The sequence below is a fragment of the Citrobacter sp. CK199 genome (assembly GCF_030333285.1).
Taxonomy (GTDB): domain Bacteria; phylum Pseudomonadota; class Gammaproteobacteria; order Enterobacterales; family Enterobacteriaceae; genus Citrobacter_B; species Citrobacter_B koseri.
The window spans coordinates 460556-517980 of record NZ_JAOWGF010000026.1; the positions used below are offsets into that span (position 1 = coordinate 460556).

The following is a 57425-nucleotide window of genomic DNA, read 5'->3' on the forward strand; positions in this document are numbered from 1 at the left end:
ACAATCTCATACGTTAAATTACCCGGGCGAGAAACATCACAACCATCCGCCAGGGTGCCGGTCGTTCGGTGAGTGGTTATTTCTCCTGCATGATAAGATGCCGCCATGCCGTGTACGTTTTCGGACTGTACGCCAATAACTTTAATTGTCGGGTTAATGGATTTTATAGCAATCGCGACACCGGCAATCAGACCGCCGCCGCCAATTGGTACAATGACGTTATCGACATCATACAGATCTTCCATAATTTCCAGGCCAATCGTTCCCTGCCCGGCAATCACTTTCGGATCGTCATAAGGTGGAATAAAAATGCGGCCTTCAGTCTCAACAATTTCGCTCACTTTGGCGATGGTATCGTTGAAGTTGTCACCGTGCAGCACCACTTCAGCGGAGTAGTCGCAGGTGGCCGCCACTTTGGACTTCGGCGCGCCTTTCGGCATCACGACTTTGCCGTCGATACCGAGCATCGCGCAGGAGAGAGACACCCCTTGCGCATGGTTACCGGCAGAGCAAGCCACCACGCCTTTACGTTTTTCTTCTTCCGTTAATGAACTGAGTTTGTTAAACGCACCGCGGATTTTAAAAGAGCCCGTGCGTTGCATATTTTCGAACTTAAGGAATATTTCGCCTTTGCAGCGCTCGCTGAAATAGTTAGAGCGCGGCATACCTGTTTTATAAATTTTCCCCGCAAGTCTTTTTTTCGCTTCGAGGATATCTTCAATCGCAACCGGGAGATCGTATGTAATATGCATTATAACCTCTTAACCTGGGTATTAAGGTAAAATAAATAGTCAGTACCAACGTCTGATATTCAGACAGATGGCATCAGTTTTTGATTAAATTAAATTTAATCCGTTACTTAATTTCTATTAATTGCTTTCGTCTGCAACCATTATAAGATGAATATTCTTTGGCTAATTCCACCAAAACCGATGCTGCTTTTTTAATCCGATAATTTTTAGACCAGATCGCGGCATAACGCGCGACCGGTAAATCTTCCTCTACTGGAATCGTAATAAACTGGTTTGAACCGAATGGAGATGTCATATCGCAGGGAATGACGGTCAGAAAATCAGCATTGAGAACAAGATTATAAATAGTGACAACGGAATCTGTTTTAACGATGTTTTCACTGCTGATGCCATTTCTTTGTAACGTGGTGAGGAGTTCGCTGTAGTAGCCCATATTCGTTTGTGGCAACACCCACTGTTCGTTCTGCAACGATTCCAGTGTGGTGATGCCGGTGCATGTTCGGGACTTACTGGCCACCAGGACAAACTCTGACTCAAAAAGCGGCTCCACGTGTAGATCCTGTAGTTTCATCTCATCACTGAGTGTGCCGATAGCGAAATCCAGGCGTCCGTCGCGAATCGCGGGCAGGAACGAGGAGAGCTGCGCTTCATACATCGACACCTGCGCTTTTGGGAACACCTCTTTAAATTTATGAATCATGTCAGACATAAAGGTAAAGCCAATCAACGAAGGAAAACCAAACGAAACGTCGACCACCGTGTTGCAGGTCATGCTGTTCATCTCGTTCACCATGTTTTTCATTTCACGGGTGATGGATTCAGACCAGGTAAGCAGCACCTGACCTGCGCTGGTTAACGTGACACCGGTATTTTTGCGAACGATTAACTCAACGCCAAAATAGGCCTCAACATCATTGATGATTTTACTTACAGCAGGCTGAGTTAACCCTAACTCTTTTGCGGCAGAACCGATAGAACCACTTCTAATGACTTCCTGAAAGACCACCAAGTGCTGTGTTTTAGGGAGAAGAATAGTATTCATATCGACCTGCACTAATTACTTTGTTGACGGCATGAAGTGTACCAAATAAAGGTTACATGGTTATGTGCGACTACTCACAAATTAACTGACCTTACATTTTGTAAGCTTATTTTTTAAAAAATAAACCATTTATTATCAATAAGTTGAAAGAATCAGACTGCACTTTATCATGATTTTTGTCAAAAAATCATGAGGGGATAACAATATTTTATGGCGATAACATATGCGTTTCATTCGCTATTTTACAAATTCGGGAAAGACGATAATTCAATCAATTATCGCATAATTAACACGCAGATTTACGTTTAAATTTAACGGACAATTAATCAAAAATAAGTACAATTACGCCCTTATTGGGATTAAAGATTGTGGCATATCACATTTTTTCTTCTTATTTGTTTGTAAAAAAACATTACACACACGAATATTTAATTCATTTAATACACGTCATTATCATTACCAACAATATATTAACACTGTGATTGTCAATTTTTGTAGCGCGTAATTTTGTGATAGCGATCAACAGCCAATCTTTTATCCGGTTAAAAAATCACCACACAGCGTTTTGTGTTAGTGGTCACAGAACAAGAAATATCTTTTGGCGGGGAAATTATGTTACGCAGCGAGATCGGGCACCTTCTGCGGGGAATCCGCCGGATGGCGACGCTCACGCGTCTTATCCGGCCTACCAAAGCGCTCTGCCACAGGCCTGATAAGCGCAGCGCCATCAGGCAGTACCGGGAAACCCAAACGCTATGAAAGTAAAAACCCGCCGAAGCGGGTTTTTACATGAAGAGGTGAAACTGACCGATAAGCCGGGTTCTGTCGTGGACAGTCATTCATCTAGGCCAGCAATCGCTCACTGGCTCAAGCAGCCTACCCGGGTTCAGTACGGGCCGTACCTTATGAACCCCTATTTGGCCTTGCTCCGGGTGGAGTTTACCGTGCCGCGAACTGTTACCAGCCGCGCGGTGCGCTCTTACCGCACCCTTTCACCCTTACCTGATCCCGCTTGCGCGGGCCATCGGCGGTTTGCTCTCTGTTGCACTGGTCGTGGGCTTGCGCCCCCCAGGCGTTACCTGGCACCCTGCCCTATGGAGCCCGGACTTTCCTCCCCTCCGCCCGTCTCCCCCGAAAGGGACGACGACGAAGCGGCGACTGTCTGGTCAGCTTCGGCGCGCAGTATAGAGGGTTTGCACGCCATTGTCACCCTGCACTGCGCATTCCTATCGCCAGCGTTGCGGCGATGTTTCGCGAGGCGCGGTAGATATTATCAAACGCGCCGCGAAAGGCTTCATCCAGCGTGCCAATGCGGGTAAGCACGCTGAACACGGCATCAATGCCATGCTGATGCACCACTCCCACATCATGCGTCAGACTCCCCGCGATCCCAATCACTGGCTTATGATACTTTTTCGCCACACTGGCGACGCCTATCGGTACTTTGCCGTGAATACTCTGGCTGTCGATGCGCCCTTCGCCGGTGACGACTAACGCGCAGTCGTGGATGTGTTCTTCCAGATTGAGCGCCGTGGTGACTATCTCAATGCCGCTGCGCAACTCTGCGCCGAGGAAAGCCATTAAGGCCGCCCCCATCCCGCCAGCCGCGCCCGCGCCGGGGACATTTTCCACATCCACGCGCAGCGACTTTTTAATCATGTCGGCATAATGAGCAAGATTGCCGTCCAGTTCATGAATGAGCTTTTCGGTCGCGCCTTTCTGCGGCCCAAAGATTCGCGACGCGCCATTTTCGCCCGTCAGTGGATTGGTCACATCGCAGGCCACCCGGATAGCACACGTTTTTAAACGCGGATCGAGACCAGAGACATCAATCGAATTCAGGCTGTTCAGGCTGCCGCCGCCGTTCCCAATTTCAGTACCGTTCGCATCCGTTAATCGGGCACCCAGCGCCTGCACCATGCCCGCGCCGCCGTCATTGGTCGCGCTGCCGCCAATGCCGATGATAATGCTTCTGGCGCCGTGCTCCAGCGCATGCAGGATCAGCTCTCCGGTGCCGCGCGACGTAGTAATCAACGGATTACGCTTTTCTGGCGGAACCAGCGCCAGCCCGCTGGCCGCCGCCATTTCAATAAACGCGGTACTGCCGTCCCCGGACATGCCCCAGTTGGCCATGACGGTCTCCCCCAGCGGCCCCGTCACAAAAGCGGTATACTGCGTTCCATGCGTGGCGGCAATCATGGCTTCGACCGTTCCCTCTCCGCCGTCAGCGACCGGAATAGAAACATACTGCGCATCGGGAAAAATTTCCCGGAATCCTTTTTCTATCGCCTGCGCAACTTCAGCGGCAGAAAGGCTTTCTTTATAAGAGTCTGGGGCGATTACGATTTTCATAGTTGTAGCCTGTTACTGCACAACGCCGGATGGCGTTTCACTTATCCGGCCAGGGTCATAGGCCCGGACCGCCGCGCGCGACCGGGCATGACGTCATTAGCGAGCGATTTCCACTTTCGCCAGTTTTTCGTAGTAGCAGGCCAGGGCGCTATGGTCGGCCGTGCCCAGACCATCGGCACGTAGCGCCTGCATCATTTCCATCACGGCAGCGGTCAGCGGCAGTTGCGCGCCTACGCCATGAGAGGTGTCCAGCGCATTCGCCAGATCTTTAATATGCAGATCGATGCGAAAGCCCGGTTTGAAATTCCGTTCCATCACCATCGGCGCTTTCGCATCCAGCACGGTGCTACCCGCCAGACCGCCGCGAATCGCCTGATACACCAGATCCGGGTTCACCCCCGCTTTGGTCGCCAGCGTCAGCGCTTCAGACATGGCTGCGATGTTCAGCGCGACAATCACCTGGTTAGCCAGTTTGGTCACGTTGCCCGCGCCGATATCACCGGTATGCACCACGGAACCGGCCATTGCTTTTAGCAGATCGTAATATTTATCGAAAATCACTTTATCGCCGCCAACCATCACCGACAGCGTGCCGTCGATCGCTTTCGGCTCGCCGCCGCTTACCGGCGCATCCAGCATATCGATACCTTTTGCTTTCAGCGCGTCGCTGATTTCACGGCTTGCCAGCGGAGCGATAGAGCTCATATCGATCAAAACGGTGCCTGGCTTCGCGCCTTCAATAATGCCGCCTTCACCCAGCGCCACTTCTTTCACATGCGGCGAGTTCGGCAGCATGGTGATAATCACATCGCACTGTTCGGCAACGGCTTTTGCCGTGGTTGCGGTTTCTGCGCCTGCGGCAATAACTTCGGCAATCGCATCAGGGTTACGGTCAGAAACCACCAGCGAGTAACCGGCTTTGAGGAGGTTTTTGCTCATTGGTTTACCCATGATGCCCAGGCCAATGAAACCTACTTTCATCGTCATAATCTTCTCTCTCTTGTTTCAGTGGTGGCTATTTCTTAAAGGCGTCAGCCAGCTTTTGCGTGGCGGAGCGGAACACGCCCAAATCGCTCCCCACGGCAACGAACGTCGCGCCCCATTCCAGATAGCGGCGCGCGTCGGCTTCGACCGGCGCCAGAATGCCGCACGGTTTACCGTGGGCTTTGGCGCGGGCAAAGATATGCTGAATGGTTTTCTGTACTTCCGGGTGAGAGGCGTTGCCGAGATGACCTAACGCCGCAGCCAGATCGCTTGGGCCGACAAAAATACCGTCAACGCCTTCAGTGGCCGCGATAACATCAACGTTATCCACCCCCTGCTGGCTTTCGATCTGCACCAGAATGGTGATGTTCTTATTTGACTGGGCAAAGTAATCCGGCACGGTGCCAAACATATTGGCGCGATGGGAAACGGAGACCCCACGGATGCCTTCCGGCGGATAACGCGTCGAGGCCACGGCGCGAACGGCTTCTTCTTCCGTCTCGACAAACGGGATCAGGAAGTTATAGAAACCGATATCCAGCAGACGCTTAATAATGACCGGCTCGTTCGTCGGCACCCGTACCACCGGCGCGCTGGCGCTGCCTTTCAACGCCATCAGTTGTGGAATAAAAGTTGAGATATCGTTCGGCGCATGTTCGCCATCCAGCACCAGCCAGTCAAAACCTGCCAGCCCTAACACTTCCGTACTGATGGGGTTTGCCAGCGCGGACCAACAGCCGATCTGAATGCGTTGCGCTGCCAGCGCAGCTTTAAATTTGTTCGGGAAGATATCGTTACTCATCATTTATACCCTGGATGAATCATTATTTATTTCCGCAATTCCGGGAGATATTTCGATTTGCTCATCTAAGGAATTACGCTGATATTTTATCGATAGCGGATAATGAAAGTCGTGAATCAGTATAATCATACTTACGCCGCTAAACATTGTTGTATTGCTCAATTTTAATATTCACAATGAATAATATTTTGAGCATTTGCACAACGTCATGGGCGGTGATGCACAGATTTGTACATTACTCGCCCAGCGCCCGTACCATCGGGAATAATGGCCGATCGCGATCACATTTTTAAACAAAAACTCCTGGCATTCTTTATTTAGCAGCAACGTATTTTTAATTCTGACAATAAAAAGCAGTTGTTCTCTTTAACACATTTATTATCACCACCTGGCTGGAGAATACTGGACAATGGCCGATATCGAAATTAGACAAGAATCGCCAACCGCGTTTTATATTAAAGTGCATGACACCGATAACGTGGCAATTATTGTTAATGACAATGGTCTGCAAGCCGGAACGCGTTTCCCGGACGGTCTGGCGTTGGTTGAACATATTCCTCAGGGGCATAAAGTGGCGCTGGAGGCGATTCCTGCCCACGGCGAAATCGTGCGTTATGGCGAGGTGATCGGCTATGCCGTTCGCGACATCGCACGCGGCAGCTGGATAGATGAGTCGCTGGTTGAGCTACCGAAAGCGCCGCCGTTACACACCCTGCCGCTGGCGACGAAAGTGCCGGAACCGCTGCCGCCGCTGGAAGGCTACACGTTTGAAGGCTACCGCAACGCGGATGGCAGCGTCGGCACCAAAAATCTACTCGGCATCACCACCAGCGTACACTGCGTGGCGGGCGTCGTGGATTATGTCGTGAAGATCATTGAGCGTGACCTGCTGCCCGGATACCCGAATGTAGACGGCGTTGTCGGTCTGAACCACTTGTACGGCTGCGGCGTGGCGATCAACGCGCCAGCGGCCGTGGTGCCTATCCGCACCATTCATAACATCTCGTTGAACCCGAACTTCGGCGGCGAAGTTATGGTCATCGGCCTTGGCTGTGAAAAACTTCAGCCGGAACGTCTGCTGGAAGGCACGGAAGATGTGAAAGGGATTCCGGTGGACAGCGCTAGTATTGTGCGTTTGCAGGATGAGCAGCACGTCGGCTTTAAGTCAATGGTCGAGGATATTTTGCAGGTGGCCGAACGCCACCTGGCGAAGCTCAACCAGCGCCAGCGTGAAACCTGCCCGGCTTCCGAACTGGTGGTCGGAATGCAGTGCGGCGGCAGCGATGCGTTTTCCGGTGTGACGGCCAACCCGGCGGTGGGTTACGCCTCGGATCTGTTAGTGCGTTGCGGCGCGACGGTGATGTTCTCGGAAGTCACCGAAGTCCGTGATGCGATCCACCTTCTCACGCCACGCGCGATTAACGAAGAGGTCGGCAAACGCCTGCTGGAAGAGATGGCCTGGTACGATAATTATCTTGATATGGGGAAAACCGACCGCAGCGCCAACCCGTCGCCGGGCAACAAAAAAGGTGGTCTCGCGAACGTGGTGGAAAAAGCGTTGGGCTCTATCGCAAAATCCGGGCAGAGCGCAATTGTGGAAGTGCTGTCCCCCGGTCAGCGACCGACAAAACGCGGTTTAATTTACGCCGCCACGCCCGCCAGTGATTTTGTCTGCGGCACGCAGCAGGTCGCTTCCGGGATCACCGTGCAGGTGTTCACAACCGGTCGCGGAACGCCATATGGCCTGATGGCGGTTCCGGTAATCAAAATGGCGACCCGCACAGAGCTGGCGAATCGCTGGTTTGATTTGATGGACATCAACGCGGGTACCATTGCCACAGGGGAAGAGAGCATTGAGGACGTGGGCTGGAAGCTGTTCCACTTTATTCTGGACGTCGCGAGCGGTCGTAAGAAAACCTTCTCAGACCAATGGGGGCTGCATAACCAGCTGGCCGTGTTTAACCCCGCGCCAGTGACCTGATGACGAAAAAAGGCCGGATGGGGATCGCATCGCCATCCGGCAACACTTTTTAAAGACTCTACATTTTGAAGACCTACATTTTATATCTTCTGCTGCCTCCCTCTTTCTACGTCTGAATTGATAAGCCCCCCAACCCCTACTTCATTCTTACAGCGCTTTTCATCGCACGACTTTCGCAACCCTCCAGATACTTTCGAAACTTTCATTTATTAGATCAAAATCACAAAACAACATTACGAAACCCTATACATTCTTTCGAAGAAAACAAACGAAAGAATTCGGAGGAAGGATGTTTATCATTTCAACCAAAACGATGCTAAAGAAAGCTCAGCGTGAAGGTTACGCGGTGCCCGCATTCAACATCCACAACCTCGAAACATTACAGGTCGTGGTGGAAACCGCCGCTGAAATGCGCGCGCCATTGATCGTTGCCGGAACACCAGGAACCTTCAGCTACGCTGGCGTCAGTAATATCGTGGCAATTGCCAGCGAGTTGGCAAAAACCTGGAACCATCCTCTGGCCATTCATCTCGATCATCATGAGAAAACAATGGATATCGAAGAGAAAGTCAGGGCAGGCGTTCGCTCAGTGATGATCGACGGCTCGCATCTGCCGTTTGCAGACAACATCGCCTTAGTGAAAAACGTAACGGATTACTGCCATCGCTATGACGTCAGTGTTGAGGCAGAACTGGGGCGTCTGGGCGGACAGGAAGATGATCTCATCGTGGATGGCAAAGATGCTTTGTATACCCATCCAGAACAGGCTCAAGAATTTGTGGCTAAAACAGGTATCGACTCTTTGGCCGTAGCGATTGGCACCGCACATGGTCTGTATACCGCAGAACCGAAACTGGATTTCGAACGCCTGGCAGAGATCCGACAGCATGTTGATATCCCTTTGGTTTTACATGGCGCATCAGGGCTACCCGGCAGTGATATTCGCAAGGCTATCTCACTGGGTATTTGTAAAGTCAACGTCGCAACCGAGCTAAAAATCGCTTTTTCCGACGCCCTGAAAAATTATTTGCGTACACATTCCGATGCCAGCGATCCACGGCATTACATGGTTCCGGCCAAAGCCGCAATGAAAGATGTCGTACGTAAAGTCATCACCGACTGCGGTTGCGAAGGAAGGCTATAAGGCTGCTATATCACAGCCTCTTAACTCATTCATTTACATGAATTGTAAGGATTTTGGTCAAGGGTATCTTTTTATAGCTGGATCACGAAAGTCGCTTTTACCCTTTGCCTTCAATCCAAAAATATTATGAAGATAAACAAAAGATATCGGAGATAGATGTGAAAGAGATAATCTCTCGTCATAAGGCAGGTGAAGCGTCAGGCATTTGTTCCGTCTGTTCAGCACATCCGTTAGTGATTGAAGCGGCGCTACGCTTTGATCTCGCGACAAACAATAAAGTTTTGATTGAAGCAACATCCAACCAGGTTAATCAGTTCGGCGGTTATACCGGCATGAAACCCGCCGACTTCCGCGATTTTGTTTATAACATTGCACAGGAAACAGGATTCCCGCGTGAAAGATTGATTCTGGGTGGCGATCACCTGGGGCCTAACTGCTGGCAGAATGAATCCGCAGCCGCCGCAATGGAGAAATCTGTTGAGTTAATTAAGGCTTATGTCGCCGCAGGTTTTAGCAAAATCCACCTGGATGCATCAATGTCATGTGCCGACGATCCAACCCCACTTGATCCTATGGTCGTGGCCCAACGCGCTGCTGTACTTTGCCAGGCCGCTGAAACAACGGCCACTGAAGAACAAAAGCGCCATTTAACCTATGTCATTGGCACTGAAGTTCCTGTTCCCGGCGGTGAAGCCAGTAGCATCGGCCGCGTTCACGTCACGCGTGAAGAAGATGCCGCCCGTACGCTGGAAACGCACCAGGTCGCCTTTCGCGCATTAGGGCTCGAGGAAGCATTAACTCGCATTATCGCCATTGTGGTACAGCCTGGCGTGGAATTCGATCACTCCCAAATTATTCATTATCAACCGCAGGCCGCTGAAGCGCTTTCCGCATGGATTAAAGACACGCCGATGGTGTATGAGGCCCACTCTACCGACTATCAAACACGTCACGCCTACCGCGCACTGGTACGCGATCACTACGCCATTCTGAAAGTCGGCCCGGCACTGACCTTTGCTTTACGTGAAGCGATTTTTGCACTCGCGCAAATGGAGAACGAACTGATTTCTCCAGAACAACGCAGCCGGGTACTGGAAGTGATCGATGAAGTGATGCTTAACGAGCCAGGTTACTGGAAGAAGTATTATCGTCCGACCTGGAGCCAGGCGATGATCGATATTCACTTCAGCTTATCCGATCGTATTCGCTACTACTGGCCGCATCCACGCATTCGTCAAAGTGTGGAGAAATTAATTGCCAATCTGAACGGGGTTTCATTACCGCCAGGACTCATCAGTCAGTTTATGCCCGTACAGTTTGAACGTCTGTCCGAAGGGGTACTAACCGCCACACCTCATAACTTGATTATCGACAAAATCCAGGACGTTCTGCGTGCCTACCGCTTTGGTTGTGTGCCTGAAACCGCCTGATATTCGGAGAATATATGAGCCAACTTTTTGTCCGAACCGGAATTGACTTTAACTCGTGCCAGCAAGTGCTGGCACACATTGGAGAGGAGATGCTGGCAAAAGGTGTTGTACATGAAAGCTATCCGCAGGCACTGGTAGAACGCGAGGCGAATTTCCCGACAGGGATCGCGCTGGAACGTCATGCCGTCGCCATTCCGCACTGCGAAGCTATTCATGCTAAATCACCCGCAATCTATCTGATTCGACCGGATAACCCGGTGAAGTTTCAACAGGCCGACGATGACGAAGAGATCGCCGTTTCTTTAATCATCGCACTCATCGTTGAAAACCCTGCGGCACAGCTGAAGCTTCTGCGCCGTCTTTTTAGTGAGCTACAAAATCCGAGCATGCTTGACGCCTTGCTGAGCGCACCTGATTCCGAGCTGGCTACGCTCTTCCGGGAAACCATCCTTGAGTCTGAGCCGTGCGCCCAGGCCTAATAACAAACTGATAATAAAAGGAATACCCTATGAAACGTAAAGTAATCGTGGCCTGTGGCGGTGCGGTAGCGACCTCAACCATGGCCGCAGAAGAAATTAAAGAATTATGTGAAGCTCACAATATCGATCTTGATCTCGTGCAATGCCGGGTCACGGAGATCGAAACCTATATGGATGGCGCGGATCTTATTTGTACCACCGCCCGCGTTGACCGTACCTTTGGCGATATCCCGGTCGTTCACGGCATGCCATTTGTTTCTGGCGTGGGTATTGAAGCATTGCAGCAAAAAATCCTGAGCATCCTTAAGGGGTAACGTCATGTTTAGCGAAATAATGCGTTATATCCTGGACTTAGGACCCACGGTAATGCTGCCTCTGGTGATTATCGTCTTCTCTAAATTACTGGGGATGAAGCTCGGGGATTGTTTTAAATCCGGTCTGCACATCGGCATTGGTTTTGTTGGTATTGGGCTGGTGATTGGTCTGATGCTCGACTCTATCGGACCTGCGGCGAAAGCCATGGCAGAACAGTTCCAGATAAACCTGCATGTTATTGATATCGGTTGGCCGGGTTCGTCTCCGATGACATGGGCGTCGCAAATTGCACTGATCGCCATCCCTGTCGCTATTGGCGTTAATGTCATCATGCTGATCACGCGAATGACACGCGTTGTGAATGTCGATATCTGGAATATTTGGCACATGACATTTACTGGCGCCATGCTGCATCTTGCGACAGGTTCTTACTGGTTGGGTATCCTGGGCGTCGTTGTTCATGCCGCCTTTGTCTACAAACTGGGTGACTGGTTTGCCAAAGATACCCGCGATTTCTTTGGTCTGGAGGGGATCGCCATCCCACATGGTTCGTCTGCTTATCTTGGCCCGATAGCGGTACTGGTTGATACGATCATTGAAAAAATTCCGGGCCTGAATCGCATTCACTTCAGCGCAGATGATGTACAAAAACGCTTTGGTCCTTTCGGAGAACCCGTTACTGTCGGTTTCGTCATGGGGCTCGTTATCGGTATGTTGGCAGGCTATGACGTGAAAAGCGTGCTGCAACTGGCTGTAAAAACAGCAGCAGTCATGCTCCTGATGCCACGGGTGATTAAACCGATCATGGATGGTTTAACGCCTATTGCCAGGCATGCCCGCAAACGTCTGCAAGCTAAATTTGGCGGGCAGGAATTCCTGATTGGCCTGGACCCTGCACTATTACTAGGCCACACCTCAGTGGTTTCCGCCAGCCTGATTTTTATTCCGCTGACTATTCTGATCGCGGTACTGGTGCCCGGTAATCAGGTACTCCCATTCGGTGATCTCGCCACTATCGGTTTCTTTGTCGCAATGGCGGTAGCAGTACATCAGGGTAACCTGTTCCGCACGTTGATATCCGGTGTCATTATCATGGGTATCACGCTATGGATCGCCACACAAACTATCGGCCTGCATACCCAGCTCGCCGCTAATGCCGGGGCTCTGAAGGCTGGCGGGATGGTAGCTTCCATGGACCAGGGGGGTTCTCCAGTCACCTGGTTACTCATTGAACTTTTCACCTGGCAAAATGTTATTGGTCTCGTGGTTATCGGTGCCATCTACTTTACCGGCGTTCTGTTGACCTGGCGCAGAGCCCGCAACTTTATGGCCGCTGAAAAAGCAGCAGCTACCCAGCAAAGTCAAACAGCCTCTTAATTCCAGGGGAGCATTCGCTCCCCTTAACATCTTTGGAGAAACTTATGAAATCAGTGGTGATTCACGCTGAGGGAGACGTACGCGTTGAAGAACGTCCCATACCACAAATACAGGCCGATGATGATGTATTAATCAAGGTTATTAGCTCGGGTCTTTGTGGTTCAGATATCCCCCGTATTTTCGCCCACGGAGCGCATTATTATCCAATCACGTTAGGCCATGAATTTAGCGGTTACGTTGAATCTTATGGTTCAGGTGTTACCGATATGCAGCCTGGCAATGCCGTCGCCTGTGTTCCACTTCTTCCTTGCTTTCACTGCCCGCAATGCGAACGGGGATATTTTTCATTATGCAAGCAATACCAGTTTGTCGGTTCACGTAGTGAAGGGGGCAATGCTGAATACGTTGTCGTTAAACGCGCCAACCTCTTCCGGCTTCCTTCCGATATGCCAATTGAAGATGGCGCATTTATCGAACCCATCACCGTAGGGTTACACGCCTTTCACCTGGCGCAAGGCTGTAAAGGTAAAAACGTTATTATCGTAGGGGCAGGTACCATTGGACTGCTGGCGATGCAGTGCGCCCGTGAGTTGGGAGCCAAAAGCGTTACAGCAATTGATATTAATCCCCAGAAACTTGAACTGGCTAAAGAGCTGGGCGCAACGTACACCTTTAACAGTCGTGAAATGACCGCGTCAGAGATCTACACCGCACTATCTGATATTCAGTTTGATCAATTGATTCTGGAGACAGCAGGTACGCCGCAAACGGTCTCCCTGACCATCGAAATAGCAGGGCCACGCGCCCAGTTAGCTCTGGTAGGAACATTGCACCATGACCTGACGCTGACATCAGGCGTGTTTGGGCAAATTCTGCGTAAAGAGTTAACAATACTTGGTAGTTGGATGAACTATTCCAGTCCCTGGCCTGGTGAAGAGTGGGAAACCGCAGCGCGTTTACTCACGGAAAAACGTCTACAACTTGAACCGTTAATTGCCCATCGCGGTGATGCTGACAGTTTTGCTGACGCAGTGAAAGCGCTTAACGGCGCGCCAATGCAGGGAAAAATCTTACTTAAGCTCTCCTGACATCATGAGCCAGCAACCTGCGCTGGCTCACAATTACTTTCGAAATTTAGCGTTCACCTTTCGCAATCCTTCGATTAAACTAGTCACAGTTAATTGTCAGGCAAATCAATATGAACTCATTTGAGAGAAGGAACAAAATTGTCGATCTGATTAATACGCAGGGTAGCGTACTGGTTATGGATCTTTCGAATACCTTTGGTATCTCTGAAGTCACTATCCGCGCCGACCTGCGTTTGCTGGAAGAAAAAGGGCTTGTCACACGTTTTCATGGCGGCGCGGCAAAACCTGGAAGTCATCTGGCTGAAGGCGACAATCAGGAAGTCATACTCGAAGATCGCTATCAACTCGCCAGCGACCCTAAAAAACGGATTGCCCAGGCCGCAGCCTCGATGGTTGAAGAAGGGATGACCATTATTCTGGATAGCGGAAGTACGACATTGCTGATTGCTGAAGCATTAACCCGAAAAAGCAATATCACCGTTATCACAAATAGCTTACCTGCCGCATTTACCTTATCCGACAATAAAGACCTGACCCTGGTCGTTTGTGGTGGTACCGTGCGACACAAAACGCATTCCATGCATGGCACAATTGCGGAACGCTCGCTACATGGGATCAGTGCGGATCTCATGTTTGTTGGAGCTGATGGGATTGATGCAACTAACGGCATTACAACTTTCAATGAAGGCTATTCGATTAGTAGCGTGATGGCTGCTGCGGCACATAAGGTCATTGCCGTACTGGATGCGACAAAATTTAACCGACGTGGTTTTAATCAGGTACTTCCAATGGAGAAGATTAACTGTGTAATAACCGACGACAGCATCAGCAAACAGGATAAATCAGCGCTGGCCAAAACAGGCGTTGAACTGCTGGTCGTTTAAATTACCCGCCACATCCCCCCTTTTGTCGCGCCAACGCGTTGCAGTTTGCCTTTTAGCTGCAACGCTTTCAGATAGCGTTCTACGGTTCGGGCTGAGAGCTCACACTCATCAGCGATACTTTTGGCGGATCTGCCCGGATGATTCGACAAGATTTGTAGAATGCGTTTTTCTATATCCAGTAAATCAGGCGACATTTCTTCCGACATTTCTTCCGACATTTCTTCCGACATTTCTTCCGACATTTCTTCCGACATTTCTTCCGACAGGGCTGGTGATTTTCCCAATCCCTCCTGCAAAGCAGAGATGATGTTTTCCAGGATAAATTCTATAAATAGCGTACAGCTACTTTGCCGATCGCACTGCCCTAACACCTGGTAATATCGGTCCTGTTGGTAGTGGATCAGCGTCTCTACAGGTAGCCACGCCAATTCCGATCGCCACTCACGTAGGATTAATGTCTGCCACAACCGCCCCATGCGTCCATTTCCGTCGGCAAAAGGATGAATAAATTCAAACTCATAATGGAAAACAGCACCAGCAATCAGTGGGTGGAGCTCTGTCGTTTTTAACCAGCCAAGTAAATCATTCATCAAACGAAAAACTTGTGAGGCCGGAGGAGCCATGTGAATAAGCTGTTTTTCCCTGTAAACACCAACATTTCCGGTACGTAACTGGCCCGGATTATCGACCAGACCGAGCATAAGGACCCGATGTGCTTGTAAAAGGTCAGATAATTTTTCACTTTTCCATTCCGACATCTTTTCATAGGCCAGAATCGCATTTCTAACTTCCTGTATATCTTTAGCAGGAGCCAGAATACGTTTCCCCTCCATCAGAGCGGTGACTTGTTCCGTAGTCAACGAATTATGCTCAATCGCTAAAGAGGCCTGAATAGTGCGAATACGATTCTCTTTGCGCAAAAGAGGAGATGTCCTACCAGCCATCGCAGCCCAATGCCCCATCAACTCACCAACCTCAATGACTTGATTGAGGATCAATGGAGTGATGACGAAAGGTGGTTGGTAGGTGCTCACTGTTACTCCCCCTGCTGCTCCAGCGCATACTTATACAGCGCGTTCTTTTTCACGCCGTGGATTTCGGCGGCAAGAGCGGCGGCCTTTTTCAGCGGCAGTTCCGCCTGTAACAACGCCAGCGTTCGCAGCGCGTCGGCAGGAAGCGCATCGTCCTGGGCTTTGTGCCCTTCGACAATCAGTACCATTTCCCCCTTGCGGCGGTTTTCGTCCTCTTTCACCCATGCCAGCAGTTCGCCGACCGGCGCGCCGTAAATGGTCTCCCAGGTTTTGGTCAGCTCACGCGCCAGCACCACGTAGCGAGATTCTCCCCACACGGCGACCATATCTTCCAGGCTGTCCAGCAAACGGTGTGTGGATTCATAAAAAATCAGCGTCCGTGGTTCTGCTTCAATCGCTTTCAGCGCATCACGGCGGCCTTTCGATTTCGCGGGCAGAAAACCTTCATAGCAAAAACGATCGGACGGCAACCCGGCGGCGCTCAGCGCGGCAATCGCGGCGCACGGCCCCGGCAACGGAACCACACGGATGCCGGCTTCACGACAGGTGCGCACCAGATGGTAACCCGGATCATTGATCAATGGCGTTCCGGCATCAGAAACCAGCGCAATGTTCTGCCCCTCTTTTAGCTTCGCCACCAGCGTCTCGGCTTTTTGCTGCTCATTGTGGTCATGTAAAGCGAACAAACGGGCGTTAATCGCGAAGTGTTGTAACAATAGTCCGGTATGACGAGTGTCTTCAGCGGCAATTAAATCAACGGCTTGCAAAACTTCGAGCGCTCGTTGGGTAATATCAGCCAAATTCCCGATAGGAGTAGGTACAATATAGAGTTGGCCCTGAGAATTATCCGCCGATTCGTTTTGTTTCATTGTGTCGTCCGTATTGCCGATTTAATATTGAGCATTGCGTAAAAAATATCACTGGATACAGTATGGTACCCTCAACATTTTCTCGTTTGAAAGCCGCGCGCGCGCTGCCTGTCATTCTGGCAGCATTGATCTTCGCGGGCTGTGGCACCCAGGCGCCGGATCAAAGTGCTGCCCATATGCAGGGCACAGCACAAGCTGATTCCGGCTTTTATCTGCAACAAATGCAGCAAAGTTCAGATGATAGCAAGACCAACTGGCAATTACTCGCCATTCGTGCACTGCTGAAAGAAGGCAAAAGCCAGCATGCCATCGAATTATTCAACCAGTTGCCGCAAAACCTGAACGATGCGCAGCGTCGCGAACAGTCGCTGCTGGCAGTTGAGATCAAACTGGCGCAGAAAGATATCGCCGGTGCGCAGGCGCTGCTGGAAAAACTCACTCCAGCTGATTTGGATCAGAACCAACAGGCGCGTTACTGGCAGGCGAAAATTGATGCCAGCCAGGGCCGCCCTTCTCTTTCACTGCTGCGCGCGTTAATCGCCCAGGAGCCGCTGCTGTCTGCAAAAGACAAGCAGAAGAACATGGACGCCACCTGGCAAGCGCTCTCCTCTATGACCCAGGAACAGGCTCAGGCGCTGGTCATTAACGCCGATGAAAACGTCCTGCAAGGCTGGCTGGATTTACAGCGTGTCTGGTTCGATAACCGTAACGACCCGGACATGATGAAAGCCGGGATTGCTGACTGGCAAAAACGCTACCCGCAAAATCCAGGGGCAAAACTGCTGCCCACGCAACTGGTCAATGTGCAAAGCTTTAAACCGGCTTCCACCAGCAAAATCGCCCTGCTGCTGCCGTTGAACGGCCAGGCCGCCATTTTTGGCCGCACCATTCAGCAAGGTTTTGAAGCTGCGAAAAATCTGGGGACGCAACCGGTGGACGCGCAGCCTGCCGCTGCGCCTGTCGCGGAACCGACAGCGTCGGCAGAACCTGCCCAGCCGCAAGCCGCTGACGGCGTCGCCAGCCCTTCTCAGGCGGCGGTGAACGATTTGACTGGCGACGAACAAACGCAGCCTGTCGAGCAACCGGTAAGCGCCCCGGCGCAGACCGCTACGGCGAGCGCGCCGGCCAACCCTTCTGCTGAACTGAAAATCTACGACACCACCTCTCAACCGCTGGATCAGATCCTCACGCAGGTTCAGCAGGACGGCGCCAGCATTGTTGTCGGGCCGCTGCTGAAAAATAACGTTGAAGAGCTGATCAAAAGCAATACGCCGCTGAATGTCCTGGCGCTTAATCAGCCTGAGAAGGTGCAGAACCACGCCAATATTTGCTACTTTGCCCTCTCACCTGAAGATGAAGCCCGCGACGCGGCGCATCATATTCACGACCAGGGCAAACAAAATCCGCTGTTGCTGATTCCACGCAGCGGGCTGGGCGATCGCGTGGCGAACGCTTTCGCTCAGGAGTGGCAGAAGCTGGGCGGCGGCACGGTGTTGCAGCAGAAATTCGGTTCTACCGCTGAGCTGAGAATGGGCGTCAACGGCGGCTCCGGCATTGCCCTGACGGGCAGCCCTGTCGCCGCCAGCCAGCCCTCACAGCCGGGCGTCACCATTGGCGGCCTGACGATTCCGGCACCACCGACAGATGCGCAGATCACTGGCGGCGGCGGTCGCGTTGACGCGGTCTACATTCTGGCGACGCCGGAAGAGATCGGGTTCATTAAACCGATGATCGCCATGCGTAACGGCAGCCAAAGCGGCGCAACGCTGTACGCCAGCTCGCGCAGCGCGCAGGGCACTTCCGGCCCCGACTTCCGTCTGGAGATGGAAGGCTTGCAGTACAGCGAGATCCCTATGCTGGCCGGTAGCAACATGCCGTTAATGCAGCAGGCGCTCGGCGCCGTACGCAACGACTACTCCCTTGCCCGTATGTACGCGATGGGCGTAGACGCGTGGTCGCTGGCGAACCACTTCTCGCAGATGCGCCAGGTGCCGGGTTTTGAAATTAACGGTAATACCGGGGCGTTAACCGCCACACAGGATTGCGTGATTAACAGGAAGTTATCATGGCTCAAATACCAGCAAGGGCAAATCGTCCCCGCCAGTTAACGAGTAAACAGACCGGCGACGTGTGGGAAGCCGCCGCACGCCGCTGGCTGGAGAGCAAGGGACTGCGTTTTGTTGCCGCCAACGTGCGTGAGCGCGGCGGCGAAATCGATCTGATAATGCGTGACGGAAAAACCACGGTCTTTGTTGAGGTTCGTTATCGCCGCTCGGCACAGTTTGGCGGCGCGGCCGCCAGTGTGACCTGGAGCAAACAACACAAATTATTACAGACCGCCCGCTTGTGGCTTGCTCGCCACAATGGGAGTTTTGATACTGTGGATTGCCGGTTCGATGTGTTAGCCTTCACCGGAAATGATGTTGAGTGGTTTAAGGATGCCTTTAACGACCGCTCATAATTGAAGATTTAAGGATTAGCGTGCTCGATAGAATTAAAGTCTGCTTTACAGAAAGCATTCAAACGCAAATTGCTGCGGCAGAAGCTCTCCCGGATGCAATTTCCCGTGCCGCCATGACGCTGGTTCACTCCCTGCTCAACGGCAACAAAATTCTCTGTTGTGGTAATGGTACTTCCGCCGCCAACGCACAGCATTTTGCTGCCAGCATGATCAACCGTTTTGAAACAGAACGTCCCAGTTTACCCGCTATTGCACTTAATACCGATAATGTGGTCTTAACAGCGATTGCCAACGATCGCCTGCATGATGAAATCTATGCAAAACAGGTCCGTGCGCTGGGCCATGCCGGTGATGTTTTATTGGCGATTTCTACGCGTGGCAACAGTCGCGATATCGTTAAGGCCGTTGAGGCCGCCGTCACTCGGGATATGACCATTGTGGCGTTGACAGGCTATGACGGGGGCGAGCTGGCCGGATTATTAGGGCCGCAGGATGTTGAAATCCGTATTCCCTCACACCACAGCGCGCGCATTCAGGAAATGCATATGCTGACGGTAAACTGCTTGTGCGATTTGATCGACAACACGCTTTTCCCTCACCAGGATGATTAAGGAGTACATATGAAGGCATTTTCGCCACTCGCAGTCCTTATTTCTGCGTTGCTGTTGCAAGGTTGCGTCGCTGCCGCGGTGGTTGGAACCGCCGCTGTGGGTACGAAAGCCGCAACCGATCCACGTAGCGTTGGCACCCAGGTGGATGACGGAACCCTGGAGCTGCGCGTAAACAGCGCGCTGTCGAAAGACGAACAAATCAAGAAAGAAGCGCGCATCAACGTAACGGCGTATCAGGGCAAGGTATTACTGGTGGGTCAGTCGCCGAATAGCGAACTCTCCTCGCGGGCAAAACAGATTGCGATGGGTGTCGATGGGGCGACGGAAGTGTATAACGAAATCCGTCAGGGCCAGCCGATTGGTCTTGGTACAGCTTCAAACGATACCTGGATCACCACCAAAGTGCGTTCGCAGCTGTTGACCAGCGATCAGGTGAAATCGTCCAACGTAAAAGTGACGACCGAAAATGGCGAGGTTTTCCTGTTGGGTCTGGTCACCGAGCGTGAATCAAAAGCCGCTGCGGACATCGCCAGCCGGGTCAGCGGTGTGAAACGCGTCACCACCGCCTTTACGTTTATCAAATAACCCGCCGTTTTAGCCGGATGGCGGCTTTGCCTTATCCGGCCTACGGGAAGTACCATTTGTAGGCCCGGTAAGCGCCAGCGTCACCGGGCATTGCGCCGGATGGCGGCTTCGCCTTATCCGGCCTACGGGAAGTACCATTTGTAGGCCCGGTAAGCGCCAGCGCCATCGGGCATTGCGCCGGATGGCGGCTTTGCCTTATCCGGCCTACGGAAAGTGCCGTTTGTAGGCCGGGCAAGCGAAGCGCCCCCGGCATTTCCACTTCACACCAGCGCAATACTTCCCACTATCACCCCAGAAATCGCCACCAGTACGCCTGTAAGCCACAACGCTTTTGCCGGGAAGGCTTTACGCAGCATAATCAGCGACGGCAGACTCACCGCCGGCAAGGTCATCAGCAGCGCCAGAGCAGGCGCGGTTCCCATTCCTGCCAGCATCATCGTTTGTACAATCGGAATCTCTGCGGCGGTAGGGATCACAAACAGGCATCCCGCGACGGCCATCGCAATAACCCACATCAGCGTATTATCAACTGCGCCATCGGCATGCGGGAACAGCCAGACGCGCGCCGCGCCTAATACCAGTACCGCCAGGATATAAACCGGGATCGTACTCCAGAACAGCGCCCACAATGCCTTTCCCCAGCGAGCAAAGAATCCGCCCTGCGGTTCAGATACGGCGATCTCCTGAGGAATGTCTACCTGCGGCGACTCTTTCACCCATTTCTGCACCAGCGTCGCCACCACCAGCACCATCGCCAGCCCGGCAACCAGACGAATAGCCGCAAAATGCCAGCCGAGCACAAAGCCCATAAACACCAGCGTTGCCGGATTCAGTAACGGATTACCCATCCAGAACGCCAGCGCGCCGCCCATAGAAACCTGCTGGCGACGCATTCCCGCCGCCACCGGCGCGGCGCAGCAGGTACACATCATACCTGGCAGCGAGAACAGGGTGCCAAACAGCGTGCCGCGAAAACGCGACTGCCCCAGCGTACGTAGCAGCCAGTCGCGCGGGATCAACACCTGAATCAGCGAACCGAGGATCACCCCCAGCACCGCCGCCTTCCAGACCGCGATAAAATAGATCATCGCGTAGTCCCAGGCCGCTCGCCACGGGTTCGCATCCGCCTGCGCCAGAATAGATTTACCGATACTGTGCGTTTCCGCAGCCGTGAAGGCTTTGCCGTAATAAGGCTGCCATTTCACATACCAGAGGCCAACGATAACGACGAGAAAGAAGAGTGCGGGTTTCCACCATTGAAATGGCGTCACCGCCTGAGATGAAGACTGACCAGCCATAGCATTCCCCAGGAAGTTATTGAGATAATTAAGCCCGTGAATACTACGCCTTTGGGAAATGTTTGGAAACGTCGTTTTTTATTGGATGGGGGCAAAATGCCCGGTGGCGCTCACGCTTATCGGGCCTGGAGAACGCCACGAAATCCCAGGCCGGATAAGGCGTTAGCCACCATCCGGCAGTGAACAGATGCTATAACGCCCTTTCCCGCAACTGGGATGAGGTCAGGATGGTAACGCCTTCTTGCTCCGGCGCCAGAGCCTCTTCCAGCATCGCACGCGCCACATCTCTGGCGTCGATGGATTTCCAGTTTCCCGGCAGCAGCCGGAACAGCGGCGCAAACAGCGTTTCATTCATCCGGTGTTTAGCTCTGTCGCCAAGCAACATGGAGGGACGCGCAATCGTCAGGCGCGGCCATTGCTGGGCGATTAACGCCTCTTCCATTTCACCTTTGACCCGGTTATAGAAAAACGGCGATCGCGCATTTGCGCCCATCGCACTCACGACCAGCATATGCCGGGCGCCCAGCCGCCGCCCCGTCAGCGCGGTATCCACCACCAGCGTATAATCCGCATGAATAAACGCCTCTTTGCTTCCGGCCTCACGGCGAGTCGTTCCCAGACAGCAAAAAACAATGTCCACCGGATCGGTCACCTGCGCCAGCGCATCGGTCAGTTGAGGATCGTGAGGATTATAAACGCCGACCATATCCGCCAGAGGGCGGCGTGTAGGCGCGGCTATCGAATGAATCCGGGGTTCATTAAGCAACATCCGCAGGAGGTGTCCTCCCACCAGCCCCGTCGCCCCTGTAATTAACACCTGAGTCATCGCGCGCTCCATAACCTCAACCATTCATCTAACTATAGGCTACGGATCGGGCTGCGTAGCCAGTGCATTTTTTTGCCAAATCCCAACGTGTTGTCAGTGAATTTGATTTCATCCAGGCGGATTTCCCATACTGGTGCAGGCAACATTCTGGCGACAGGAAAGCGGCGGAGATAGGCCTGACGCGCCGCATCGCTTTCCTCTCCTTCAAGCTTGCGGATCTCCCCTTTAAACTGTATTCCGCGAATCCGCGCCACCGTTTTCGGCTGGCCGTTGACCGTTCCGGCAACGAGCGCGCGCGGGCCGGACATCTGCGCATGGCGCGTTTTCTCTTCCGTGAGTACATAAAACGCGACCTTTTGCGCATCAAACAGATAAAACGCGTTTGCGCACCAGAGTTCGCCCTCATGCTGAACGCACCAGGTGACCACATGCTGCTTTGCCAGCCAGCGGCTTATCGCGGTGAGTGTTTCCATCGTTATTCTCTCTTATACTGGGCATCTGAAAATTAACACGCTAATGGTCATGATGACACCCTGGTATCTGTATCTGATCCGCACCGCAGACAATGCCCTCTACACCGGGATTACGACCGATGTGGCGCGCCGCTATAAGCAGCATCAAAGTGGTAAAGGCGCAAAAGCGTTGCGCGGAAAAGGGGAACTCACCCTGGCGTTTTCGGCGCAGGTCGGCGAACGCTCGCTTGCCCTGCGCATGGAGTATCGCATCAAGAGACTCACAAAGCGCCAGAAGGAGCGCCTCGTGACAGAAGGTGAAGGGTTTGAGGCGCTACTGGCCAGCCTGCAAACCCCAACGCTTAAAAGCGATTGAAATGGTCGTGGTATTCCACCAGGCCCGTCACGCCGTCCAGCGCGTCTTCCGCCAGGCGGTGTACCTGGAAAGCGCTTTCGGTACCCGGCCAGCGGCAATGAAGATCGTAGTGCGCCGCCAGTTCAAAACCGAAACGGCTGTACAATGCCGGCTCGCCCAGCGTGACGACCGCCGCATAGCCAAACTCGTTGAGTGAATCCAGTCCTTCGTAGACCAGTTGGCGCGCAAGCCCTTGTCCACGGTAGTTTTCATCTACCGCCAACGGCGCCATTCCCACCCATTGCAGGTCTTCACCCTGTACATCGACCGGACTAAACGCCACATAGCCAACCACCTGACCTTCGTCGTCAGTGGCGACCAGACCCAGCGTCAGGAAGCCATCTTCGCGCAGGTCATGCACCAGCTTCGCTTCCGCATCGCTTTCGAACGTGCGGCGCAGCAAAGCGTCGATACCGGGCGCGTCAATGGGAATTTCAACTCGAATCAGCATGGTTCACCTACCGAGGTCTGTTTGGTTTCTGGCGAGGTTTTCATACCCGCCTCAACAAAATCCGCCAGTTGCAGCAGCATAATGCGTAACGCTTTCGGCATCTGCTCCAGTTCGATGGCGTCCATCAGGTTTTTCACATACAGCCCTAACTCTGTATCGCCTTCAATGACCAGACGACGCTGGAAGAAGAGCGTATCAGGGTCCTGCTTACGCGCCGCAATCATCAACAAGTCGCTGGCATCGGCGCTAAAGCTCACGTCGGCCTCAGCGTTCTGACTGACAATCAGTTTGCCGTTCTCAACAGAGGTGTACCATCTGAGGTCAATATCACGCACCGTAATACTTAACCAACGGCCTTCGAGGAACTCAAGCTCCCCATCTGCCAGCGCCTGACGAAATTGCCAGCTCAGAACCTGTTCCAGAACCTGGCGCTTCAGCGCAAAGGGCGTCAGTTTAACCGGAACACTCATCAGAGACGGGCCAAAATGTACTAAGCGTGAACGCAGTTTATCCAACACGAGCTTTACTCCCTGTTTCAATAATCCCGTTATTTTGCCATATCAGATAAACGACATAGCGGCGTAAATCAACAATTCGATACGAAATTGTTACCCAGTTATAGGTGTAACCAATACGCCTTTAACTGCCTTAAATCAAAAATTGTCGCAGCAAGGTTAACTAAAATCTCTCTTCGTTAACAATTTTGCGGCCTGGACGGCGCAACATTCAGGAATAATTATGGAGCTGCTCTGCCCTGCCGGAAATCTCCCGGCGCTTAAGGCGGCCATTGAGAACGGTGCTGATGCCGTTTATATCGGGCTAAAAGATGATACTAACGCCCGTCACTTCGCCGGTCTTAATTTTACTGAGAAAAAATTGCAGGAAGCGGTGAATTACGTCCATCAACATCGCCGTAAACTGCACATCGCGATTAACACGTTTGCACACCCGGATGGATATGTTCGCTGGCAGCGTGCCGTGGATATGGCGGCGCAACTGGGCGCGGATGCGCTGATCCTGGCCGACCTTGCTATGCTTGAGTATGCAGCAGAACGCTATCCGCATATTGAGCGCCATGTCTCTGTTCAGGCATCGGCAACGAATGAAGAAGCAATTAACTTCTACCATCGCAACTTTGACGTTGCGCGCGTCGTCCTGCCGCGCGTGCTTTCCATTCATCAGGTGAAACAGCTCGCCCGCGTCACGCCCGTGCCGCTGGAGGTCTTCGCCTTCGGCAGCCTGTGCATTATGGCGGAGGGCCGTTGCTACCTCTCCTCTTATCTGACGGGTGAATCCCCCAATACCGTCGGCGCCTGCTCTCCGGCCCGCTTCGTGCGCTGGCAACAGACCTCCCAGGGGCTGGAATCGCGCCTGAACGAGGTGCTCATCGACCGCTATCAGGACGGTGAGAACGCCGGTTATCCAACGCTGTGTAAAGGTCGCTATCTGGTTGATGGCGAGCGCTACCACGCGCTGGAAGAACCTACCAGCCTCAACACGCTGGAACTGCTGCCTGACCTGCTGGCGGCGAATATCGCCTCGGTGAAAATTGAAGGACGTCAGCGCAGCCCGGCGTATGTCAGCCAGGTGGCGAAAGTGTGGCGTCAGGCGATCGACCGCTGCATGGCCGACCCGCAAAACTTCGTCCCGCAAAGCGCCTGGATGGAGACGCTTGGCTCCATGTCCGAAGGCACTCAGACCACGCTTGGCGCGTATCACCGTAAATGGCAGTGAGAGAAGCAATGAAATATTCCTTAGGGCCGGTGCTTTACTATTGGCCGAAAGAGACGCTGGAAGCATTTTATCAGCAGGCCGCCACCAGCAGCGCCGACGTGATTTACCTTGGCGAAGCGGTATGCAGCAAACGCCGCGCCACCAAAGTGGGCGACTGGCTTGATATGGCGAAATCCCTTGCCGGAAGCGGCAAGCAGGTCGTGCTCTCCACGCTGGCGCTGGTACAGGCCTCCTCTGAATTAGGCGAACTAAAACGCTATGTGGAAAACGGCGACTTCCTGCTGGAGGCCAGCGATCTCGGCGTCGTGAATATGTGCGCCGAGCGCAAGTTGCCGTTTGTCGCCGGTCATGCGCTTAACTGCTATAACGCGGTAACGCTGCGTCTGCTGCTTAAACAGGGCATGGTGCGCTGGTGCATGCCGGTCGAGCTTTCCCGCGACTGGCTGGTGAATCTGCTGAACCAGTGCGATGAGCTCGGCATCCGCAATCAGTTTGAAGTGGAAGTGCTGAGCTACGGTCATCTGCCGCTGGCGTACTCCGCCCGCTGTTTTACCGCGCGTTCAGAAGACCGCCCGAAAGACGAGTGTGAAACCTGCTGCATCAAGTACCCGAACGGGCGCAACGTGTTGTCGCAGGAGAATCAGCAGGTGTTCGTGCTTAACGGTATTCAGACCATGAGCGGCTACGTTTATAACCTCGGCAACGAACTGACCTCCATGCAGGGGCTGGTCGACATTGTGCGCCTTTCCCCGCTGGGTACGGAGATATTCGCCATGCTCGACGCCTTCCGCGCCAATGAAAACGGCAGCGCGCCGTTGCCGCTGGCCGCGCACAGCGACTGCAACGGTTACTGGAAACGCCTGGCCGGTCTGGAACTACAGGTGTAACTGAACCTTGCCGGATGGCGGCATAAATGCTTTATCCGGCCTACAATGCGCTTGTAGGCCTGATAAGCGAAGCGCCATCAGGCAGTTGATGTTTGCTCCCCGCCTTATACCGCTCACTTTGTTAACAACGGTAATCAAATTTTAATGCAGTATTAAATGATTCACCGACGACAAAGTGAGCCGTTATGACTGACAAAACCATTCCATTCTCGCTGCTGGATCTGGCACCGATCCCCGAAGGCTCCTCTGCGAAAGAGGCCTTCTCACACTCACTGGATCTCGCCCGTCTGGCAGAGCGGCGCGGCTATCACCGCTACTGGCTGGCGGAACATCACAACATGACCGGTATCGCCAGCGCGGCGACATCGGTGCTGATTGGCTATCTGGCCGCCAATACCACCACACTGCATCTGGGTTCTGGCGGGGTGATGCTCCCCAACCACTCACCGCTGGTTATCGCCGAGCAGTTCGGTACGCTGAATACACTCTATCCTGGACGGATTGATCTGGGCCTGGGGCGCGCGCCGGGAAGCGATCAGCGCACCATGATGGCGCTGCGCCGTCATATGAGCGGCGATATTGATAATTTCCCGCGCGACGTTGCTGAACTGGTGGACTGGTTCGACGCGCGCGATCCCAATCCACATGTACGCCCGGTTCCGGGCTATGGCGAGAAGATCCCGGTGTGGCTGCTGGGTTCCAGCCTGTACGGCGCACAGCTGGCGGCGCAGCGTGGTCTGCCGTTCGCCTTCGCCTCCCACTTCGCGCCCGATATGCTGTTCCAGGCGCTGCATCTCTATCGCACCCAGTTCAAGCCGTCCGCGCGGCTGGAAAAACCGTATGCGATGGTGTGCATCAATATCATCGCCGCTGACAGCAATCGCGATGCGGAATTTCTGTTTACCTCTATGCAGCAGGCGTTTGTGAAACTGCGTCGCGGCGAGACCGGGCAGCTACCCGCGCCAATTCAAAATATGGATCAGTTCTGGTCGCCGTCCGAGCAATATGGCGTGCAGCAGGCGCTGAGCATGTCGCTGGTGGGCGATAAAGCCAAAGTGCGTCACGGGCTGGAATCTATTCTGCGCGAAACGCAGGCGGATGAGATTATGGTCAACGGGCAGATTTTCGATCATCAGGCGCGGCTGCATTCATTTGACCTGGCGATGCAGGTGAAAGAGGAGTTGGTGGGGTAGTGCGTTGTTTTGCCCGGTGGCGCTTCGCTTACCGGGCCTACGAGATTGTTCAGGCCGGATAAGGCGTAGCCGCCATCCGGCACAACAAACTTACTGGTACACTGGTAGCAAGTTCACGCTCGACAGAATATGCACCAGCGCGTTGCCGATACCGAATACCAGGATCAGCGCAATCATCGGCTTGCCGCCCCAGACGCGGAATTTCGGGCTGCCGAAGCGTTGGCGTGAAGCTCGCGCCAGCAGAGCCGGAACGATGGCTGCCCAGATGGTTGCCGCCAGCCCCGCATAGCCGATAGCATACAGGAACCCGTTCGGCCACAGCAGACCGCCAATCACCGGCGGCAGGAAAGTCAGCAGCGCAGTTTTGAAGCGCCCCAGCGCCGAATCATCAAAACCAAACAGATCCGCCAGATAGTCAAACAGACCAAGCGTCACGCCGAGGAACGAACTCGCCACCGCAAAGTTAGAGAACACCACCAGCAGCAGATCCAGACTGCGGCTGTTCAGTACGCCGCTCAGCGCCTGTACCAGCACATCAATATTACCGCCCTGCTGCGCAATACCGATAAACGCCGGGCGCGGAATATTACCCATCGTACCCAACAGCCAGATGGTATACAGCACCAGCGCCATCAGCGTACCGTACACCAGGCATTTCACGATGGTACGCGGATCTTTACCGTAATACTTCATCAGGCTTGGCACGTTGCCGTGATAACCAAACGACGCCAGACAAAACGGCAATGTCATCAGCAGGTACGGCGTGTAAGACGCGTTGCTTTCGGCCACGTTAAACAGCGTCGCCGGCGTGACGTGCCCCAGCAGACTGCCGAAGGTCAGAAAGAAGGTGATGACTTTCGCGCCCAGCACAATCGCCGTCATCCGGCTAACCGCTTTCGTACTCAACCAGACGACAAAGGCCACCAGCAACGCAAACGCAAAACCTGCTGCCCGCGCCGGAACGTTCAGCGACATTTCAGCAAAGGTATGATGCAGAATCGAGCCGCTCGCCGAGATATAGGCGTAGGTCAGGATATAGAGCACAAAGGCAATAGAGATCCCATTCACCACGTTCCAGCCTTTACCCAGCAGGTCTTTGGTGATGGTGTCAAAGCTGGAGCCAATCCGGTAGTTGAGGTTGGCTTCGAGGATCATCAGCCCGGAATGCAGCATACAGAACCAGGTAAACACCAACGCCGCCATCGACCAGAAGAACCACGCACCGGACATGACCACCGGCAGGGAGAACATTCCCGCGCCAATAATGGTGCCGCCGATGATCACCACGCCGCCAAGCAGCGAAGGTGACGTTTGGGTGGTGGTTAGTGTTGCCATTCAGCCCTCTCTCCAGTGAATAATATTGCGACTGCATTTTATTGTGTCGCACTGTACCAGTACGCGAGTACAAAAGAAATAAAAAAAGCCCCGATCGCAATCATCGGGGCTGTATATTTTACTTTACGGTGCGAGACCGCGATTTAGCGTGAATTACGCATCACCGCCGAAACGACGACGACCGGTGGAGTCGTCACGACGCGGCGCACGGCCTTCACGACGCTCACCGCTGAAACGACGACCATCACCACGGCCACCTTCACGACGTTCGCCGCCAAAACCACGACCGCCTTCACGACGCTCGCCACCGAAGCTACGACCACCGCCACGACGCTCGTTACCGGAATGCGGTTGCGCATCGCCCAGCAGCTGCATGTTCATCGGCTTGTTCAGGATGCGGGTGCGCGTAAAGTGCTGCAACACCTCACCCGGCATACCTTTCGGCAGCTCAATGGTGGAGTGGGAAGCAAACAGCTTGATGTTACCAATGTAACGGCTGCTGATGTCGCCTTCGTTAGCAATCGCGCCAACGATATGACGCACTTCAACACCGTCATCACGGCCCACTTCAATGCGGTACAGCTGCATATCGCCAACGTCACGACGTTCACGACGCGGGCGATCTTCACGGTCACCACGATCAGCACGCGGGCCACGATCGTTACGATCGCGCGGACCACGGTCATCACGGTCACGGAATTCACGTTTAGGACGCATCGGCGCATCCGGCGGTACGATCAGCGTGCGTTCGCCCTGCGCCATTTTCAGCAGTGCGGCAGCCAGCGTTTCGAGATCCAGCTCTTCGCCTTCTTCGGTCGGCTGGATTTTCGCCAGCAGTGCGCGGTACTGATCCAGATCGCTGCTTTCCAGCTGCTGCTGAACTTTCGCTGCAAATTTTTCCAGACGGCGTTTGCCCAGCAGTTCTGCGTTCGGCAGTTCCACTTCCGGGATGGTCAGCTTCATGGTGCGTTCAATGTTGCGCAGCAGACGACGCTCGCGGTTCTCAACGAACAGCAGTGCGCGGCCAGCACGACCCGCACGACCGGTACGGCCGATACGGTGAACGTAAGACTCGGAGTCCATCGGGATATCGTAGTTTACAACCAGGCTGATGCGCTCAACGTCCAGGCCACGGGCCGCAACGTCAGTTGCAATCAGGATATCCAGACGACCGTCTTTCAGACGCTCCAGAGTCTGCTCACGCAGCGCCTGGTTCATGTCGCCATTCAGCGCGGCGCTGTTGTAACCGCTACGCTCCAGCGCTTCAGCCACTTCCAGGGTCGCATTTTTAGTACGAACGAAGATAATCGCCGCATCAAAATCTTCAGCTTCCAGGAAACGCACCAGCGCTTCGTTTTTACGCATGCCCCAGACAGTCCAGTAGCTCTGGCTGATGTCAGGACGCGTGGTCACGCTGGACTGAATGCGCACTTCCTGCGGCTCTTTCATAAAGCGGCGGGTAATGCGACGAATCGCTTCCGGCATGGTGGCAGAGAACAGTGCGGTCTGATGACCTTCAGGAATCTGCGCCATGATGGTTTCAACGTCTTCGATGAAGCCCATACGCAGCATTTCGTCGGCTTCGTCCAGCACCAGACCGCTCAGTTTAGAGAGATCCAGCGTGCCGCGTTTTAAGTGATCAAGCAGACGTCCCGGCGTACCGACAACGATCTGCGGCCCTTGACGCAGGGCGCGTAACTGCACGTCATAACGCTGGCCGCCGTACAGGGCAACCACGTTCACGCCGCGCATATGTTTAGAGAAATCCGTCATGGCTTCAGCAACCTGAACCGCCAGTTCGCGGGTCGGTGCCAGCACCAGAATCTGAGGTGCCTTCAGCTCAGGATCAAGATTGTTAAGCAGCGGTAAGGAGAACGCTGCGGTTTTGCCGCTACCGGTCTGGGCCATACCCAGAACATCGCGACCGCCCAGCAGATGCGGGATGCACTCTGCCTGGATTGGAGATGGTTTTTCGTAACCCAGATCGTTAAGGGCGTCAAGGATAGGAGCCTTCAGGCCCAGATCTGCAAAAGTGGTTTCGAATTCAGCCATGTAGTACGTGTGCCTCAAAATTAATGGCGGCCAGTCTACATAACTCATCATGAAATTGATCTGCAATTTTCATTGAAAAGTGTGAACCGGCTCAAAGTAGGTGTATTAACGAACAACAACGCCCTCACCCGTGAAGGTGATGGCAATCAAAAAGATTACGGGCTGATGTGTACGTCAGCTATTGCTGGTCCGATTCTGCCAGGTCATCTTGGTCCTGGCCCAGGAGCGATAATTCCAACAATGCGTATCGGTGCTCAACAAAGTTATGAACGTTGTTAGCCACCGCCAGTTTGAACAATGCCGTAGCGTTGTCCAAATCCCCCAGACTTAGGTAATACTTACCTAAATAGAAGTTGGTTTCACTGAGATGCTCAGCGAGCGAGGTGTTATCCGTTGCGTCCGCCTTCAGGCGTTCCATCAGCGTTGCTTCGCTAATGTTGCCCAGGTAGAACTCGACAATGTTCCATCCCCATTGTTCTTTATCCGATTTCTCGAAGCGTTGCTTTAACGCTTCTTTCGCCTGCTTCTCATCGAGCTTCTGCTCAGCGAGATAAAGCCACAGGCTGCGGAAAGGATCATTGGGATCGTCTTGATAAAACGCCAGCAGATCATCTTGCGCTAACTTGTCGCGACCGCCGTAATACAATGCGATACCGCGATTTAAGTACGCGTAGTTGTAAGTTGGATCAAGCTCAAGTACAGAATCAAACGCTTCATAGGCAGCATCAAAATTGCCTGCCTGCGTTAAATAAATGCCTAAGTAATTGAATACTTCAGGCATATCCGGTCGGATTGCCAGCGCTTGTGAAAAATCATTTCGCGCTAATGCCCTCAGACCCAGACTATCATACAACACTCCGCGCTCATATAAAAGCTGTGCGCGTTCGTCATCGGTTAAAGCCCGACTGGCAAGAATTTGTTCCATGCGTGCCAGAATCACTTCCTGCTGCAAAGTCGGTTGCAATGGCACCGCGAGGACTTCACTCTTACGCCAGGCAGAGTTGCTGCATCCTGCCAGCGTGAGTGCTGTCGCAACGAAACACCAGCGCAAAAAAGGCTTCATTTCCCACTCCCGAAGACAACGATTGAATGAACGTCCTGTTCCCCGGTTGCTGACAAGGCGTCCTGCCGGGTCAAAGGCCCTCCGCCAAAGCGGAGGGCAAATGGCAACCTTACTCGCCCTGTTCTGCTGCCGGAGCTTCCGGCGCCGCAGCTGGTTGAGACTGCTCAGTTGCTTCTTTAATGCTCAGACGTACGCGGCCCTGGCGATCAACTTCCAGAACTTTAACCGGTACTTCCTGACCCATTTGCAGGTAATCGGTCACTTTCTCTACGCGCTTGTCAGCGATCTGAGAGATGTGTACCAGACCTTCTTTACCGCCGCCAATGGCAACAAACGCGCCAAAGTCAACGATGCGGGTCACTTTACCATTGTAGATACGGCCCACTTCGATTTCCGCAGTGATCTCTTCGATACGACGGATAGCATGTTTCGCTTTTTCGCCGTCGGTCGCCGCGATCTTCACCGTACCGTCATCTTCGATTTCGATGGTGGTGCCGGTTTCTTCGGTCAGAGCACGGATAACAGAACCGCCCTTACCGATAACGTCTTTGATCTTGTCCGGGTTGATCTTGATGGTGTGGATACGCGGAGCGAACTGAGAAATATCGCCACGCGGCGCGTTGATCGCCTGTTCCATCACGCCCAGGATGTGCAGACGCGCACCTTTTGCCTGGTTCAGCGCAACCTGCATGATCTCTTTGGTGATACCTTCAATTTTGATATCCATCTGCAACGCAGAGATACCGTCGCGGGAACCCGCCACTTTGAAGTCCATATCGCCCAGGTGGTCTTCGTCGCCCAGGATGTCAGACAGAACAACAAAGTTGTCGCCTTCTTTCACCAGACCCATCGCGATACCCGCAACGGCCGCTTTAATCGGCACGCCTGCGTCCATCAGCGCCAGGGAAGCGCCACACACGGAAGCCATAGAGGAAGACCCGTTGGATTCAGTAATTTCAGACACCACGCGAACGGTGTACGGGAATTTGTCCATTTCCGGCATAACTGCCAGAACGCCGCGCTTCGCCAGACGACCGTGACCAATTTCACGACGCTTCGGAGAACCGACCATGCCGGTTTCGCCAACGGAGTACGGAGGGAAGTTATAGTGGAACAGGAAGCTGTCAGTGCGTTCGCCCATCAGTTCATCAAGAACCTGCGCGTCACGAGCGGTACCCAGCGTCGCCGTGACCAGCGCCTGCGTTTCGCCACGAGTGAACAGCGCGGAACCGTGAGTACGCGGCAGCACGCCAGTACGCACGTCCAGGCCACGGATCATGTCTTTTTCACGGCCATCAATACGCGGCTCGCCGGCCAGAACGCGGCTACGAACAACGTTTTTCTCGATAGCGTGCAGGATTTCGCCCAGTTCGTTTTCGTCCAGGGTTTCGTCTTCTGCAACCAGCGCAGCGATGGTTTCAGATTTGATCACGTCAACCTGAGCATAACGCTCCTGTTTGTCGGTGATACGGTAAGCGTCGCTCAGGCGAGCTTCGGCCAGTGCAGCAACGCGCGCGTTCAGCGCTTCATTTACCGCTTCCGGCTGCCAGTCCCAACGCGGTTTGCCCGCTTCTTTCACCAGATCGTTGATGTTCTGAATCACAATCTGCTGCTGCTCGTGGCCGAATACCACGGCGCCCAGCATGGTGTCTTCGCTCAGCAGTTCTGCTTCGGATTCAACCATCAGAACAGCCGCTTCAGTACCGGCAACCACCAGGTCCAGCTTACTTTCTTTCAGTTCGTCCTGAGTCGGGTTCAGTACATACTGGTCATTGATATAACCAACACGCGCGGCGCCAATCGGGCCGTTGAACGGAATGCCGGACAGAGACAGCGCGGCAGAAGCACCGATCATCGCGACGATATCCGGGTTAACCTGCGGGTTAACGGAAACGACGGTTGCGATAACCTGAACTTCGTTAACGAAGCCTTCCGGGAACAGCGGACGAACCGGGCGGTCAATCAGACGCGCGATCAGGGTTTCGCCTTCGCTCGGACGGCCTTCACGACGGAAGAAGCTGCCCGGGATACGGCCAGCAGCGTAAGTACGCTCCTGATAGTTAACGGTCAGCGGGAAGAAATCCTGGCCCGGCTTCGCTTTTTTCTGACCAACAACGGTAACGAATACCGCAGTGTCATCCATGCTTACCATAACGGCGGCAGTTGCCTGACGCGCCATCATGCCAGTTTCCAGCGTAACGGTATGCTGACCGTACTGGAATTTACGAACGATCGGATTAAGCAAAATAATACCCTTTCTTAATTTTTGACGGCACACTCAGGCGCCATCGTTAATACCCGATCTTCTGCGCATCCTCGCGACTAATGACAACCCTAACCCATGCTCTTTGGGTGAAGCCTCTCATTAGCCGCGCGAACCTCTGCAACGGAAGATCATCCATAGCAACAATACATTAGTTTCCAGTGAATTGCTGCCGTCTGGTTGAAAAAAGGGGCCATGAAGGCCCCCTCTTTCTGAAACTCGCAAGAATTAGCGACGCAGACCCAGACGCTCGATCAGCGCGGTGTAACGTGCAACATCTTTACGTTTCAGGTAGTCGAGCAGTTTACGACGCTGAGAAACCATGCGCAGCAGACCACGACGGCTGTGGTGATCTTTTTTGTGCTCTGCAAAGTGGCCCTGCAGGTGGTTAATCTGTGCAGTCAGCAGAGCAACCTGAACTTCGGTAGAACCGCTGTCGTTAGTACCACGACCAAACTCAGAAACGATTTTAGCTTTAGCTTCAACGCTTAGAGACATGATGAACTCCAAAAATAATAAAGAATGAAAGGGTGCCAATCTCTAATTCAGCGACCCCATGTAAACGCCGCGCGAACTTGTTAAAAAATTTACGTGACGTTAAGCGGCGGTATTCTACTCGTAGCGTCCTGTTATCGCAAGACGGAGCAGCATTACGCCGGGTACTCAACCACTAACCGACGAGGCGCCACGCGGCCTTCATCGTCGATTTCGCCCATGCCAATAAATTTTTCGTCATCACCTTCAGTCACGCGAACCAGCCCTTCAAGCGGCACGCCTGTCGTCCGTACCGGGTTACCGTTTTTAAAGTAAACCGATGACGTTAAAGGAAGATTGACAACTGGATAGTCCGAAGCCGGACTGTCCATCGGCATCAGCAGCGGATCTAACAGTTGCGCAGCCGGAATATCCTGCCGTTCCGCCTGTTCAACAAGCTCACGTAGCTGTTCCAGCGTGACCATACGGTCAACCGGATATTTACTGACCGCCAGACGTCGCAGGAAGATCACATGCGCGCCACACCCAAGTTTCTCACCCAAATCATCGATAATGGTGCGAATGTAGGTGCCCTTCGAGCAGTGAACCTCCAGTTCCAGTTCATCCCCTTCGTGGCGAATAAACAGCAGTTCGTAAACGGTAATCGGGCGGGCTTCACGGGGAACTTCAATCCCCTGACGCGCATATTCGTAGAGCTTCTTGCCCTGATACTTCAGCGCCGAATACATCGATGGAATCTGCTCGATATCGCCACGGAACGTCTCCAGCACGGCAGCTAACTGCTCTGCGCTGAAGGTCACCGGACGTTCCTGCACGATTTGACCATCGGCATCGGAGGTGTCGGTACGCTGCCCCAGGCGGGCAACCACGCGATAACGTTTGTCAGAATCCAGCAGATACTGCGAAAACTTTGTCGCTTCCCCGAGGCAGATGGGCAACATGCCTGTCGCCAGCGGGTCCAGCGCGCCGGTATGTCCGGCACGGTTGGCGTTATAGATGCGTTTTACTTTCTGCAAGACGTCATTGCTGGACATGCCCTGCGGCTTATCCAGCAGCAGGACGCCGTGAATGTCGCGACCACGACGACGAGGACGACTCATTAGTCCTCCTTGCTGTCGTCCGGGTTCACACGACGTTCTTCGTCATGTTTCACCACGTTAGTCACCAGGTTAGACATACGCATCCCTTCAACCAGCGAGTTGTCGTAGAAGAAGGTCAGTTCCGGCACGATACGCAGACGCATCGCTTTCCCCAGCAGGGTACGGATAAAGCCAGACGCTTCCTGCAACGCTTTGATGCCCGCTTTTACCGCGTCTTCATCTTTGTCGTTCAGAAAGGTGACATACACTTTGGCATAGGCCAGATCGCGGGACATCTCCACACCGGAAACGGTGGTCATCATGCCAAGACGCGGATCTTTAATTTCGCGTTGCAGGATGATAGCGATCTCTTTTTGCATTTCCTGGGCTACGCGCTGCGGGCGACCAAATTCTTTCGCCATAATAAATTCTCCAGAATAAAGACAAAAAAGGGGCCAAAAGCCCCTTTTTAAATTTCATGCCGGGTGGCGTGGGCTATAAATTGTAGGCCTGATAAGCATGGCGCCATCAGGCATTACATTGCCGGATGGCGGCGTAAACGCCTTATCCGGCCTACAACCCGGCCGACCTTACGCAATCGTACGTTGGATCTCGATGATCTCGAACACTTCGATCATATCGCCAACGCGAACGTCGTTGTAGTTCTTAACGCCGATACCACATTCCATGCCGTTACGGACTTCGTTAACGTCATCTTTGAAGCGGCGCAGGGATTCCAGCTCGCCTTCGTAGATAACCACGTTGTCGCGCAGTACGCGGATCGGGTTGTGGCGTTTAATCGTACCTTCAGTAACCATACAGCCTGCGACAGCGCCAAATTTCGGTGATTTGAACACGTCACGGACTTCAGCCAGACCAATGATCTGCTGTTTCAGTTCTGGAGACAGCATGCCGCTCATTGCCGCTTTCACTTCGTCGATCAGGTTATAGATGACGGAGTAGTAGCGCAGATCCAGGCTTTCCGCTTCAATCACTTTACGCGCAGAGGCATCGGCACGCACGTTGAAGCCAACCAGGATCGCGTTGGATGCAGCAGCCAGGGTTGCGTCGGTTTCGGTGATACCACCTACGCCGGAACCGATGATCTTCACTTTCACTTCGTCGGTAGACAGTTTCAGTAAAGAGTCGGAGATCGCTTCCACAGAGCCCTGAACGTCCGCTTTCAGTACGATGTTCACTTCATGAACTTCGCCTTCGGTCATGTTAGCGAACATGTTCTCAAGTTTAGATTTCTGCTGACGCGCCAGTTTAACTTCGCGGAATTTACCCTGACGATACAGCGCAACTTCACGGGCTTTCTTCTCGTCACGAACCACGGTCACTTCATCACCGGCAGCCGGAACACCGGACAGACCCAGGATCTCAACCGGAATGGACGGACCCGCTTCCAGCACTTCCTGACCCAGTTCGTTACGCATTGCACGAACGCGGCCATATTCGAAGCCGCACAGGACGATGTCGCCTTTGTTCAGCGTACCTTCACGAACCAGGACGGTTGCAACCGGACCACGACCTTTATCCAGGAAGGATTCGATTACCGCGCCGCTCGCCATGCCTTTACGAACTGCTTTCAGTTCGAGGACTTCAGCCTGCAACAGGATTGCATCCAGCAGTTCGTCGATGCCAGTACCCGCTTTTGCAGATACGTGGACGAACTGGCTTTCGCCGCCCCACTCTTCCGGCAGGATGCCGTACTGGGACAGTTCGTTTTTAACACGATCCGGATCGGCTTCTGGCTTATCGATCTTGTTCACCGCAACCACAACCGGCACACCCGCCGCTTTCGCATGCTGGATAGCTTCGATGGTCTGTGGCATCACGCCGTCGTCTGCCGCCACAACCAGAACAACGATATCCGTTGCCTGCGCACCACGAGCACGCATAGAGGTAAACGCGGCGTGACCCGGGGTATCCAGGAAGGTGATCATACCGTTGTCGGTTTCAACGTGGTAAGCACCGATGTGCTGGGTAATGCCGCCCGCTTCGCCAGAGGCAACTTTCGTTGAACGAATGTAGTCCAGCAGAGAGGTTTTACCGTGGTCAACGTGGCCCATGATGGTCACAACAGGAGCACGCGGTTCTGCCGCCGCACCTGTATCACGGTCGCTCATTACCGCTTCTTCCAGCTCGTTTTCACGACGCAGGATAACTTTATGGCCCATCTCTTCAGCAACCAGCTGTGCGGTTTCCTGGTCGATGACCTGGTTGATGGTTGCCATCGCGCCCAGCTTCATCATCGCTTTGATGACCTGAGAGCCTTTTACCGCCATCTTGTTCGCCAGCTCGCCAACGGTGATGGTTTCACCAATCACAACGTCACGGTTAACAGCCTGAACCGGTTTCTGGAAGCTCTGTTGCAGAGCAGAACCTTTACGGTTTTTACCGCCTTTACCGCCGCGAACGGCCGCACGGGCTTCTTCACGATCGGCTTTCGATTCAGAGTGTTTGTTGCCTTTTTTCGCCGGACGCGCTGCTTTCGCATTGCGACTACGGCCACGGCCGCCTTCAACTTCACGGTCGTTTTCGTCTTCGGCCTGGCGGGCGTGTTGAGACGTGGTAACGTGATAATCGCTGGTGTCTTCAGTCGGCTCCGCGTTATCAGTCCATTTGTTCTCTTCCGCCATGCGGCGAGCTTCTTCTGCTACGCGACGCGCTTCTTCTTCAAGTTTGCGACGCGCTTCTTCTTCCGCTTTACGCTTCAGCTCTGCTGCTTCATTTTCACGGCGGGCTTTTTCGGCCTGGGCGGTTTTGGTCATATCGTCAGTCTGTTGATTGCTCACTTTGTCTTTTTCCGCAGCTTCACGTTTCGCTTTTTCAGCGGCGTCACGTTTAGCTTGTTCTGCGGCCTCACGGTCAGCTTTTTGTTGCGCCTCGCGTTTGGCTGTTTCTTCTGCCTCACGACGGGCTTGCTCTTCCGCTTCACGCTGCGCCTGCTCTTCCGCAGCGAGACGTTCTGTCTCTTGCGGATCGCGTTTCACAAAGGTGCGTTTCTTGCGGACTTCGATTTGTACCGATTTACTTTTTCCACCGGTACCTGGAATATTCAACGTGCTGCGCGTTTTACGTTGCAGCGTCAACTTATCCGGCCCTGAACCATTTTCACGATTCAGGTGCGCCAGTAAAGTCTGTTTTTCTTGTGCGGACACAGAGTCATCAGCAGACTTCGGGATACCGGCATCAGCGAATTGCTGTACCAGGCGATCCACGGAGGTCTGTATCTCTGCGGCCAGCGCTTTTACGGTTACATCTGTCATGCTGTTCCTTCCTGCTACAGTTTATTACGCTTCGTCGCCGAACCAGCAAATATTACGGGCAGCCATAATCAGCTCACCGGCTTTTTCGTCGGTCAACCCTTCGATATCAGCCAGATCATCAATGCCCTGCTCAGCGAGATCTTCCAGCGTACAAACACCACGGGCAGCCAGTTTGAATGCCAGGTCGCGACCCAATCCTTCCAGATTCAGCAGATCGTCAGACGGTTTGTTATCACCAAGGCTTTCTTCCTGGGCCAGTGCCAGAGTGGTCAGTGCGTTTTTGGCACGCTCGCGCAGCGCTTCAACGGTCGGTTCATCCAGCCCGTCGATTTCCAGCAGTTCTTTCATTGGCACGTAGGCCAGTTCTTCCAGCGTCGCGAAACCTTCTTCAACCAGTACGGTTGCGAACTCTTCATCAATATCGAGATATTTGGTGAAGGTATCGATCGCTGCATGTGCTTCAGCCTGATGCTTAGCCTGCAAGTCATCAACCGTCATCACGTTAAGTTCCCAGCCGCTCAGTTGCGCAGCCAGACGGACGTTCTGACCATTACGTCCGATCGCCTGAGCCAGGTTACCGGCTTCAACAGCGATATCCATGGTGTGTTTATCTTCATCCACCACGATAGAAGCGACGTCTGCTGGCGCCATTGCGTTAATCACGAACTGCGCCGGGTTATCATCCCACAGGACGATATCGATACGCTCGCCGCCCAGTTCAGTAGAAACGGCCTGAACGCGCGCACCACGCATACCCACACAGGCGCCGACCGGATCGATACGCTTGTCGTTGGTTTTCACCGCGATTTTCGCACGGGAACCTGGATCGCGAGCCGCCGCTTTAATCTCAATGACTTCTTCGCCGATTTCCGGTACTTCAATACGGAACAGCTCGATCAGCATTTCCGGTTTGGAACGCGTCACAAACAGTTGCGCACCGCGCGCTTCCGGGCGAACGGAGTACAGAACGCCACGAATACGGTCGCCAGGACGGAAGTTTTCGCGCGGCAGCATATCTTCACGCAGGATCACGGCTTCAGCATTGCTGCCCAGATCCAAAGAGATGTTGTCGCGGTTTACTTTCTTCACCACGCCGGTGATGATTTCGCCTTCGTGCTCGCGGAACTGATCGACCACCATCGCACGCTCGGCTTCACGTACTTTCTGTACGATAACCTGTTTTGCCGTCTGGGTGGTGATACGGTCAAAGGTGACAGATTCAATCTGATCTTCAACGTAGTCGCCCAGGTTCAGGCTTTCGTCTTCAAAACGCGCCGCTTCCAGCGTAATTTCTTTTGTCGGCAGCGTGACTTCTTCTACGATTAACCAACGACGGAAGGTATCGAAATCACCGCTTTTACGATCGATTTGTACGCGAACATCGATCTCTTGTTCGTATTTTTTCTTCGTTGCTGTAGCCAGCGCACTTTCCAGCGCTTCAAAAATCTTCTCGCGTGGCAGCGCTTTCTCATTGGAAACGGCTTCAACAACGGCCAAAATTTCTTTGTTCATCGCGGGCTTTTCACCTCAATCCAGACTATTAAAAGTGGGGAACCAGGTTCGCCTTCTGGATATTACTCAGCGCGAACACTTCATCTTTACCTTCGACTGTGACAGTGATCATTTCACCGTCAACCGCTTTGATAACGCCCTGCCATTTACGACGGTTTTGTACCGCCATACGAAGTACCAGCGTCACTTCTTCACCCAGGAAACGCGCGTAGTGCTCAGCCGTGAACATAGGACGGTCGAGACCTGGCGAGGAGACTTCCAGGTTGTATGCCACAGTGATGGGATCTTCGACATCCAGCACCGCGCTCACCTGGTGACTCACATCAGCACAATCATCAACATTGATGCCATCTTCACTATCAATATAGATGCGCAGTGTGGATGTGCGACCGCGAATAAATTCGATGCCGACCAGTTCGTAACCTAAGGCTTCAACTGGCGCTGTAATCATCTCTGTTAATTTTTGCTCTAATGTGGACAAGCCCACCCCCAAGACATAAAAAAAGGGCCTAAAGCCCAGTTATTCTGTAGTCAGATAACAAAAAACCCCGATAAATCGGGGCTTTAGATAACTGAACCCTATAACCGCAACTGCGGTCTGGAGAACCTTCCGAAAGAATTTTTTTCAAATCCAGCTACGAAGGCCTAAGTCTTCACAGTATATTTGAAAAAGAACTCTAAGGGAAAGTGGTTGCGGGGGCCGGATTTGAACCGACGACCTTCGGGTTATGAGCCCGACGAGCTACCAGGCTGCTCCACCCCGCGCCTGAAACGTGGCAAATTTTACTCGCTTTGGGTAAAAGATGCAAATACTGCTGGGATTTGGTACCGAGGACGGGACGTAAAATCTGCGCGTATTATATTGATTCGATATGCGATATGTCAACCGCGTTAATAATATGCACATGAATGAATACCAACCCGGCCTCCGTTAAGAAGCCGCGCCAGTCAGGAAAGAAGCCACCCCATACCGTTTTTTAACGAAATTATCACTAAACTCTTCCTGTCATCCGTAAAAGATGATTAAATGAAAACTCACTTATTTTGCATAAAAATGCACTGAGAGCAGAAAGCCGATCTCTTCATCAGTCTATCAAGCAGGGTTTTATTTATGACGACGATTCTCAAGCATCTTCCGGTAGGTCAACGTATTGGTATCGCTTTTTCCGGCGGCCTGGACACCAGTGCTGCACTGCTGTGGATGCGACAAAAAGGCGCTGTCCCTTATGCATATACTGCGAATCTGGGCCAGCCAGATGAGGATGACTATGACGCCATTCCTCGTCGCGCAATGGAATACGGCGCAGAGAACGCTCGCCTGATTGATTGCCGTAAACAGCTGGTTGCCGAAGGGATCGCCGCGATTCAGTGCGGCGCTTTCCATAACACCACCGGCGGACTGACCTATTTCAACACCACGCCGCTGGGGCGCGCCGTTACCGGCACGATGCTGGTCGCCGCGATGAAGGAAGATGGTGTTAACATCTGGGGCGACGGCAGTACCTATAAAGGAAACGACATCGAGCGTTTCTACCGTTACGGTCTGTTGACCAACGCAGAGCTACAGATTTACAAACCGTGGCTGGATACCGACTTTATTGATGAGCTGGGCGGTCGTCATGAGATGTCCGAGTTTATGATTGCCTGCGGTTTCGACTACAAGATGTCCGTCGAAAAGGCCTATTCCACTGACTCCAACATGCTCGGCGCGACCCATGAAGCCAAAGATCTGGAATTCCTGAACTCCAGCGTCAAGATCGTCAATCCAATCATGGGCGTCAAGTTCTGGGATGAAAACGTGAAAATCCCGGCGGAAGAAGTTACCGTGCGCTTTGAACAGGGGCATCCTGTCGCGTTGAACGGTAAGACCTTCAGCGATGATGTTGAACTGATGCTGGAAGCCAACCGTATCGGCGGCCGTCACGGTCTGGGTATGAGCGATCAGATTGAGAACCGTATCATCGAAGCGAAGAGCCGGGGTATCTATGAAGCGCCGGGGATGGCGCTGCTGCATATTGCCTACGAGCGTCTGCTAACCGGCATCCACAACGAAGACACGATCGAGCAGTATCATGCGCATGGCCGTCAGTTAGGCCGCCTGCTGTATCAGGGCCGCTGGTTTGACTCCCAGGCGCTGATGCTGCGTGACGGTCTGCAACGTTGGGTGGCCAGCCAGATTACTGGTGAAGTCACGCTGGAGCTGCGTCGTGGTAACGATTATTCGATCCTGAATACCGTCTCTGACAATCTGACCTACAAACCAGAGCGTCTGACGATGGAAAAAGGAGACTCCGTGTTCTCGCCGGATGACCGTATCGGTCAGTTGACGATGCGCAACCTGGATATCACCGATACGCGTGAAAAACTGTTTGGTTATGCGCAGTCGGGCCTGCTTTCCGCCTCTTCCGCGACAGGTTTGCCGCAGGTTGAAAATCTGGAAAACAAAGGCAAGTAAGTTAACGGACAACGATTAAAGGCCGCGTAAGCGGCCTTTTTTGTGGGCGGTGTAGGCCTGATAAACGAAGTGCCATCAGGCACATTACGTAACATGTCGGATGGCGGCGTAAACGTCTTATCCAACCAACAAAAACAAAGTCTATAACCCCCGCGAGATACAGACGAAAAAAAAGACGCTTTTCAGCGTCTTTTTTTCGGAATATTGGTACCGAGGACGGGACTTGAACCCGTAAGCCCTATTGGGCACTACCACCTCAAGGTAGCGTGTCTACCAATTCCACCACCTCGGCACGGAAATCTTAGTGTGGGATATCGCTGCTCGGCTGTGCCGGTGCAACTGGCTGAGTCTGCTCGGTTTTTGCCGGAGCGCTCAGATTTTCCCACTCACTTCCTTTATTGGTCTTGTTGCTGTTGATATTGCCCAGCGCCAGACTGATGATGAAGAACAACGTTGCCAGCACAGCCGTCATGCGGGTCATGAAGTTACCAGAACCACTTGAACCAAACAGCGTAGCGGAAGCGCCTGCTCCAAAGGAGGCTCCCATATCAGCGCCTTTACCTTGCTGTAGCATGATCAAGCCTACCAGGCCAATTGCCACAATAAGGAAAACTACCAAAAGAGCTTCGTACATAATCAACCTGTTCCTTGCGGAGTTGCCGCATACCAATGCTTCAACCAATAAAGCGGGATAATTTACTGTTTCCCACTGAAGCGGGTGTGAATACTAACCAAAGCGAATGACCTTCGCAAGGGCAATTTTAGTGCATTGTATCAACTGCGGAAAAAAACAGCAAAAAGGTCTTTTTCCTGCAACAAAAAGGCGGCAAACGCCGCCTTTTTAGTCACTTATCACCAGGATTAAACCGCTTTTACGGCATCCGCAATACGATGAGCAAACTCAGTAACCTGCGCTTCATCCTCGCCTTCTACCATTACGCGAATTAACGGTTCAGTACCGGACTTACGCAGCAGCACGCGACCACGATTTCCCAGCGCCGCTTCGACTTCCGCCGTCACCGCCTTAACGTTGTCATTCTCCAGCGGATCGCCGCTACCGGCCGCATAACGTACGTTAACCAGAATCTGCGGGAACATTTTCATGCCGCTGCACAAATCGTGCAGACTCATGTGGTTACGCACCATCGCCGCCAGAACCTGTAGCCCCGCGACAATACCGTCACCGGTGGTGGTTTTATCCAGCAGAATAACGTGGCCGGAGTTTTCCGCCCCAATACGCCAGCCTTTTTCTTGCAGTTTTTCCAGCACGTAGCGGTCGCCGACTTTAGCACGCACGAACGGAATGCCCAGCTGTTTCAACGCCAGCTCCAGGCCCATGTTGCTCATCAGCGTACCGACTGCGCCACCGCGCAGTTGACCCTGACGCAAACCTTCGCGGGCGATGATATACATGATCTGATCGCCATCGACTTTATTCCCTTCATGGTCAACCATGATCACGCGATCGCCGTCGCCGTCCAGCGCGATCCCTAAATCGGCTTTCTCCGCGATCACGCGAGCCTGTAGCGCACGCACATCCGTAGCGCCGACTTCTTCATTAATATTGACGCCGTTCGGCTCACAGCCAATCGCAATGACATTCGCACCCAGTTCACGCAGGACGTTCGGTGCAATGTGATAGGTCGCGCCGTTGGCGCAATCCACAACAATCTTCAGCTCATTCAGGCTCAGTTCGTTCGGGAACGTACCTTTGCAGAACTCAATGTAGCGCCCCGCAGCATCCACAATACGGCTGGCTTTACCCAGCTCTGAGGAATCCACGCAGGTGATCTCTTTTTCCATCTCTGCTTCAATAGCCTCTTCAACTTCATCAGGCAGTTTGGTGCCGTCAATGGAGAAGAATTTAATCCCGTTGTCATAAAACGGGTTATGCGAAGCGGAGATAACGATCCCGGCCTCTGCACGGAAGGTTCGGGTCAGGTAAGCCACCGCAGGCGTCGGCATCGGGCCGGTAAAAGAGGCAGACAATCCCGCCGCCGCCAGACCGGCTTCCAGCGCAGACTCCAGCATATAGCCAGAAATACGCGTGTCTTTACCGATAATGATTTTACGTGAACCATGACGCGCCAGCACTTTCCCTGCGGCCCAGCCCAGCTTAAGCACAAAGTCAGGAGTAATGGGCGCATCGCCTACACGACCACGGATCCCATCGGTGCCAAAATATTTACGATTACTCATAGCGTTTATTTTCCTTTGCAGACAGGGTGGCTTCTACCACACGCATCGCTTCTACGGTTTCTTTAACGTCATGGACACGAATGATATGCGCCCCCTGCATTGCGGCGATAACCGCACACGCCAGGCTCCCGCTCAAACGATCGGAGGGCCCGACGTTGAGCAACTGACCAATCATCGATTTACGTGACATTCCCACCAGCAGCGGCAGGTTAAAATGATGAAACTCCGCCAGACGTGCCAGTAACGTATAGTTATGGGAGAGATTTTTACCGAAACCGAATCCCGGGTCGAGCAACAATTTCTCTTTTGCGATGCCAGCCCTTTCACAGCGTGCTATTTGGTCAATAAAGTAGCGATTGACCTCCGCAAAAACGTCTTCGTACTTTGGCGCTTCCTGCATTGTTTTAGGCTGCCCTTGCATATGCATCAGGCAGACCGGTAAACCAGTCTCAGCCGCCGCCTCAAGCGCGCCCGGTTCAGAGAGGGAGCGAATGTCGTTGATGATGTGAGCGCCCACTCTTGCCGATTCCCGAATCACCTCCGGTTTTGAGGTATCCACTGAAATCCATACCTCAAAACGCTGGGCGATGGACTCAACCACCGGGATCACGCGTTCCAGTTCTTCTTCAACGCTGACATCCGCCGCACCCGGTCGCGTTGATTCACCGCCGACATCAATAATCGTCGCTCCGGCGTTAATCATCAGATTAGCGTGCTTCACCGCCTCCACCAGCGTATTGTGCGTCCCGCCATCGGAGAAAGAATCTGGCGTGACGTTCAGGATGCCCATTACGTGTGGGTGAGAGAGATCCAGCGTGGAGCCCTGGGCGAAGAGTTTCATAGCTAATCCTTCTGATGTTATTTCAAATATAAAAAACCCCGGAGCAAGCCCCAGGGTTTCGGTGAAGCAGAGTCATCAATAACAGATAACTTATTTGTCGCCTAACTGCTCTGACATGGTGTTGCCTGGGTTCGGCGTACGCGGTTCATCAACCGGGCGCGGCGCACGAGGCGTGCCATTGTTGTCAGAGTTGTTGGTGCCGTTCGGATCTTCCCAGCCAGCTGGCGGGCGAACTTCGCGGCGCGCCATCAGGTCATCAATCTGCGGCGCATCGATGGTCTCATACTTCATGAGCGCATCTTTCATTGCATGCAGGATGTCCATATTGTCATTCAGGATCTGACGAGCGCGATTGTAGTTACGTTCAATCAGCGCTTTCACTTCCTGGTCGATGATACGCGCGGTTTCATCAGACATGTGTTTGGCTTTCGCAACGCTACGTCCCAGGAACACTTCACCCTCTTCCTCTGCATACAGCAGCGGACCGAGCTTATCGGAGAAGCCCCACTGGGTGACCATGTTACGCGCCAGGTTAGTCGCGACTTTAATGTCGTTCGACGCACCGGTAGAAACATGCTCTACGCCATAGATGATCTCTTCCGCCAGACGACCGCCGTACAACGTGGAGATCTGGCTTTCCAGTTTCTGACGGCTGGCGCTAATCGCGTCGCCTTCAGGCAGGAAGAAGGTCACACCCAGCGCACGACCGCGCGGAATAATCGTCACTTTATGCACCGGATCGTGCTCAGGAACAAGGCGACCAATAATCGCATGGCCTGCTTCGTGGTAAGCGGTAGATTCTTTCTGCGCTTCCGTCATCACCATGGAGCGGCGTTCCGCACCCATCATGATTTTGTCTTTCGCTTTCTCGAACTCAACCATGGATACCACACGCTTGTTGCCACGGGCAGCAAACAGCGCCGCTTCGTTCACAAGGTTCGCCAGATCGGCGCCAGAGAAGCCCGGCGTGCCGCGTGCGATGATTGCCGCATCGATATCCGGCGCCAGCGGTACGCGACGCATATGCACTTTCAGGATCTGCTCACGACCACGCACGTCTGGCAGACCTACCACGACCTGACGGTCGAAACGGCCAGGACGCAGCAGCGCAGGGTCAAGTACGTCTGGACGGTTAGTCGCCGCGATAACGATGATACCTTCGTTACCTTCAAAGCCATCCATCTCAACCAGCATCTGGTTCAATGTCTGTTCACGTTCATCATGACCGCCGCCCAGACCCGCGCCACGCTGGCGGCCTACGGCGTCGATTTCATCGATGAAGATAATGCACGGCGCCGCTTTCTTAGCCTGTTCGAACATGTCACGCACACGAGATGCGCCAACACCGACGAACATTTCGACAAAGTCAGAACCGGAAATCGTAAAGAACGGGACTTTCGCTTCGCCTGCGATAGCTTTCGCCAGCAGGGTTTTACCCGTACCCGGAGGACCGACCATCAGGACGCCTTTCGGGATTTTACCGCCCAGCTTCTGGAAGCGGCTTGGTTCACGCAGATACTCGACCAGCTCAGCCACTTCTTCTTTCGCTTCGTCACAACCTGCGACATCGGCAAAAGTGGTTTTGATCTGATCTTCCGTCAGCATGCGCGCTTTACTCTTACCGAACGACATGGCGCCTTTGCCACCGCCGCCCTGCATCTGACGCATGAAGAAGATCCAGACGCCGATCAGCAACAGCATCGGGAACCAGGAAATAAAGATTGAAGCCAGCAGGCTCGGCTCTTCAGGTGGTTCGCCAACAACCTTGACGTTTTTGGTCAGCAGGTTATCAAGCAGCTTCGGATCGTTAACCGGAATGTAGGTCGTGTAACGGTTACTATCTTTCTTGGTAACGTTGATCTCACGTCCGTTGATACGCGCTTCACGAACCTGGTCCTGGTTGACCTCTTGCAGGAAGGTAGAGTAATCCACCTTACGGCCATTAGACTCGCTGGGCCCAAAGCTCTGGAATACTGACATCAGCACAACGGCAATGACCAGCCAGAGTATTAGGTTTTTCGCCATGTCACTCAAGGGATTAACCTCTTATTACAACTGTGTTAAAAACAGCGTCAGGATACTCTATATCCAGCTTCTTTCAAACTTTCGTCTGAAATCCCCCGGTTATGGTTTTCGCCCGGTCGCTACAATATACACTTCGCGTGAACGCGCACGCGAAGAGTCCGGCTTACGAACTTTAACCTTCGTAAACAGGGAGCGAATTTCCCTTAGGTACTCATCGAAACCTTCGCCCTGGAACACCTTCACTACAAAACTTCCACCTGGCGCCAGCACATCACGACACATTTCTAACGCCAGTTCCACCAGATACATGGCGCGGGGGATATCCACCGCCGGTGTTCCGCTCATGTTTGGTGCCATATCTGACATGACAACTTGTACTTTACTGTCACCCACGCGTTCCAGCAGCGCTTTCATAACAAGTTCATCACGAAAGTCGCCCTGAAGAAAGTCCACACCAACGATAGGATCCATAGGTAAAAGATCGCAAGCGATGATACGGCCTTTGCCGCCAATCTGCGTGACCACATACTGTGACCAGCCTCCTGGCGCAGCACCGAGGTCGACAACCGTCATCCCCGGCTTAAAAAGTTTGTCACTTTGCTGTATTTCATCAAGTTTAAACCAGGCACGGGAACGTAACCCCTTTTTCTGCGCCTGTTGAACATATTTATCGCTAAAGTGTTCCTGAAGCCAGCGACTCGAGCTGGCAGAACGCTTTTTACCTGTCATTTAACTTTCCCGTCGGGGCAATTCATCGTTACCCGTAGCGTAAATTTTTACGCGCTCATTTGGTGATATATGGGAGATGGCGGTAGAATGACCCGTTTTCAATCCCAACGTAAGCAAAAATATACGATGAATCTGAGTACTAAACAAAAACAGCACCTGAAAGGTCTGGCACATCCGCTCAAGCCGGTAGTTATGCTTGGCAACAATGGTTTGACCGAAGGGGTACTGGCCGAGATTGAACAAGCGTTAGAGCACCATGAACTTATCAAGGTGAAGATCGCCTCGGAAGATCGCGAAACCAAAACCTTGATCGTGGAAGCTATCGTACGCGAAACCGGCGCCTGTAACGTACAGGTCATCGGTAAAACGCTGGTACTTTATCGCCCAACTAAAGAACGTAAAATCTCGCTGCCACGCTAAGAATATCCTAAAGTCGAACACAAAATCTGTGTAAAACGAGGGGTTTTCCGCAAGCAGGAGAGCAAAATGCCACGCTCTCTTCGTTGATAAAAGGCCGCATAGCGGCCTTTTTCCTTTCTTTACAATACATCAACATCTTGAGTATTGGGTAATTCTTACAGGTATTCCACCTTAATCACTTCGTATTCCACTTCGCCGCCAGGCGTTTTGATGGTCACGACGTCATCCTGCTCTTTGCCAACCAGGCCGCGCGCGATAGGTGAATTCACGGAAATCAGGTTCTGTTTAAAATCCGCTTCGTCATCGCCGACAATACGCCAGGTCTGCTCTTCATCGTTATCGAGATTCAGAACAGTTACCGTTGCGCCGAAAACAACACGTCCGTTGTTCGGCATCTTCGTCACGTCGATCACCTGCGCATTCGACAGCTTCGCCTCGATATCCTTGATACGTCCTTCGCAGAAACCCTGCTGTTCACGCGCAGCGTGATACTCGGCGTTCTCTTTCAGGTCGCCATGCTCACGCGCTTCCGCGATAGCGGCGATGATTTCAGGACGGCGCACAGATTTCAGAAAATCCAGCTCTTCGCGCAGTTTTTCGGCACCACGTAAAGTCATCGGAATAGCTTGCATTTGTTATACCTCTTGAACATTCCTGTAGGGGGTGATTGACCCCACCTCGGCTGCTAAGCCTGCTCCGGTATGCGTTCTACCAAAGCCAGAAGCAAAAAAATACCGACCCGGGTACAAAGCCCCAGGTCAGCTACAATTCTCAATTTGATACGTATTTTACCCTGGAGTTCCCTATGGGTCATCGTTTACTTTCCAGGGCATTGCGCCGTAGTATGACGGCTTGTTTCCAGGTTGTTAGCGCGAGATTATGCGATTTTCCAGATTTATCATCGGATTGACCACCAGTATAGCGTTCAGCGTCCAGGCCGCGAATGTTGATGAATACATCAATCAGCTCCCTGATGGGGCCAACCTTGCTTTCATGGCTCAGAAGGTCGGCGCGTCCACGCCCGCGATTGATTACCATAGCCAGCAGATGGCGCTGCCCGCCAGTACGCAAAAAGTGATCACGGCCCTCGCGGCATTGATTCAGCTCGGCCCCGATTTTCGTTTTACCACCACGCTGGAGACAAAAGGCAACGTGGACAATGGCGTCTTAAAAGGGGACTTAGTGGCGCGATTTGGTGCCGATCCGACGCTAAAACGCCAGGATATTCGCAATATGGTCGCGACGCTGAAAAAATCCGGCGTGACGCAAATTGCGGGAAATGTGCTCATCGACACCTCCATTTTCGCCAGCCATGACAAAGCGCCAGGCTGGCCCTGGAATGACATGACGCAATGTTTTAGCGCCCCCCCCGCAGCCGCCATTGTCGATCGCAACTGCTTTTCCATCTCCCTCTACAGCGCGCAAAAACCGAATGACTTAGCGTATATTCGCGTGGCGTCCTATTACCCGGTGACCATGTTCAGTCAGGTTCGCACCCTCCCACGCGGCTCTGCGGAAGCGCAATACTGTGAGCTGGATGTCGTTCCGGGGGATTTAAACCGCTTCACGCTGACAGGCTGTCTGCCGCAGCGCGCCGAACCGTTACCGCTGGCCTTCGCCATTCAGGACGGCGCCAGCTATGCCGGAGCGATCCTGAAAGACGAGTTAAAACAAGCAGGTATTACCTACAGTGGTACGCTGTTACGCCAGACGCAGGTCAACGAACCCGGAACGGTGGTTGCCAGCAAGCAGTCTGCGCCGCTGCATGATTTGCTTAAGATTATGCTGAAAAAATCGGACAACATGATTGCCGATACCGTCTTTCGCATGATCGGCCACGCACGCTTCAACGTTCCCGGCACATGGCGGGCGGGATCTGATGCCGTACGCCAGATCCTGCGTCAGCAGGCTGGCGTTGATATTGGCAATACCATCATCGCTGACGGTTCGGGCCTCTCTCGCCACAACCTGATTGCCCCGGCCACCATGATGCAGGTGCTGCAATACATCGCCCAACACGACAACGAGCTGAACTTTATCTCCATGCTGCCACTGGCGGGATATGACGGCTCTCTGCAATACCGTGCGGGTCTGCATCAGGCTGGGGTCGATGGTAAAGTTTCGGCGAAAACAGGCTCGCTGCAAGGGGTCTATAATCTGGCGGGATTTATTACAACGGCAAGTGGACAACGGATGGCGTTTGTTCAGTATCTTTCCGGGTATGCCGTTACGCCAGCTGACCAGCGCAATCGTCGTATTCCGTTAGTACGTTTTGAAAGCCGGTTGTACAAAGATCTTTATCAGAACAACTAGGTGAGGATAGTGCCGGATGGCGGCGCTTTGCGCCTTATCCGGCCTACTATCCGTAGGCCCGGTAAGCGTAAGCGCCACCGGGCATTTGAACCAGATTAACGTTTGTAGATGAACTCGACGCCTTCTTCGTCGTCTTCGTCCCAGTCGTCATCCCAGTCATCTTCTGCTTCATCTTCGACTTCAGCGAGCTGCTGACGGTGATAATCGTCCCACATGAACTCCACTTTCTCCGGCTGTTTCGCTTCATCAGCCTGAACGATAGGGTTCTCGATGATAAAGGTCATCACATCCCAGCAGAGATCTTTCACGCCAGTCTGGCTGGCAGCGGAAATCATGTAGTACTTATCTTCCCAGCCCAGCGCCTGCGCGATAGCTTTCGCTTTTTCTTCCGCTTCGGCTTGGTCCAGCAAATCAATTTTGTTGAACACTAACCAGCGCGGCTTAGCAGCCAGATCCTGACTGTATTTTTCCAGTTCGCCGATAATGATACGGGCGTTTTCCACCGGATCGGAACCGTCGATCGGATCGATATCAATAAGGTGCAGCAGTACGCGGCAACGTTCCAGGTGCTTCAGGAAGCGAATCCCCAGACCCGCGCCTTCCGCCGCGCCTTCAATCAGCCCCGGAATATCGGCAACCACAAAGCTCTTTTCGTTGTCCATACGCACAACGCCAAGGCTCGGCACCAGAGTGGTAAACGGATAGTCCGCCACTTTCGGTTTTGCCGCAGATACCGCGCGGATAAAGGTTGATTTACCGGCGTTTGGCATACCCAGCATACCCACGTCCGCCAGCAGCATCAGCTCCAGCATCAAATCGCGCTTATCGCCCGGCGTACCCATCGTTTTCTGACGCGGAGTACGGTTAACAGAGGACTTAAAGCGGGTATTGCCCAGGCCGTGCCAGCCGCCTTTGGCAACCATCAGACGCTGACCGTGTTTGGTCATATCGCCCATGGTTTCGCCGGTGCCCTGATCGATAACACGCGTACCGACAGGCACTTTGATCGTGACATCTTTCCCACGTTTACCGGTGCAGTCACGGCTTGCGCCATTCTGACCACGTTCAGCGCGGAACGATTTTTCAAAGCGGTAATCGATCAGCGTGTTCAGGTTTTCGTCGGCTTCCAGCCAGACGTCGCCACCATCGCCGCCATCACCGCCATCCGGGCCGCCTTTCGGGATGTATTTTTCGCGGCGGAAGCTCACGCAACCATTACCGCCATCGCCAGCAACGACCAGAATCGATGCTTCATCAACAAACTTCATTTTACTCTCCGTAAATCATTCGCCTGAGCGGGGTTGCGAAACCACCGTTTCATGCTTGCGTAAACCGCCCCAAATACGATGACCAATGGCGGAATACATCGCGCCCGCAACCACGACAAACGCACCGAGATAACCTAAAAGGTTTAACATCGGTCTGGCGAAGAAATCGGGCCAGGCCATAGATAATAGATCTGAAAATAACAGCGTAAACAGCGGAGTGAGCGTGATTAACGCACTTACCTGCGCTGCCTGCCAACGCGCCATCGCTTCCGCCAGGGCGCCATATCCTACCAGCGTATTCAGCCCACAGAAAATCAAACACGCGAGCTGCCAGTCGCTTAACTGCGAGATAACCCCCGGCTTCGCCAGCGGCAATAACGCAATCGTACATAAAGTGTACAGTAAAAACAGGATCTGCTGTGAGGCCAGACGACGCAATAACACCTTTTGCGCGACGCCATAACTCACCCAGACCGTCGCCGCACCGACCCCAAAGATCACACCCCAGGTGTAATCGGTCAGTTTGGTAAAAATCTCGACCAGACTGGTATTAAAGAACATCACCAGCCCACAAAGCAGCATGAGCGCGCCAATCACCTGCGTGCCGCGCATCTTTTCTTTCAAAATAAAGACGCTGGCGACCATCATGCCAACCGGTGACAGTTGACCGATAACCTGCGATGCCGTCGGACTCAAATATTGCAGGGAAGAGCTGAACAGGATGAAATTCCCGAAAAGTCCACCTGTTGCAATCGCCAGCAACACCAGCCAGCGCGGTTTGCGAAAAATACGCAATGGCGGGAGCTTTCTTTTAACTGCCAGGATCGCGCCGAGGCCGATACTCGCCATTAAAAAGCGATAGAAGACAATGGTCGGAGGTTCCATCACCTCCAGCACCTGCTTCATTGCAATTGGCAAGGCGCCCCAACACATTGCAGTGGTGAGTGCTAAAAGGATGCCAATGCCAGCCTGCTGCTTCATGCCCGTTTTCCCTACAAGAAAATTTTCCGGGTTTTCAATGTAAAAAGCCCCGCAACACGTTGCGGGGCTTTAATCCGTTACCGGACCACGAAGAACTTACTCAGCAACGATGCTGATGTATTTACGATTGTTCGGGCCTTTAACTTCGAATTTCACTTTACCGTCTGCTTTAGCAAACAGAGTGTGGTCACGACCGCAACCTACGTTAGTGCCAGCGTGGAATTTGGTGCCACGTTGACGAACGATGATGCTACCCGCCAGAACGGTTTCGCCACCGAAACGCTTAACGCCCAGGCGTTTAGCTTCTGAATCGCGACCGTTACGAGTTGAGCCGCCAGCCTTTTTATGTGCCATTTAAATCTCTCCTCAGGTCTTAGGCGCTGATGCCAGTAATTTTCACATCAGTGAACCACTGACGGTGGCCTTGCTGCTTACGATAGTGTTTACGACGACGAAACTTAACGATTTTAACTTTCTCGCCACGACCGTGAGCAACAACTTCAGCTTTGATTACGCCGCCATCAACGAAAGGAACGCCGATTTTGACTTCTTCACCGTTTGCGATCATCAGAACTTCAGCGAACTCAATAGTTTCGCCAGTTGCGATGTCCAGCTTTTCCAGGCGAACGGTCTGACCTTCGCTTACTCGGTGTTGTTTACCACCACTTTGGAAAACCGCGTACATAAAAAACTCCGCTTCCGCGCACGCCTTTTCAATGATTCAGAGTGCGCTATAAATATTCACAATAGGGCGCGAATATTACGCAAAACGCGAGCCTTTGACAAGTGCTACCGTCAATACATGAAGAAAAAAAACACAACGTGTACGGTAACGTTTATCTGCGCCGTTTTTTCAGTACAATCAGCATATATTCCTAACCCTAAACCCTTAGTTATCTCATCCCATGATGAGTTAATCGGGGCGATAAGCCCGGCTTTTGCGATGAATTTAGAAAAAATCAATGAGTTAACCGCGCAAGATATGGCGGGTGTCAATGCGACAATCCTTGAACAGCTCAATTCCGACGTCCAACTGATCAATCAGTTAGGGTATTACATCGTTAGCGGCGGCGGAAAACGTATCCGCCCGATGATTGCCGTACTCGCTGCGCGCGCCGTTGGTTATCAGGAAAATGCGCACGTCACGATCGCTGCCTTAATCGAGTTTATCCACACCGCCACTCTGCTACACGACGATGTTGTGGATGAATCCGATATGCGTCGTGGGAAGGCAACGGCGAATGCGGCATTTGGCAACGCCGCCAGCGTCCTGGTCGGTGATTTTATCTACACCCGCGCGTTCCAGATGATGACCAGCCTTGGCTCGCTGAAAGTGCTGGAAGTAATGTCAGAAGCGGTGAACGTCATCGCCGAAGGCGAAGTGCTGCAACTGATGAACGTCAACGACCCGGACATCACCGAAGAAAATTACATGCGCGTGATTTACAGCAAAACGGCGCGCCTGTTTGAAGCTGCGGCGCAGTGTTCCGGTATTCTTGCTGGCTGTACTCCTGAGCAGGAAAAAGGGTTGCAGGATTATGGTCGTTATCTCGGTACGGCCTTTCAGCTGATTGACGATTTACTCGATTACAGCGCTGATGGCGAGCAGTTAGGTAAAAATGTCGGCGATGACCTCAACGAAGGAAAACCAACGCTGCCGCTGCTGCACGCTATGCGTAACGGTACGCCAGAGCAGGCACAAATGATCCGTACCGCCATTGAACAAGGCAATGGTCGCCACCTTCTGGAACCCGTTCTGGAAGCCATGACCGCCTGCGGTTCACTGGAATGGACGCGTCAGCGTGCAGAAGACGAGGCCGATAAAGCCATCGCCGCCCTACAGATTCTGCCTGATACGCCGTGGCGCGAAGCCCTGATCGGTCTGGCGCACATCGCCGTACAACGCGATCGTTAACCCTCCCTTCTCATCCCGTGCTCTGCGCGGGATGAATCTTTAAGTTCCAGTAAATTCCAGTTACTCATTTCTTTAGCCAGCCCTTTTACCATCGCACGTATGCTGTCACATTTTATGAATATGCATACTCTTTACAGGAACATATTAGAGCAATACTATCACCTGGCGTATAGTATTTCTCACAGGCTGATTATCCAGGCCGCAAGCGACTGACTGACCGAAGGAGTGAGGGAATAATGGAAAATAAACTCATTGACTGGCATCCCGCAGACATCATTGCCGGATTACGTAAAAAAGGGACATCTATGGCGGCGGAATCACGCAAGAATGGATTAAGTTCCTCGACGCTGGCAAACGCCCTGACCCGACCGTGGCCGAAAGGAGAGCTCATCATTGCGAAGGCGCTGGGTACAGAACCCTGGGTGATCTGGCCGTCGCGCTATCATGACCCAGAAACCCATGAGTTCATTGACAGAACGCGTCTGATGCGGGCTCGAAAAGGGAAATAGAGAAGTAAGGAACGGATAACGCTCTGAACGGTAGCCCCCGAACAGGGGCTACCAGTGCATGCGGAAAAAATTACTCGCCTTTCACACGCTCAATATTCGCGCCCAGCGCGCGCAGTTTGTCTTCAATGCGCTCATAGCCACGATCGATGTGATAAATACGATCGACCAGCGTCGTGCCTTCTGCAATGCATCCCGCCAGCACCAGGCTCGCAGACGCACGCAAGTCGGTCGCCATCACCTGCGCCCCGGAAAGTTTTTCAACGCCGTGGCAAATCACGGTGTTGCTCTCGATTTCCGCGTGCGCACCCATACGGATCAGTTCAGGCACATGCATAAAGCGGTTTTCGAAAATGGTTTCCGTGATGAAACCCGTCCCTTCCGCGACAAGGTTCAGCAGCGTGAACTGCGCCTGCATATCGGTCGGGAAAGCCGGGTGCGGCGCGGTGCGCACATTCACAGCTTTCGGACGCTGGCCATGCATGTCCAGGCTGATCCAGTCTTCACCGGTTTCAATATCCGCTCCGGCGTCACGCAGTTTAGCCAGTACGGCATCCAGCGTATCCGGCTGCGCGTTACGGCAGACGATTTTACCGCCGGAAATCGCCGCCGCGACCAGGAAGGTGCCGGTTTCAATGCGATCGGGCAGAACACGGTATACGCCGCCGCCCAGACGCTCAACGCCCTCAATGGTAATACGATCGGTGCCCTGACCGCTGATCTTCGCTCCCAACGTCACCAGGAAGTTCGCGGTATCGACGATCTCCGGCTCACGCGCGGCGTTTTCAATCACGGTGGTCCCTTCGGCCAGCGTTGCCGCAGACATGATGGTCACCGTCGCACCGACGCTGACTTTGTCCATCACGATATGCGCGCCTTTCAGACGACCATTAACAGACGCCTTCACATAGCCTTCTTCCAGCTTGATCTCAGCGCCCAGTTGTTCCAGGCCGGTGATGTGCAGATCGACCGGACGCGCGCCGATGGCGCAACCACCTGGCAGAGAAACCTGCCCCTGACCAAAACGCGCAACCAGCGGCCCCAGCGCCCAAATCGACGCGCGCATGGTTTTTACCAGTTCATAAGGCGCGCAGAAGATGTTGACCTGGCTGGCGTCAATCCAGACAGAACCGTTACGTTCCACTTTCGTTCCAAGCTGGCTGAGCAGTTTCATCGTCGTATCGATGTCTTTCAGCTTTGGAACGTTCTGGATCTCTACCGGCTCCTCTGCCAGCAGCGCCGCGAAAAGGATCGGC

Annotated in this window: 55 protein-coding genes, 2 tRNA genes and 1 other RNA gene (2 of these 58 running past the window's edge); 21 read left to right on the plus strand and 37 right to left on the minus strand. The window is 53.2% G+C overall.

The window, feature by feature from the left end:
- The 6 genes from tdcB to garL all read right to left on the minus strand — a co-directional run.
- On the minus strand, positions 1-752 hold the 5' portion of the coding sequence (gene tdcB, locus OGX75_RS13255; protein WP_012135254.1) for a bifunctional threonine ammonia-lyase/L-serine ammonia-lyase TdcB. Its footprint begins 238 nt before the window's first position; only the first 752 of its 990 coding nucleotides appear in the window; its start codon is at positions 750-752; its stop codon lies off the left edge, out of view.
- A 103-nt stretch (positions 753-855) separates the two neighbouring features.
- On the minus strand, positions 856-1794 hold the full coding sequence (tdcA, locus tag OGX75_RS13260; RefSeq protein WP_047461068.1) for a transcriptional regulator TdcA: 939 nt from the start codon (positions 1792-1794) through the stop codon (positions 856-858).
- 795 nt (positions 1795-2589) lie between these two features.
- Positions 2590-2968: RNase P RNA component class A (gene rnpB / locus OGX75_RS13265), an RNA gene on the minus strand.
- A 32-nt stretch (positions 2969-3000) separates the two neighbouring features.
- Positions 3001-4146, minus strand: coding sequence for a glycerate 2-kinase (garK, locus tag OGX75_RS13270; protein WP_047461065.1), 1146 nt, complete (start codon positions 4144-4146; stop codon positions 3001-3003).
- Between the two features lie 96 nt (positions 4147-4242).
- Positions 4243-5133, minus strand: coding sequence for a 2-hydroxy-3-oxopropionate reductase (gene garR / locus OGX75_RS13275; RefSeq protein ID WP_153257885.1), 891 nt, complete (start codon positions 5131-5133; stop codon positions 4243-4245).
- Positions 5134-5161: 28 nt separating this feature from the next.
- Positions 5162-5932, minus strand: a complete 771-nt coding sequence (gene garL / locus OGX75_RS13280) for a 2-dehydro-3-deoxyglucarate aldolase (RefSeq protein WP_153258545.1) — start codon at positions 5930-5932, stop codon at positions 5162-5164.
- A gap of 409 nt (positions 5933-6341) precedes the next feature.
- Here garL and garD point away from each other — a divergent pair, with 409 nt between their 5' ends.
- The 8 genes from garD (at position 6342) to OGX75_RS13320 (ending at position 14630) form a co-directional block, all read left to right on the plus strand.
- Complete coding sequence (gene garD, locus OGX75_RS13285; RefSeq protein WP_012135264.1) at positions 6342-7913, plus strand: galactarate dehydratase; 1572 nt, start codon at positions 6342-6344, stop codon at positions 7911-7913.
- A 289-nt stretch (positions 7914-8202) separates the two neighbouring features.
- Positions 8203-9057, plus strand: coding sequence for a tagatose bisphosphate family class II aldolase (locus tag OGX75_RS13290; protein ID WP_047461058.1), 855 nt, complete (start codon positions 8203-8205; stop codon positions 9055-9057).
- Positions 9058-9215: 158 nt separating this feature from the next.
- Positions 9216-10487, plus strand: coding sequence for a tagatose-bisphosphate aldolase subunit GatZ (gatZ, locus tag OGX75_RS13295; RefSeq protein ID WP_112001525.1), 1272 nt, complete (start codon positions 9216-9218; stop codon positions 10485-10487).
- A 14-nt stretch (positions 10488-10501) separates the two neighbouring features.
- Entirely contained in the window at positions 10502-10966 is a 465-nt protein-coding gene (gatA, locus tag OGX75_RS13300) for a PTS galactitol transporter subunit IIA (RefSeq protein ID WP_058668143.1), read from the plus strand.
- A 29-nt stretch (positions 10967-10995) separates the two neighbouring features.
- Entirely contained in the window at positions 10996-11280 is a 285-nt protein-coding gene (gene gatB / locus OGX75_RS13305) for a PTS galactitol transporter subunit IIB (protein ID WP_058668144.1), read from the plus strand.
- Positions 11281-11284: 4 nt separating this feature from the next.
- On the plus strand, positions 11285-12658 hold the full coding sequence (locus tag OGX75_RS13310) for a galactitol-specific PTS transporter subunit IIC (protein ID WP_047461045.1): 1374 nt from the start codon (positions 11285-11287) through the stop codon (positions 12656-12658).
- A gap of 44 nt (positions 12659-12702) precedes the next feature.
- Complete coding sequence (gene gatD, locus OGX75_RS13315) at positions 12703-13746, plus strand: galactitol-1-phosphate 5-dehydrogenase (RefSeq protein WP_200075991.1); 1044 nt, start codon at positions 12703-12705, stop codon at positions 13744-13746.
- 110 nt (positions 13747-13856) lie between these two features.
- The gene (locus OGX75_RS13320) at positions 13857-14630 is read left to right on the plus strand and encodes a DeoR/GlpR family DNA-binding transcription regulator (RefSeq protein ID WP_047461039.1); all 774 of its coding nucleotides are present in this window, start codon (positions 13857-13859) and stop codon (positions 14628-14630) included.
- Here OGX75_RS13320 and OGX75_RS13325 read toward each other — a convergent pair.
- Together OGX75_RS13325 and rsmI are read right to left on the minus strand one after the other, a co-directional pair.
- On the minus strand, positions 14627-15664 hold the full coding sequence (locus tag OGX75_RS13325; protein ID WP_112001521.1) for a Fic family protein: 1038 nt from the start codon (positions 15662-15664) through the stop codon (positions 14627-14629). The two genes, OGX75_RS13320 and OGX75_RS13325, sit on opposite strands and share 4 nt — an antisense overlap.
- A gap of 2 nt (positions 15665-15666) precedes the next feature.
- The gene (gene rsmI / locus OGX75_RS13330; protein WP_047461036.1) at positions 15667-16530 is read right to left on the minus strand and encodes a 16S rRNA (cytidine(1402)-2'-O)-methyltransferase; all 864 of its coding nucleotides are present in this window, start codon (positions 16528-16530) and stop codon (positions 15667-15669) included.
- A gap of 62 nt (positions 16531-16592) precedes the next feature.
- Here rsmI and OGX75_RS13335 point away from each other — a divergent pair, with 62 nt between their 5' ends.
- Genes OGX75_RS13335 through dolP form a run of 4 tightly spaced genes read left to right on the plus strand, consistent with a single transcriptional unit; the run spans position 16593 to position 20187 of the window.
- Positions 16593-18638, plus strand: a complete 2046-nt coding sequence (locus OGX75_RS13335; protein WP_047461032.1) for a penicillin-binding protein activator — start codon at positions 16593-16595, stop codon at positions 18636-18638.
- Positions 18596-18991: a YraN family protein gene (locus OGX75_RS13340; RefSeq protein ID WP_047461029.1), complete on the plus strand. Its 396-nt coding sequence runs from the start codon at positions 18596-18598 to the stop codon at positions 18989-18991. The genes OGX75_RS13335 and OGX75_RS13340 overlap by 43 nt, the downstream gene beginning before the upstream one ends.
- 20 nt (positions 18992-19011) lie before the next feature.
- A complete protein-coding gene (gene diaA, locus OGX75_RS13345) occupies positions 19012-19602 on the plus strand; it encodes a DnaA initiator-associating protein DiaA (protein WP_012135279.1) in 591 nt (196 codons plus the stop codon).
- A gap of 9 nt (positions 19603-19611) precedes the next feature.
- Positions 19612-20187: a division/outer membrane stress-associated lipid-binding lipoprotein gene (gene dolP, locus OGX75_RS13350; protein WP_012135280.1), complete on the plus strand. Its 576-nt coding sequence runs from the start codon at positions 19612-19614 to the stop codon at positions 20185-20187.
- 260 nt (positions 20188-20447) lie between these two features.
- Here the strand turns inward: dolP and OGX75_RS13355 are convergent, their stop codons facing one another.
- The 3 genes from OGX75_RS13355 to OGX75_RS13365 all read right to left on the minus strand — a co-directional run bounded on the left by OGX75_RS13355 (position 20448) and on the right by OGX75_RS13365 (position 22784).
- The gene (locus OGX75_RS13355; protein ID WP_114848364.1) at positions 20448-21485 is read right to left on the minus strand and encodes a permease; all 1038 of its coding nucleotides are present in this window, start codon (positions 21483-21485) and stop codon (positions 20448-20450) included.
- A gap of 190 nt (positions 21486-21675) precedes the next feature.
- Positions 21676-22311, minus strand: a complete 636-nt coding sequence (locus OGX75_RS13360) for an NAD(P)H-binding protein (RefSeq protein WP_024130979.1) — start codon at positions 22309-22311, stop codon at positions 21676-21678.
- Positions 22312-22343: 32 nt separating this feature from the next.
- Positions 22344-22784, minus strand: coding sequence for a YhbP family protein (locus OGX75_RS13365; protein ID WP_199972220.1), 441 nt, complete (start codon positions 22782-22784; stop codon positions 22344-22346).
- A 52-nt stretch (positions 22785-22836) separates the two neighbouring features.
- On the opposite strand from OGX75_RS13365, the gene OGX75_RS13370 reads away from it, so the two are divergent.
- Positions 22837-23139, plus strand: coding sequence for a GIY-YIG nuclease family protein (locus OGX75_RS13370; RefSeq protein ID WP_024130980.1), 303 nt, complete (start codon positions 22837-22839; stop codon positions 23137-23139).
- On the opposite strand, the gene OGX75_RS13375 is transcribed toward OGX75_RS13370, so the two are convergent.
- Positions 23126-23629, minus strand: coding sequence for a GNAT family N-acetyltransferase (locus OGX75_RS13375; protein ID WP_012135286.1), 504 nt, complete (start codon positions 23627-23629; stop codon positions 23126-23128). The two genes, OGX75_RS13370 and OGX75_RS13375, sit on opposite strands and share 14 nt — an antisense overlap.
- Complete coding sequence (ubiT, locus tag OGX75_RS13380; protein WP_071257756.1) at positions 23623-24147, minus strand: ubiquinone anaerobic biosynthesis accessory factor UbiT; 525 nt, start codon at positions 24145-24147, stop codon at positions 23623-23625. The genes OGX75_RS13375 and ubiT overlap by 7 nt, the downstream gene beginning before the upstream one ends.
- Before the next feature lie 220 nt (positions 24148-24367).
- Here ubiT and ubiU point away from each other — a divergent pair, with 220 nt between their 5' ends.
- From ubiU to OGX75_RS13395, 3 genes are all read left to right on the plus strand, one after another.
- Positions 24368-25363 (plus strand): ubiquinone anaerobic biosynthesis protein UbiU, encoded by a 996-nt coding sequence (gene ubiU, locus OGX75_RS13385; protein WP_047461020.1) that lies wholly within the window; start codon positions 24368-24370, stop codon positions 25361-25363.
- Between the two features lie 8 nt (positions 25364-25371).
- Positions 25372-26250: a U32 family peptidase gene (locus tag OGX75_RS13390; protein ID WP_049011502.1), complete on the plus strand. Its 879-nt coding sequence runs from the start codon at positions 25372-25374 to the stop codon at positions 26248-26250.
- Positions 26251-26435: 185 nt separating this feature from the next.
- On the plus strand, positions 26436-27443 hold the full coding sequence (locus OGX75_RS13395) for a luciferase-like monooxygenase (RefSeq protein ID WP_047461014.1): 1008 nt from the start codon (positions 26436-26438) through the stop codon (positions 27441-27443).
- Between the two features lie 90 nt (positions 27444-27533).
- On the opposite strand, the gene mtr is transcribed toward OGX75_RS13395, so the two are convergent.
- From mtr to OGX75_RS13455, 12 genes are all read right to left on the minus strand, one after another.
- Positions 27534-28778: a tryptophan permease gene (gene mtr, locus OGX75_RS13400; RefSeq protein ID WP_047461011.1), complete on the minus strand. Its 1245-nt coding sequence runs from the start codon at positions 28776-28778 to the stop codon at positions 27534-27536.
- 153 nt (positions 28779-28931) lie between these two features.
- Positions 28932-30830 carry an ATP-dependent RNA helicase DeaD gene (deaD, locus tag OGX75_RS13405; protein ID WP_024130983.1) on the minus strand — a complete coding sequence of 633 codons (1899 nt, stop codon included), beginning with the start codon at positions 30828-30830 and terminating at the stop codon, positions 28932-28934.
- Positions 30823-30903, minus strand: a complete 81-nt coding sequence (yrbN, locus tag OGX75_RS13410) for a protein YrbN (protein WP_010723222.1) — start codon at positions 30901-30903, stop codon at positions 30823-30825. The genes deaD and yrbN overlap by 8 nt, the downstream gene beginning before the upstream one ends.
- Before the next feature lie 105 nt (positions 30904-31008).
- Positions 31009-31893 carry a lipoprotein NlpI gene (gene nlpI / locus OGX75_RS13415; protein WP_012135296.1) on the minus strand — a complete coding sequence of 295 codons (885 nt, stop codon included), beginning with the start codon at positions 31891-31893 and terminating at the stop codon, positions 31009-31011.
- Positions 31894-32002: 109 nt separating this feature from the next.
- Complete coding sequence (gene pnp, locus OGX75_RS13420) at positions 32003-34138, minus strand: polyribonucleotide nucleotidyltransferase (RefSeq protein ID WP_047461008.1); 2136 nt, start codon at positions 34136-34138, stop codon at positions 32003-32005.
- A 246-nt stretch (positions 34139-34384) separates the two neighbouring features.
- Complete coding sequence (rpsO, locus tag OGX75_RS13425) at positions 34385-34654, minus strand: 30S ribosomal protein S15 (RefSeq protein ID WP_003861789.1); 270 nt, start codon at positions 34652-34654, stop codon at positions 34385-34387.
- 152 nt (positions 34655-34806) lie between these two features.
- Positions 34807-35751, minus strand: coding sequence for a tRNA pseudouridine(55) synthase TruB (gene truB, locus OGX75_RS13430; protein ID WP_286451099.1), 945 nt, complete (start codon positions 35749-35751; stop codon positions 34807-34809).
- Positions 35751-36152, minus strand: coding sequence for a 30S ribosome-binding factor RbfA (gene rbfA / locus OGX75_RS13435; RefSeq protein WP_001040203.1), 402 nt, complete (start codon positions 36150-36152; stop codon positions 35751-35753). The genes truB and rbfA overlap by 1 nt, the downstream gene beginning before the upstream one ends.
- 168 nt (positions 36153-36320) lie before the next feature.
- Positions 36321-39005 carry a translation initiation factor IF-2 gene (gene infB, locus OGX75_RS13440; protein WP_012135301.1) on the minus strand — a complete coding sequence of 895 codons (2685 nt, stop codon included), beginning with the start codon at positions 39003-39005 and terminating at the stop codon, positions 36321-36323.
- 24 nt (positions 39006-39029) lie between these two features.
- Positions 39030-40517 carry a transcription termination factor NusA gene (gene nusA / locus OGX75_RS13445; protein WP_012135303.1) on the minus strand — a complete coding sequence of 496 codons (1488 nt, stop codon included), beginning with the start codon at positions 40515-40517 and terminating at the stop codon, positions 39030-39032.
- Positions 40518-40545: 28 nt separating this feature from the next.
- Entirely contained in the window at positions 40546-40998 is a 453-nt protein-coding gene (gene rimP / locus OGX75_RS13450) for a ribosome maturation factor RimP (protein WP_012135304.1), read from the minus strand.
- A 207-nt stretch (positions 40999-41205) separates the two neighbouring features.
- A tRNA-Met gene (locus tag OGX75_RS13455) sits at positions 41206-41282 on the minus strand.
- A 346-nt stretch (positions 41283-41628) separates the two neighbouring features.
- Between OGX75_RS13455 and argG the strand changes: the two genes are divergently transcribed.
- The gene (gene argG / locus OGX75_RS13460; protein ID WP_012135306.1) at positions 41629-42972 is read left to right on the plus strand and encodes an argininosuccinate synthase; all 1344 of its coding nucleotides are present in this window, start codon (positions 41629-41631) and stop codon (positions 42970-42972) included.
- 205 nt (positions 42973-43177) lie between these two features.
- Here argG and OGX75_RS13465 read toward each other — a convergent pair.
- From OGX75_RS13465 to rlmE, 6 genes are all read right to left on the minus strand, one after another.
- Positions 43178-43264: transfer RNA gene (locus tag OGX75_RS13465), tRNA-Leu, on the minus strand.
- Between the two features lie 9 nt (positions 43265-43273).
- The gene (secG, locus tag OGX75_RS13470; RefSeq protein WP_012135307.1) at positions 43274-43606 is read right to left on the minus strand and encodes a preprotein translocase subunit SecG; all 333 of its coding nucleotides are present in this window, start codon (positions 43604-43606) and stop codon (positions 43274-43276) included.
- Positions 43607-43833: 227 nt separating this feature from the next.
- Positions 43834-45171 carry a phosphoglucosamine mutase gene (gene glmM / locus OGX75_RS13475; RefSeq protein ID WP_286451098.1) on the minus strand — a complete coding sequence of 446 codons (1338 nt, stop codon included), beginning with the start codon at positions 45169-45171 and terminating at the stop codon, positions 43834-43836.
- On the minus strand, positions 45164-46012 hold the full coding sequence (folP, locus tag OGX75_RS13480) for a dihydropteroate synthase (RefSeq protein ID WP_058668151.1): 849 nt from the start codon (positions 46010-46012) through the stop codon (positions 45164-45166). Before folP ends, glmM begins: the two co-directional genes overlap by 8 nt.
- A gap of 90 nt (positions 46013-46102) precedes the next feature.
- Positions 46103-48037, minus strand: coding sequence for an ATP-dependent zinc metalloprotease FtsH (gene ftsH, locus OGX75_RS13485; protein WP_012135310.1), 1935 nt, complete (start codon positions 48035-48037; stop codon positions 46103-46105).
- A gap of 99 nt (positions 48038-48136) precedes the next feature.
- The gene (gene rlmE, locus OGX75_RS13490; protein WP_000145975.1) at positions 48137-48766 is read right to left on the minus strand and encodes a 23S rRNA (uridine(2552)-2'-O)-methyltransferase RlmE; all 630 of its coding nucleotides are present in this window, start codon (positions 48764-48766) and stop codon (positions 48137-48139) included.
- Positions 48767-48892: 126 nt separating this feature from the next.
- Between rlmE and yhbY the strand changes: the two genes are divergently transcribed.
- Positions 48893-49186 carry a ribosome assembly RNA-binding protein YhbY gene (gene yhbY, locus OGX75_RS13495; RefSeq protein ID WP_004139797.1) on the plus strand — a complete coding sequence of 98 codons (294 nt, stop codon included), beginning with the start codon at positions 48893-48895 and terminating at the stop codon, positions 49184-49186.
- Between the two features lie 155 nt (positions 49187-49341).
- Here the strand turns inward: yhbY and greA are convergent, their stop codons facing one another.
- Entirely contained in the window at positions 49342-49818 is a 477-nt protein-coding gene (gene greA, locus OGX75_RS13500) for a transcription elongation factor GreA (protein WP_012135312.1), read from the minus strand.
- Between the two features lie 247 nt (positions 49819-50065).
- Between greA and dacB the strand changes: the two genes are divergently transcribed.
- On the plus strand, positions 50066-51499 hold the full coding sequence (dacB, locus tag OGX75_RS13505; RefSeq protein WP_049010979.1) for a serine-type D-Ala-D-Ala carboxypeptidase: 1434 nt from the start codon (positions 50066-50068) through the stop codon (positions 51497-51499).
- A gap of 95 nt (positions 51500-51594) precedes the next feature.
- Here the strand turns inward: dacB and cgtA are convergent, their stop codons facing one another.
- From cgtA to rplU, 4 genes are all read right to left on the minus strand, one after another.
- Entirely contained in the window at positions 51595-52767 is a 1173-nt protein-coding gene (gene cgtA, locus OGX75_RS13510) for an Obg family GTPase CgtA (RefSeq protein ID WP_012135316.1), read from the minus strand.
- 15 nt (positions 52768-52782) lie between these two features.
- Entirely contained in the window at positions 52783-53748 is a 966-nt protein-coding gene (locus OGX75_RS13515) for a DMT family transporter (protein ID WP_012135318.1), read from the minus strand.
- Positions 53749-53844: 96 nt separating this feature from the next.
- Complete coding sequence (rpmA, locus tag OGX75_RS13520) at positions 53845-54102, minus strand: 50S ribosomal protein L27 (protein WP_012135319.1); 258 nt, start codon at positions 54100-54102, stop codon at positions 53845-53847.
- Between the two features lie 19 nt (positions 54103-54121).
- Complete coding sequence (gene rplU / locus OGX75_RS13525; RefSeq protein WP_000271396.1) at positions 54122-54433, minus strand: 50S ribosomal protein L21; 312 nt, start codon at positions 54431-54433, stop codon at positions 54122-54124.
- Between the two features lie 258 nt (positions 54434-54691).
- On the opposite strand from rplU, the gene ispB reads away from it, so the two are divergent.
- Positions 54692-55663: an octaprenyl diphosphate synthase gene (ispB, locus tag OGX75_RS13530; protein WP_047460989.1), complete on the plus strand. Its 972-nt coding sequence runs from the start codon at positions 54692-54694 to the stop codon at positions 55661-55663.
- A 236-nt stretch (positions 55664-55899) separates the two neighbouring features.
- Entirely contained in the window at positions 55900-56172 is a 273-nt protein-coding gene (sfsB, locus tag OGX75_RS13535) for a DNA-binding transcriptional regulator SfsB (RefSeq protein WP_012135321.1), read from the plus strand.
- A gap of 70 nt (positions 56173-56242) precedes the next feature.
- On the opposite strand, the gene murA is transcribed toward sfsB, so the two are convergent.
- Positions 56243-57425, minus strand: the 3' portion of a protein-coding gene (murA, locus tag OGX75_RS13540) for a UDP-N-acetylglucosamine 1-carboxyvinyltransferase (protein WP_012135322.1). Its footprint extends 77 nt past the window's final position; only the last 1183 of its 1260 coding nucleotides appear in the window; the start codon falls outside the window, past its right edge; the stop codon is at positions 56243-56245.

Bases quoted from the DNA above. Each gene is read 5' to 3' on its own strand.
- tdcA (WP_047461068.1), bottom strand. From the start codon at position 1,794: ATGAATACTATTCTTCTCCCTAAAACACAGCACTTGGTGGTCTTTCAG.
- garK (WP_047461065.1), bottom strand. From the start codon at position 4,146: ATGAAAATCGTAATCGCCCCAGACTCTTATAAAGAAAGCCTTTCTGCC.
- garR (WP_153257885.1), bottom strand. From the start codon at position 5,133: ATGACGATGAAAGTAGGTTTCATTGGCCTGGGCATCATGGGTAAACCA.
- garL (WP_153258545.1), bottom strand. From the start codon at position 5,932: ATGAGTAACGATATCTTCCCGAACAAATTTAAAGCTGCGCTGGCAGCG.
- garD (WP_012135264.1), top strand. From the start codon at position 6,342: ATGGCCGATATCGAAATTAGACAAGAATCGCCAACCGCGTTTTATATT.
- OGX75_RS13290 (WP_047461058.1), top strand. From the start codon at position 8,203: ATGTTTATCATTTCAACCAAAACGATGCTAAAGAAAGCTCAGCGTGAA.
- gatA (WP_058668143.1), top strand. From the start codon at position 10,502: ATGAGCCAACTTTTTGTCCGAACCGGAATTGACTTTAACTCGTGCCAG.
- gatB (WP_058668144.1), top strand. From the start codon at position 10,996: ATGAAACGTAAAGTAATCGTGGCCTGTGGCGGTGCGGTAGCGACCTCA.
- OGX75_RS13310 (WP_047461045.1), top strand. From the start codon at position 11,285: ATGTTTAGCGAAATAATGCGTTATATCCTGGACTTAGGACCCACGGTA.
- gatD (WP_200075991.1), top strand. From the start codon at position 12,703: ATGAAATCAGTGGTGATTCACGCTGAGGGAGACGTACGCGTTGAAGAA.
- OGX75_RS13320 (WP_047461039.1), top strand. From the start codon at position 13,857: ATGAACTCATTTGAGAGAAGGAACAAAATTGTCGATCTGATTAATACG.
- rsmI (WP_047461036.1), bottom strand. From the start codon at position 16,530: ATGAAACAAAACGAATCGGCGGATAATTCTCAGGGCCAACTCTATATT.
- OGX75_RS13335 (WP_047461032.1), top strand. From the start codon at position 16,593: ATGGTACCCTCAACATTTTCTCGTTTGAAAGCCGCGCGCGCGCTGCCT.
- OGX75_RS13340 (WP_047461029.1), top strand. From the start codon at position 18,596: ATGGCTCAAATACCAGCAAGGGCAAATCGTCCCCGCCAGTTAACGAGT.
- dolP (WP_012135280.1), top strand. From the start codon at position 19,612: ATGAAGGCATTTTCGCCACTCGCAGTCCTTATTTCTGCGTTGCTGTTG.
- OGX75_RS13355 (WP_114848364.1), bottom strand. From the start codon at position 21,485: ATGGCTGGTCAGTCTTCATCTCAGGCGGTGACGCCATTTCAATGGTGG.
- OGX75_RS13360 (WP_024130979.1), bottom strand. From the start codon at position 22,311: ATGACTCAGGTGTTAATTACAGGGGCGACGGGGCTGGTGGGAGGACAC.
- OGX75_RS13365 (WP_199972220.1), bottom strand. From the start codon at position 22,784: ATGGAAACACTCACCGCGATAAGCCGCTGGCTGGCAAAGCAGCATGTG.
- OGX75_RS13370 (WP_024130980.1), top strand. From the start codon at position 22,837: ATGACACCCTGGTATCTGTATCTGATCCGCACCGCAGACAATGCCCTC.
- OGX75_RS13375 (WP_012135286.1), bottom strand. From the start codon at position 23,629: ATGCTGATTCGAGTTGAAATTCCCATTGACGCGCCCGGTATCGACGCT.
- ubiU (WP_047461020.1), top strand. From the start codon at position 24,368: ATGGAGCTGCTCTGCCCTGCCGGAAATCTCCCGGCGCTTAAGGCGGCC.
- OGX75_RS13390 (WP_049011502.1), top strand. From the start codon at position 25,372: ATGAAATATTCCTTAGGGCCGGTGCTTTACTATTGGCCGAAAGAGACG.
- OGX75_RS13395 (WP_047461014.1), top strand. From the start codon at position 26,436: ATGACTGACAAAACCATTCCATTCTCGCTGCTGGATCTGGCACCGATC.
- mtr (WP_047461011.1), bottom strand. From the start codon at position 28,778: ATGGCAACACTAACCACCACCCAAACGTCACCTTCGCTGCTTGGCGGC.
- deaD (WP_024130983.1), bottom strand. From the start codon at position 30,830: ATGGCTGAATTCGAAACCACTTTTGCAGATCTGGGCCTGAAGGCTCCT.
- yrbN (WP_010723222.1), bottom strand. From the start codon at position 30,903: ATGAAAATTGCAGATCAATTTCATGATGAGTTATGTAGACTGGCCGCC.
- nlpI (WP_012135296.1), bottom strand. From the start codon at position 31,893: ATGAAGCCTTTTTTGCGCTGGTGTTTCGTTGCGACAGCACTCACGCTG.
- rpsO (WP_003861789.1), bottom strand. From the start codon at position 34,654: ATGTCTCTAAGCGTTGAAGCTAAAGCTAAAATCGTTTCTGAGTTTGGT.
- truB (WP_286451099.1), bottom strand. From the start codon at position 35,751: ATGAGTCGTCCTCGTCGTCGTGGTCGCGACATTCACGGCGTCCTGCTG.
- rbfA (WP_001040203.1), bottom strand. From the start codon at position 36,152: ATGGCGAAAGAATTTGGTCGCCCGCAGCGCGTAGCCCAGGAAATGCAA.
- infB (WP_012135301.1), bottom strand. From the start codon at position 39,005: ATGACAGATGTAACCGTAAAAGCGCTGGCCGCAGAGATACAGACCTCC.
- nusA (WP_012135303.1), bottom strand. From the start codon at position 40,517: ATGAACAAAGAAATTTTGGCCGTTGTTGAAGCCGTTTCCAATGAGAAA.
- argG (WP_012135306.1), top strand. From the start codon at position 41,629: ATGACGACGATTCTCAAGCATCTTCCGGTAGGTCAACGTATTGGTATC.
- secG (WP_012135307.1), bottom strand. From the start codon at position 43,606: ATGTACGAAGCTCTTTTGGTAGTTTTCCTTATTGTGGCAATTGGCCTG.
- glmM (WP_286451098.1), bottom strand. From the start codon at position 45,171: ATGAGTAATCGTAAATATTTTGGCACCGATGGGATCCGTGGTCGTGTA.
- folP (WP_058668151.1), bottom strand. From the start codon at position 46,012: ATGAAACTCTTCGCCCAGGGCTCCACGCTGGATCTCTCTCACCCACAC.
- ftsH (WP_012135310.1), bottom strand. From the start codon at position 48,037: ATGGCGAAAAACCTAATACTCTGGCTGGTCATTGCCGTTGTGCTGATG.
- rlmE (WP_000145975.1), bottom strand. From the start codon at position 48,766: ATGACAGGTAAAAAGCGTTCTGCCAGCTCGAGTCGCTGGCTTCAGGAA.
- yhbY (WP_004139797.1), top strand. From the start codon at position 48,893: ATGAATCTGAGTACTAAACAAAAACAGCACCTGAAAGGTCTGGCACAT.
- greA (WP_012135312.1), bottom strand. From the start codon at position 49,818: ATGCAAGCTATTCCGATGACTTTACGTGGTGCCGAAAAACTGCGCGAA.
- dacB (WP_049010979.1), top strand. From the start codon at position 50,066: ATGCGATTTTCCAGATTTATCATCGGATTGACCACCAGTATAGCGTTC.
- cgtA (WP_012135316.1), bottom strand. From the start codon at position 52,767: ATGAAGTTTGTTGATGAAGCATCGATTCTGGTCGTTGCTGGCGATGGC.
- OGX75_RS13515 (WP_012135318.1), bottom strand. From the start codon at position 53,748: ATGAAGCAGCAGGCTGGCATTGGCATCCTTTTAGCACTCACCACTGCA.
- rpmA (WP_012135319.1), bottom strand. From the start codon at position 54,102: ATGGCACATAAAAAGGCTGGCGGCTCAACTCGTAACGGTCGCGATTCA.
- rplU (WP_000271396.1), bottom strand. From the start codon at position 54,433: ATGTACGCGGTTTTCCAAAGTGGTGGTAAACAACACCGAGTAAGCGAA.
- ispB (WP_047460989.1), top strand. From the start codon at position 54,692: ATGAATTTAGAAAAAATCAATGAGTTAACCGCGCAAGATATGGCGGGT.
- sfsB (WP_012135321.1), top strand. From the start codon at position 55,900: ATGGAAAATAAACTCATTGACTGGCATCCCGCAGACATCATTGCCGGA.